The sequence below is a fragment of the Geminicoccus sp. genome, assembly GCF_036263595.1.
In the GTDB taxonomy this organism is placed as follows: domain Bacteria; phylum Pseudomonadota; class Alphaproteobacteria; order Geminicoccales; family Geminicoccaceae; genus Geminicoccus.
Genome location: NZ_DATAGQ010000201.1, coordinates 57,672 through 103,416, shown reverse-complemented (window position 1 = coordinate 103,416; position 45,745 = coordinate 57,672). Strand labels below are relative to the sequence as shown.

Here is a 45,745-nt window from a genome sequence, read left to right as displayed (position 1 = left end):
TCCAGCAGACCTACAACCGGAGCTGGATCGTCGAGCGGCACGGCTACCGGACACCCGCCCAGGTTCGAGCCGGCCAGCTTGGTCAGATGCACATGGCCGCGTGAGCGCACATCGGTGTCTCATCATTGTGGACCGGTACATAATGTGGCAGTTCTTTCTGATCAGGCTGCCGGTGACAAGAGAAAGATAGAAGAGATAAGACGGTCAGAGATACTTAAGGTTGGACAATTCTATACAATAGCGGGCTTGCTTGGACGGGAAGAGGCTGACATCGAAGATATTTTTGAGCCGGAAATATTTGCAAAAATATTGAATGGATGCTATGAGATTTTTCCTCCAAATGAACTAACTGCGGCTAAGCTCAAAGCGGCTGCGCCAAATACTGAGCGACTGGTAAAGCAAGCAGAGGCAGCGTTTGCTGTCATGCCAATGAATGTGCCAGAATTTAATCATTATGCGCCAGCAAGTTGGTTGATACGCAACCCAAGAATTCTTGATGCTAAGAGCGTGGCTGTAATTAAGACGCTTGACCGAGCTGAGGAAATATTCGAAAATTACAACAAAATTCTGTGACTAAAGCATGCTTAATGCGGACGCTTTATTTAAGCGTTGAGGTCCGCTGCAGAGCCAGGGCTGCGAAAGAGACATTCAAGCTGCTTTTAGGGTGGTTAGGCAGTCGCTTCCTTTAGGTCGGTTGCTTGACGCATCTCATGGCTGAACTTAGTTTTTTCCTCACAACGCCACGGCAGGCGGCCGAGTAGGGTGACGTATGCTCCTATGCGTCATCCCAGTCAGTTCGGCGAAGTCCCTTCATACGAGTGGCTTCGCCCAGGCGATCAAAGCACATCCCGAGGAACAAAATTAACCATGGTCAAAGCCCTCGTTCTCGAAGAGAAGCTCAAGCTCAACCTGCGCGACATCGAGGTCGACGAGAAGGTCGGGCCGCGGGATGTGCGGATCCAGATGAAGACCGTGGGGGTGTGCGGCAGTGACGTGCACTATTATACCCATGGCGGGATCGGGTCGTTCATCGTGCGGCAGCCGATGATCCTCGGGCACGAGGCGTCGGGCGTGGTGGTCGAGACGGGTTCGGAGGTGACGAACCTGAAGGTCGGCGACCGGGTGTGCATGGAGCCGGGCATTCCCGATCCGAACAGCCGGGCGTCGCGGATGGGCATGTACAACCTGGATCCGCGGGTGGTGTTCTGGGCGACGCCGCCGGTGCATGGGTGCCTCAGGCCGACGCTGGTGTTCCCGGCGGACTACACGTTCAAGATCCCGGACAACGTGTCGTTCGAGGAAGCGGCCATGGTCGAGCCGCTCGCGGTGGGCGTGCACGGGACGGTCAAGGCGAAGGTGGTGCCGGGCGACACGGCGGTCGTGATCGGGGCGGGGCCGATCGGCCTCGTCACCGTGCTGGCGGCGTTCGCGGCGGGCTGTGCCAAGGTCTACGTGGCCGACATCGACGAGGGGAAGCTGGCGCTCGCCGAGAAGCTGGCGAAGGTGCCGGGCTCGGTAGTGGGCGTGGACGTGCGCTCGAAGAGCATCCAGGACGTGGTGATGGCGGATACGGACGGCTGGGGCGCCGACATCGTGTTCGAGTGCTCAGGCAACGAGAAGGCGGCAGCCGGCGTGTTCAAGCCGCTGCGGCCGGGCGGGTGCGTGGTGTTCATCGGGATGCCGCTGCACGACGTGGCCTATGACGTGCCGGGGGCGGCGCTGAAGGAGGCGCGGGTGGAGCATGTGTTCCGCTACGCGCATGTCTATCCCCGCTGCATCGCGATGATGGGATCGGGGGCGATCGACGTGAAGCCGCTGATCACCGACAAGTTCCCGTTCGAGAAGAGCGTCGAGGCGTTCGAGTATGCGGCGACGTCGCCCAAGGGATCGGTGAAGATCCAGATCGACATGCCGGGGTGAGCTTGCGGCTCAAGCAGGCCCGGCTCAAGCAGGCCGGAGGCCGGTAGCCACCAGGAAGAGGGGCAGTGCTCTGGCACTGCCCCTTTTCGTTGGTCAGCGCGCGAGATCGGCCTCGGCTTCCTGGAGTTCCCAGCGGGATTCGGCGAGGTCGCGCCTGGCGTCCTCGATGTCGCCCCAGTCGCCGTCGCGCTCGGCCTTCAGCAGGTCGTCCTCGTCCTCGGCGACCTCGCGGCGCTTCTCGGCGACGCGCTCCTCGCGCTCGGCCAGCAGCTTGTCGTCGTCGCACTCGATGGCGACGCGGTCGATGGCCTTTTCCAGGCCCACGATCCGCTCGCGGTCGTTCTGCACGCGCGCCTCGTCGAGCGCGAAGCGCAGGCTCTCGATCTTGCCGGCACAGCCGGTGGCGGCCTCGGCCGAAACGGCCAGCCAGGGGGTGAGCGCCAGCGCGAACCAGAATGTCTTCGTCATCATTGCATCTCGTGGAAGATCGACCGTACCGGGCGGCAGTCATATACGTCCGGCGACGGCAGGGACAGGAGGGCGCCATGCAGCAGGTGACGTTGCCGGACGGGGAAACCGTGCCGGCGCTGGGACAGGGGACCTGGTACATGGGCGAGCGCGCCGCACGGCGGGCCGAGGAGGCCAGGACGCTGAAGCATGGCATCGGGCTCGGGATGACGCTGATCGACACGGCCGAGATGTATGCCGAGGGCGGGGCCGAGGAGGTGGTGGGCGACGCGATCGAAGGCCAGCGCGACGCCGTGTTCGTGGTGAGCAAGGTCTATCCGCACAACGCGTCGAAGAGCGGCACGGTGCAGGCCTGCGAGCGGAGCCTGAAGCGGCTGCGCACCGACCGGATCGACCTTTACCTGCTCCATTGGCGCGGGCGCTATCCGCTCAGCGAGACGGTGGCGGCGATGGAGGGGCTCAAAGCCGCGGGCAAGATCCGGCACTGGGGGGTGAGCAACCTCGATACGGATGACATGGAGGAACTGGCCTCGGTGCCGAACGGGGGGAACTGTGCCGCGAACCAGATCCTCCTGAACCTGACGCGGCGGGGGCCGGAGTTCGATTTGCTGCCATGGTGCAAGGAGCGGGGCATGCCGGTCATGGCCTACAGCCCGATCGAGCAGGGGCGGATGCCGGCGCAGCCGGCGCTGGAGCAGGTGGGCAAGCGGCATGGGGTGGACCGGTTCGCGGTGGCGCTCGCCTGGGTGCTGAGCCGGCCGGGCGTGATCGCGATTCCGAAGGCTGGCAGCCTTGCGCATGTGGAGGCGAACCGGAAGGCAGCGGAGATTGAGCTCTCGCCCGAGGACCATCAGCTCCTGGACCAGGCGTTTCCGCCGCCCAGGCGGAAGGTGTCGCTCGCGATGCTGTAAAGGCTGCAAGTATCTTGTGTACGAGACGTTCGCAGGCTAGCGATCCAGCCGGCATCGGGAGGATGGCCGGTTGGAGCGGATCGAGGACTGCATCTCCTTTCTCGCCGGCAAGGCGGCGCAGCAGGTCTCGCGGCGTGCGCGGGACATGCTGGCGCCGCACGGGGTGACGCCCGTCCAGTACGCGGTGCTGCGCGTGCTCTGGGAGGATGACGGGCAGAGCGGGGCAACGCTGAGTGCCAGGCTCGCCATCGACAGTGCCACCATCACCGGCGTGATCGACCGCCTGGAAGGGGCGGGGCTGATCGAGCGTCGTCCGGACGGCGGGGGCGACCGGAGGATCCACCGCGTCGTGCTGACGGACAAGGGCAGGGCGCTGCAGGTGCCGCTGGACGCTCTGATGGTAGGGCTGAACGCGGACGTGCGGGCGGAACTGGGCGAGGCGGCGGGGCCGCTTTGGGCAGCGCTGGCGAAGCTTGGCGGCATCAGGCGGAAAGAGGGATGATGTTCGACACCAAGATTGCCATCGTCGTGCGCGAGGACCTGGCGGTCTGGCAGAAGCTGAACGTCACGGCATTCCTGACCAGCGGCATCGTCGGTGCCCATGAGGGGCTTCTCGGCGAGCCTTACGAGGATGCGGACGGGCATCGCTACCACCCGCTCGTGGTCCAGCCGATGATCGTGCTGAGCGCTGCTGCCGACACGTTGCGCACGATCCACCGCCGCGTGCTGGAGCGCGGGGTGAAGGCGTCGCTCTATATCGAGGACATGTTCTCGACCGGGCACGACGCGGCCAACCGGGCGGCGGTCCGGCAGTATCCGGCGGACGGGCTGAACGTGGTGGGGCTGGCGCTGCGGGAGGAGCGCAAGCTGGTCGACAAGATCACCAAGGGCGCCAGGATGCATGGGTGAAGGGCACCACTTGCTGTGCAGCGGCAATCGATCGGGCGCAGCCGGCAAGTACCTGGATCGGGGCCGACGTAGAATTCTGAGGCATGATGCCTGCTCTTCGATGGATGCCAAGGATGGCAGTCACCCAATACTGGAAACGGCCGCCAGGTCTGCTGCCAGGCGACTTTCGCGCCTGAAGGCATACGAGCCTCCTTCGCCTGCCGAAGTGACGAGCGTCACAACCGGTTTCGGCGCTCGGGCGGTACCCACGCTGCCAAGCGACATGACTGCTCGCAGGAACCGATGGCGCCCGCCAACGACGGGCCGGCCGCGCGACTGCCGAGGCTTGATGCCACGCATGATGACGGCGGATGCGGACATCTGGTGACGATGTTACGCTGGCCGTTTCTGCCGGCGGCCCATATTCAGGAACGTCCAACCATGACCCCTACGTATTTCACCACGACCACCGCGAACAGGCCGTCGCTGCGTCGATGGCTGGCCGCCGGCATGCTGGCCGCCGCGACGACGCTTGCCGCCTGCACGCCCGCCGTCGATCCGGTACGGACCGCTGCCGCACCGGCGCCGGCCCCGGCGCCGGCGGTGCCCATCCTGCCGCTCGACGACGCCGTGCTGCTGGCAGCCGACACCACCTTCGCCCAGGCAACGGATGCCGGCGGACCGGGCAGGCGGACCGTGGTGATCGACCCGCTGATCGAGGGCGTGACCGGCTTCCAGTCCATGGCCACGCGGTCAATCCAGGCCCGTGTCATCGAACTGGTCGAGCGCAACCATCCGCAGTTCGAGGTGCGGCCGTTCACGGCCGAGAACCTGGATGCGGCCTCCCTCGTGCTGGTCGGCAGCCTCACCGGCATCGACCGGAAAGGCCAGCCGACCGGGCGGGAGACCGGCGACGCCCAGCGGATCTGGCTGGTCCTGGGCGACCTGCGCTCGGGCAGGATCGTCGCGAAGGGCACGGCGCGGGCCCTGCCCGAGGCGGTCGACGTGACGCCGACCCGCTCGTTCGCCGACAGCCCGGCCTGGACCGGCGACCGCTTCGTCCTGGCCTATCTCGCAACCTGTGCCGGCAAGGTCGGCGACCCCATGGATCCCGTCTACCTGGACGGGCTGCTGGCCGCGGCCCTCGTCAGCCAAGCCATGCTGGCCTACGAGGACGAGCAGTACGAGCGGGCGCTGGACTATTTCCAGCAGGCGCGGCAGACGCCGGCCGGCGACCAGCTGCGGGTCCATAACGGCCTCTACATGGCCAACTGGGCTCTCGGACGCTACAACGAGGCGGAAGACGCATTCGCCGGCCTGGCCGATTACGGCTTTCGCGCCAGGCACCTCGCGGTCAAGTTCCTGTTCCGACCAGGCTCCACGACCTTCCTGTCGCAGCGGCAGGTGAGGGACCAGTACCCGATGTGGGTCGAGAAGATCGCGGAGCGGGCCGCCGACGATACAGCCTGCATCGACATCACCGGCCATACCAGCCCCACGGGTCCTGCCGCCCTGAACGACCGGCTCTCGCGGCTGCGGGCAGACTACATCAAGGAGCGCCTGGAGGACGTGGTGCCCGAACTTGGATCCCGGTTGATCGCGCATGGGGCAGGATCCAGCGAGAACATCGTCGGGACAGGCAGGGACGACGCTTCGGATGCGCTGGACCGGCGGGTGGAGATGGCGCTGTTCGATTGCTGACAAGCGCTCGGTCTTCGGTCGGGCCACCGGCGCCGGGGCACGTCCGGCGCCGATCGGACAGGGTATGCGCACTTCGGATATTTGTGCCGAACGGCCGTCCTGTAGCCAACCGATGCCTCGTCCCGCTCGCCGCCCGTGGTGCCGGAATCAGCGAGGTCCGCCGCTTCGGTGAAGAGCAGTCGAGCGTAGCAGGCCATGATCTCCGTGGCGGTGTCCTGCCTTGCCATGGGTTTCCTTCCTGCTTTCGGCGCTCATCGGGCTGCGCTGGTACACGATGCGGCCCACCTGGGATGAGAACCCCAGCAGGATCACCTGGTCACGACCTTGAGGCAGATCGGGCAGGCAGCGGGCAGGTGGAAGCCGGCGAGGACATCGAGATGTCGCTCATGGCGGATGGTAAGCCTGCGGAACCGGCTGAACGAGGCAAATATCCTCATGCGCCGCTTGCGACACGCCGTTGAGCGCTGCCCGGCTCCAGTCGATCGCGTTCGCCTTGCTCAACCGACCGACCAGAACCTGGTACCGCTTCACCCGGACGCCCTGCTGTTGGCCGGTTATCTACGGTGCGTTTGGCTGGCAGCGGTTGATCGGCGTCGGCTTGCCGTTCAGGCGCAGCGCCAGGAGCTCGGCCACGCCAGTGGGGGCGCCTACGAAGATCCGGGAGCCGGTGGACGTGCTGGACGCGGCCTTCTGGCAGTTCGCGAAGAAGCTCTGCTTGCAAGGATAAGGGCCGGCGATCTGGAAGCCGACCTTGGCGGTGCTGGGGTCAGGGACGGTGGCCGGGCAGGAGCAGATGATCTGGTCGCCGTCCAGGGGCTTGGGGAAGCCCGGGAAGGTCTGGCCACGCGTGCTCTTGAAGCAGATCCCGCCGTCGCACTGGGCATAGGCACCGGTCGAGGAGGCGGGGCAGGTGTAGAGCGCCATCTGGCCGTACGGCTTCTTCACCTGCCGGGGCAGGCTGAAGGTGCTGACCATATAGCCGTTGTCCACGCCTTGGGCATTGACGTCGCAGACATCCGTGGTCGGGTTCAGCCGCAGCGGGAGGCTGATGCTGTCGCCCTTCTTGATGTCGCAACGGCAATAGGCGACCTCGTTGTACATCGTGCACTTGGCGGTGGCGCAAAGGGCGTAGGTCTGGTTCTTGCAGATCTTGAAGAAGCTTGGCTTGGCCTGGAGTTCGCCCGTCGCGAGCTGCTCGAAGATCGTGACCGGATCCGTGGGGGTGGCGGCGCTGGCGGGGACAGGTGCAGACAACGCCAAGATCGCAGCCAGTGCCAACCACCTCGTTGCACTGCCTGCGAAGGTCCAGCGCCCTATGGCGAGCTTTTCCGCCATGCACGCAACAAGTGAACGAAGGGTCTTCATTGTCGCCTCCCGGATCGCCGTCTGCACCATGCCAGTATCGGGGATCGCAGCGACCATGCGCCTGCCTCCCAGGTTTGGCTATTGTTCTTGCAGGACACCGGCTGAACAGCCTCACCGTGCGCCGTTCCGGCATCGGCCGCGCCATCGCGGCACGGGATGGACAGCTGGGCCAACCGCCGATAAGCTAAACCTATAGGTTAACTGTTTGATGCAGGGAGACATCCGATGGACGCTGCCGCGCAACGCCTGACGCCGGCTGCCGAGTTGGCGCGCGACAACCCGGTCCGCATTCCGAACGAGAGCGCTGCCTATCGCGCTGCGCGCACCGCGCTATTGGCCGAGGAGATCGAGCTGCGCCGGCACATCGAGCGAGTCGCAGCACAGCGCCGGGCGCTGCCGCCGGGCGGGCCGGTGGTGGGCGACTATTGGTTCGAGGGCGAGGACGGTGCTTGCGACTTTGCCGGCCTGTTCGGCGACAAGCCGACCCTGGTGGCCTACAGCTACATGTTCGGCCCGGAGCGCGAGCGCCCGTGCCCGATGTGCACCAACCTCCTGGGTTCCTGGGAAGGCAACGCCGCCGACATCGGCCAGCGCGCCTCGCTGGTGGTGATCGCGCGCTCGCCGGTCGAGCGCCTCCGAGCCTGGAAGCAGGAACGCGGCTGGAAGGACCTGCGCCTGTTCACCGACCTGAACGGCAACTATTCCCGCGACTATTTCGGCATCCTGGACGACGGCTCGGAGATCCCGGCCCTGAACGTATTCACGCGGCGGGACGGGACGATCCGGCATTTCTGGTCGGCGGAGATGAGCGGGTCGACGGCCGATCCCGGGCAGGACCCGAGAGGGGCGCCGGACCCGGCGCCGCTGTGGATGGTGCTGGATTCGACCCCCGAGGGGCGGGGCGCGGATTGGTATCCGAAGCTGGCGTATGGGAGGTAAGGGGGCGTCTAGCGTTTAAACCTCTGGCTGCACATCAGATGGCGGTCCGTACCTAGATCGACCGAAGCCACCATTCCCAGCGCGGATCCAGGATCACCGAGCGGGCGCGGGCCAGCTTCCAGTCGCCGTACTTCTGGTAGTCGAAGTCCCAGTCGGTGAGCATGCGGTTCTGGATGGCCCAGCCGCCCCACTTGATGTCGGCCAGGGCCCGGCCGAGCCAGACGCGGGCCACGGTGGATTGACGGGCCTCGCCGTAATAGGCCTCGATCAGCTCCAGCGAGCGCTCCTCGGTGAAGAACATCTCGCCCAGGAACACGCCGAGCTCGTAGGCGCGCTCGTTGTTCGAGGCGAACTCGAAGTCGACCAGCTTCATGGGCTTGCCGGGGCAAACCAGGAAGTTGCCGGGCATCGGGTCGTTGAAGCAGGGGACGAGGTCCAGGCCCGAGGCCATGAAGGCGGCCTTCGCCTTCTCGTACTGGGACATCAGCCAGGGAAAGTCGTGGGGGAGGAGCGCTCCCAGCGCCTGGGCGTCGCGCCAATGCTCCTCGATCATCTCGAAGATGGTCTTGGTGAGGCGCAGCTTCGGGCCGGCGTTGAGCTGACGATAGGAGGCGATCACCGCTTCCTGGATGGCGGCGTTCTCGAAGTCCGCGTTGGTGCAGGCGGCATAGTCCTCCAGGAACTCGTGCACCTCCAGGCCGTCGCTCGGGTCGAAGAACACGACCTCGGGCGCCAGGCCCATGGCATGGGCGTTCACGGCGGCCTGATGCGCCACGCCGCGGTCGATGAACTTCTCCGTGCCGGGGCCCGGCACCTTCACGAAGTAGCGGCGCGGATGGCCGTCCACCGTGATCAGCCAGTTGCGGTTGCTGAGGCCCCCCACCAGCATCCGGTAGCGGACGGCGCGGCCGGCCCAGTCCGGGACACGGCCGATCGCTGCCTCGATCGCGACCTCGTCGGCGTCGCGGGCATCGCCCAGTTGGCGCTCGGTCGTCATCACACCCTCCGCACGCGTTCGGCAAAGCGCGGATCGCGCACGTTCAGCCGGCAGTGGAAGAAGCGCCAGTTGGCATACTTCAGGAACTCGAGGCTGGGCCTCGTCGAGACCTTGGCGAGCAGCGCACCGATCAGGCCCCAGCGCAGATGGTCGGCCAGGCCATAGAGCATGGTGCGGGCGAACAGGGCCTCGTCCATGGTGCCATGGGCCAGCACGAACAGATCGCGCGCTTCGGGCTCCTGCTGGGCGGCCTCGACCATGAACGAGCCTAGATCCGCGAACGGGTCCATGTCGGCGGCGCGGTCCCAGTCGACCAGGAGGACCGACTTGTCGGGACCCACCAGGAAGTTGGAGGCGTTGCCGTCGCCGTGGGCGGGCACCAGGTCGATGCCCGTTGCCTGGATGGCCTTCTCGGCCTCCATCAGGTTGCCCACGAGCCAGTCGATGTCGGCGGGCATGGGCGCGCCGCTCTCCCGGCAGGCGGCGTGGAAGCGGCGGATCTCGTCGAACGGGCTGACCTCGTGGCCGAGCCTCGCCGCCTTGTGGAAGGCCTGGCGCTGGCGCAGCGCGTTCTCGCAGATGACGGGATCGCGCAGCTTGTCGAGCGTGCCGGTGCGATGATCGGCAAGATCAGCCATGACCAGGGTGGCGCGGCCGAGATCGGCCAGCTCGACCGGCGGGCCGATGCCGGCCTCGGCCGCGCGTCGGGCGGCCTCGAAGGCGGTGGGCAGGTGGACATAGTGCTCGGCGTCGGCATGCATCGCCTTGACGTGGCGACGGGAGCCGTCGGGAAACGTCGCCTTGAAGTGGATGCCGTCCACGCCGTGCCAGCCAGGCGAGGCCAGCACCGCGAAGGCCGGCTCCAGAACGATCTGGGCGGCTGCCGCGTCCGGGGCCTGGGTAGCCCAGGCAGCGGTCGCCGCATCGAGCGCGCGATGCCGGTCCTGGTCGGTTTCGCTCATGCGGGACATGCCTCCGGCCATCGGAAAATGCGGGATTGTCGGCTTTGCCGTGGGGAACCTAGGCAGCCCTGGCGGGCGGCGGAAGCCGAAATCGACCATGCCGCCTTGACGATCAGCCCCAAGCGGGCCGACACGGGGCAGGTGGACATGGAAGGGGCCGATGCGGGATTTGTTGGAATCATCGGCGCTGGCGCTGTCGGCCGCCTTTCGCCGGGGGACGATCTCCCCGCTGGACGTCATGGACGCGACGCTGGCGCAGATCGACCGGATGAACGGCAAGATCAATGCGCTCTGGTCGATCCGGGCCGAGGCGGCGCGCGAGGCAGCCAGGGCGGCCGAGGCGCGCTTTGTCGCGAGAGAGCCGCTGGGCGCGCTCGACGGGCTGCCGGTGACGCTGAAGGACAGCATCCACGTCAATGGCTGGCCGTACCGGCATGGCACCGCCGCCAATGAGGACCGGCCGCCATCCACCTTCGACGCCCCGCCCGCGGCCAGGACGCTCGAGGCGGGCGGCATCGTGCTGGCCAAGACGACCATGCCGGATTTCGGCCTCCTTGCGGCGGGGGTGAGCTCGGCGTTCGGGATCGTGCGCAACCCCTGGGATGCGACGAAGAACACGGGCGGATCCAGCGCCGGTGCGGGGGCGGCGCTGGCAGGAGGGCTGTGCCATCTGGCGGTCGGTACGGACATCGCGGGCTCGGTGCGCCTGCCGGCCGCCCATTGCGGCGTGGTGGCGCTCAAACCCACCCAGGGACGGGTGCCGCATCTGGTCCCGAGCACGACCCGATCGGCCGGACCGATGGCCCGCAGCGTGGCCGATGTCGCGTTCTATCTGAGCGTGCTGAGCAGGTTCGACGCGCGGGACAGCGGCGCCCTGCCGGCGGATGGGATCCGCTACCATGAGCGGCTGCAAGCCGATCTCCGCGGCCGGCGGGTGGGGCTGCTCCTGTCGATGGGCTATGGCGCGCCGGTCGAGCCGGTGGTCGAGCAGGTGGTGCAGGCCGCGGCTCGCGCACTGGAGGCGGCAGGTGCGATCGTCGAGCCGGTCGATCCGCCATTCGGCCATGACGCCTACCAGGCGATCGACCGCACGCTGCAGGTGCGCGGCCTGGCCGAGTATCGGAGCTTCACGCCGGAGCAGCAGGTCAAGGTGCTGGCCCAGGTCGCCTATTGGAGCCTGAAGGCGGAGCGAATCGACGGGGCGGCCTACCAGGACCTCTTGAACACGATCGAGGCGAGCAAGCAGGAGCTGCACCGGGCGATCGGCGGCTACGACCTCCTGCTGACGCCGACGCTGCCATGCGTGAGCTTCCCGGCCGACCGGGTGGGGCTGGACGAGGCCACGCCGCTGGCGCACGCGACCTTCACCGCCTGGTTCAACCAGACGGGGCAGCCGGCCCTGTCGCTGCCGTTCGGCCATGACCGCCACAACCACCCGATCGGCGTGCAGCTGGTGGGCAGGCGGTTCGACGATCTGGGCGTGCTGCAGGCAGGTGCGTTCCTGGAGCAGGCGCGGGGAAGGATGCCGGACTGGCCGTTCTGACCGGCGAGCAGCCCGTGCCCGGTCCTCAAGCCTAGCCGTGCTGCGGCCCTTCCGTGACGAGCCGCTCCAGCACCGCCCCCAGCCAGGCCGCGCCCAGCTCCAGGTCGGCGGGCTCGGTCCATTCGCGCGGGGAGTGGCAAAGGCCGTCGCGGCTGGGCACGGCCAGGACGACGGCGGGACAGACAATGGCCATCGGCACGGCGTCGTGGGCGGCAATGGTGTCCAGGCCCAGCGGCTCGACGTCCAGGGCGGCCGCCTGCTCGCGGGCCAGGCTGCGCAGGGAAGGGGCGAAGGCGCCGGGCGGGCGGATCTCCTCGCGCACGATGCGATGCGCGACCCGCGCGATCGCGGCGGCATGCGGGATCAGGCCCATCAGGCGGGCATGGGCGTCGGCCATGACGTCCGGATCGACCGAGCGGATCTCCATGAAGAGCTTGGCGCGGTCGGGCACCACGTTGGGCGAGTTGGGCAGGACCTCCAGCCGGCCCACCGACGTGTGCAGCGTGCCGGGCGGGGCGGCGTCGGCCAGGCGGCGAAGGCCCGTGATCACCTCGGCGGCGGCAAGCAGCGCATCCTTTCGTTCCGCCATCGGCGTCGGCCCGGTATGGGCGGTGGCGCCGATGAACATGAGCTCGATCTTGTGCGCACCCCACCAGCGGTCGAACACGCCAAGGCGCCGGCCGCTCTTCTCCAGGGCATCAGCGCATTCGACATGGAGCTCGACATAGGCGGCGGGCTTCGGCGCATGATCGGTGCCGCGAAACCCGATCGCATCCAGAGCCTGGGCCAGGCTGACGCCGTTGCCGTCCTTTCGCGCAAGTGCCGTTTCGGCAGGCAAAAGGCCGGCATGGACGGAGGAGCCCAGCACGCTCGGCTGGAAGCGCGCGCCTTCCTCGCCGGTCCAGGCGACCACTGCCAGGTTCGCGGCGACCGGCCGGCCGCGCAGCCTCTCCTTCAGGGCAGCACCCGCCTCGACGGCGGCAATCACGCCATAGGCGCCGTCCAGCCGCCCGCCCTTGGGCTGGCTGTCGATGTGGGAACCGGCAAAAACCCAAGGAAGCTCCTGGCCCGCGAATTGCTCCGCCAGCGGCATGAGCCCGAACATGTTGCCGACAGGGTCGATGCGGACCTGGTATCCCAGCTCGTCCATCCGCCGGGCGAGCGCCCGCCTTGCCTCGCCGTTGGCCATGCTGGCCTCGACCCGGTCGACGCCCCCGTCGCCGGTGGAGCCCAGCTGGGAGAAGGCTTCCAGCCGGTCGAGGAAACCGGGCGGGCAGAGGATGGCGGAGGATGGCATCGAGCGGGCGGTTCCGGCTGTGGGATGTGTGGGTTTCTTGGTATGCTTCGTTGACGCCTGCCGCAAGCCGGGCCTAGGCTTTTCGGAGTTTGCCGAGCTAGGCTTGGCAGCGTCACCAGGGTCCGCGAAGTCGGGGGGCGTCGCGGGCACGAGAGAAGAAGATTGCAGGCCGCCGGGTGCGGTCGTGCTGGTGTCGGAACTGGAGGGGTGGGTATGACGTCGTCATCGATCGTCGCGGGGTCGCGGCGCAGCTTCCTGAAGACCAGTGCGGCGGGGGCGGCGGCCCTGACGCTGCCGGCACCGTTCATCAAGCGAGCCTATGGCCAGGCCAAGAAGACCATGGTGTTCGCATCCGGCGAGCCGGTCACCGGCAACTGGGACCCGACCTCCCACACGGTGCTGGCGCAGATCAACCTGGAAGGCTTCGTCTTCGGCCAGCTCTTCCGCACGCCGATGCGGAGCGACAACCCGACCGAGATCGTGTGGGAGCTGGCGACCGGGCAGAAGATCCTCGACCTCTACACGATCGAGTACGCACTGCGGCCCGACGTGACCTTCCATGACGGCAAGAAGTTCGGCGCAGAGGACGTGAAGGCGACGTTCGAGTATGCCTCGCAGCCGACCCGCCCGGCGGCCTGGTATCCCGGCCCCTGCGAGGTCGAGGTCGTCGACGACCTGACGGTGCGGGTGCACACGAAGAAGGGCAACTATCCCGCCGCCGCCTTCTACTTCCTGTCGGGCTTCCTGCCGATCATGTCGGCCAAGGACATCGCCGACCCGGCGACGCTGCAGGCCCGCCCGAACGGCACCGGCCCGTTCAAGTTCGACGCGCAGCGCGGCAACACCACGGTGCTCAAGGCCTTCGACGGCTACATGCACGGCAAGCCGCTGCTGGAGGAGGTGCAGTTTGCCTATATCGGCGACGCCACCACCCGCGTGCTGGCGCTGATGTCGGGCGAGATCGACGTCACCGAGCGGCTCGAGCCCGAGCAGTTCGAATCGCTGGAGAGCGAATCGAAGGTCAAGCTCAGCCGCACGATCGCGACCGAGAACAAGTACCTGCATTTCCGCTGCGACAAGACGCCCTTCGACAACCCGGTGCTGCGTCAGGCCGCGTCCCACGCGATCGACCGCGAGCAGGTGCTGGCGGTGATGGGTGCTGCCGGCCACGCGTCGAACAACTACATCTCGCCGGTGAAGTTCGGCTATGTCGACCTGCCGAACTACCCGACCTACGACCCGGCGAAGTGCCAGGAGCTCCTGAGCCAGGCCGGCTTCCCGAACGGCCAGGGCCTGCCGGAAATGGAGTACACCACCTCCACCGGCTTCTATCCGAAGACCAAGGAGTATGGCGAGGTCATCGCCGCGATGCTCCAGGAGCAGGGCTTCCCGATCAAGTTCACCGTCATGGAGACGGCGGCCTGGGGTGCCAGGCTCTATCAGCAGGCCGGCCAGCCCAGCAATGCGGACATGACCGACTGTGGCTGGTCGACCGGGTCGCCCGAGCCCGACCTCGTGCTGCGCTCGATGTTCTACGGCAAGGCAGGGCCCAAGGGCGGCCTGATCAACGGCATCCAGGACCCGGACATCGACGCTGCGCTCAATGCCGAGCAGGCTGAGCCCGATCCGGCCAAGCGTTCCGAACTGATCGCCAAGGCCACCGGGGTGATCGCGGACAAGACGCCCTCGCTCTCCCTGTTCACCTCGGTGCTGCTGCACGGCTACCGCAACGGGCTGGAAGGCCTGTACTTCTTCCCGAACGGGCCGATCGACGCGACCAAGGCCGAGTTCAAGGCCTGAGCCTGCGGCACCGCCGGGACGGGTCCGCCCGGTCCCGGCGGTGCCTGCCGTCATTCGTCCACCTTACGTCATCGGCGGGACGTCGTCGTCATGGGCTTCATTCTGACCTTTCTCGCCCGCCGGCTGGCGCAAGGTCTCCTGATCATCCTGGTCGTGTCGTTCGCGATCTTCGCCCTGGTGCGCCTGGCACCTGGCGACCCGGCGCGAACCATCCTGGGCGGCATGGCCTCGGACGAGCTGGTCGAGGCCACCGCGACGCAGATGGGGCTGCGCGATCCGATCCTCGTGCAGTACGGGCGCTATCTGGCGGGGCTCGTGCAGGGCGACCTCGGCACTTCCTACATCAAGACCGAAAGCGGCGGTGCCGCCATGGCGAACCAGGACCAGACGGTCAGCTCGCGTGCCTCGGTCACCACGCTCATCCGCAACACGCTGCCCTACACGTTGCAGCTGGCCGGGGTCGCGCTCCTGCTGACGCTCGCGATCTCGATCCCGATCGGGATTGCCGGCGGCGTGCATGCCGGCCGCTGGCCGGACAAGCTGGCCGTCTACCTGTCCTCGGTCTTCGTCTCGCTGCCGAACTTCTGGTTCGCCATCGTGCTGGCGCTGGTGGTGACGGCCAGGCTCGGCTGGATCCCGTCGATCGGCTACCAGGGCTTCGCCTACACGATCCTGCCGGCCATCGTGATCGCGGTGGAGATGTCGCCGATCTTCATCCGCTCATTGTCGGTGGCTGTGGCCGACACGCTGCGCCAGACCTTCGTGGAGGTGGCAGCCGTGCGGGGCCTTGGGCCGCAGCGCATCCTCTACGGCCACGTGCTGCGCAACGCCGCGGTGCCGATCCTCAACCTGTTTGGCGTGCAGGTGGGAGCGCTCCTGGGCGGCGTGCTGATTGTCGAGTACATCTTCGACTATCCCGGCATCGGGCTTTTGACCGTGCAGGCGGTGACCCAGCGCGACTTCCCGGTCATCCAGGGCGTCGCGATCCTGTCGAGCGCCATCTTCGTCGTCGTGAACATCCTGGTCGATCTCGCTGCGGCCCGGATCGACCCCCGGCTGGAGAGCTGATCGCATGGCAAGCGAGGTCCTGGCCGGCAGCGCCACGGTTTCGGTCAAGCGCCCGGTGGGCCCGACCCGGCGCCTTTGGACGACGGCGTGGAAGCGCGCGGAGTTCAAGGTCGGGCTGGTCATCTTCCTGATCCTGATCGGCCTGGCCCTGGTCTTTCCCTACATGACCGACCTGTCGCCGGTGAAGATCTCGGTGAAGGACAAGTTCCTGCCACCCTTTTTCCTGGAGGGCGGGACCTGGGCCCATCCGCTGGGCACCGACCAGCTCGGGCGCGACCTGTTCATCCGCTCGCTGATCGGGTTGCAGAACGCGCTCCTGATCAGCTTCTCCACCGTCATCCTGATGTTCGTGATCGGCACAACGGTCGGCCTCGTCGCCGGCTACAAGGGTGGGTGGGTCGACACGATCCTGATGCGGCTGACGGACGCCCAGCTCTCGATCCCGCTGATCATTCTGGCGATCGTCATCCTGACCATCGCCAGGCCCACGCCGGCCTCGGTGATCCTGGTCCTGGCATTGGCCAGCTGGCCCGCCTATGCGCGGGTGACCCGGAGCGTGGCGCTGACCGAGCGGCGGCGCGAATATGTGCGGGGTGCCAAGATCCTGGGCGCTTCCGACCTCCGCATCATGCTGGTGCTGGTGGCACCCAACATCCTGCCGCCGATCGCCTTCGTGGCGGTCCTGGACGTGGCGCGCATGATGATCTTCGAGGCGATCCTGGGCTTCATCGGCATCGGCGTGCAGCCGCCCACACCCACCTTCGGCACGATCATCGCGGATGGCCGCAAGTACCTGATCAATGCCTGGTGGATCGCAACCATGCCCGGCGCCTTCCTGTTCCTGTCGCTCCTGTCCCTGAACCTGATGGGCGCATCGCTCGAGCGGGCCCGCAACATGCTGCTTAGAGGCACGATCTGATGGCGGGCAACGACGCAACGCTTCTCGAGGTGAAGAACCTCTCGATCGAGCTGCAGCGCGGCCAGGAGCGGCGCACGGTGCTGGACGAGGTGACGTTCAGCCTGGCAGAGCGCGCGGTCCTGGGCGTGATCGGCGAGAGCGGCTCGGGCAAGACCATCCTGGCCAAGGCGCTGGCCGGCTGGATCGCACCGCCGCTGGTCCGCAAGGGCGGCTCGGTCCTCTACCGCGGCCGCGACCTGTTCGGCATGACGGAGGCGGAGACGCGGGCGCTGCGCGGCCGGCATATCGGCTATATCGGCGCCGACCCGGGCAGCTCCTTCGATCCGACCATGCCCGTGGGTGTCCAGATCGCCGAGAAGCTGCGCGCGGTCCGGCCCGAGATCCCGATGGCGCATGCGGTCAAGCGCACGATCGCGCTGCTCGACCGGGTCCGGATTCCCTCGGCCGCGCGCCGCTATCGCGAATATCCGAGCCAGTATTCCGGCGGCATGCTCCAGCGCGCCATGATCGTGGACGCGCTGGTGGCAGAGCCCACCCTCCTGATCTGCGACAACGTCACCCAGCCGCTGGACGTCACGGTGGCAGCCCAGATCGTGCGTCTCCTGCGCGACCTGCGCGAGGACATCGCCGCCGGCATCCTGTTCATCGCGACCTCGATCCCAATCGTCTCGGAGATCGCCGACGACCTGCTGGTCCTGTCCAAGGGCCGCATCGTGGAGCGGACGACCCCGGCCCGCATGGTGTCCGCCCCCGGCCATGCCTATTCCAGGGAACTCCTGGAGCGGATGCCGCATATCTGGACCGAGCAGCCGCCGCTGCGCTCGACCGTGGCCGCCGAGGCAGCGCGTGCCGCGGTGGGCAACAAGGCCCCGCCGATCCTCTCGGTGCAGGACGTCACCAAGCACTACGCGGTGCCCGACCGCGACAAGTTCTTCGGCAAGCAGATCGTGCAGGCGGTGCGCGGCGTCACCTTCGACGTGTTCCCGGGCGACAATTTCGGCCTGGTCGGCGAGAGCGGCTGCGGCAAGTCCACGCTGTCGCGGCTGCTGTCCTGGGTGGAGCCGCCGGACAAGGGGCACATCCTGTTCGACGGCAAGGATATCGGCCAGATGAACGCCCGCGAGCGCCTCGCCATGCGCAAGGGCTTCCAGCTGCTCCTGCAGGACCCCTACAACTGCATCCCGCCGAACCTGCCCGTGGCGCGCACGATCGGCTTTTCGCTGCAGGTGCATGGCGCCGGCAGGAAGGAGATCCAGGAGAAGGTCGACGCGGTGATGGCCGAGGTGGGCCTGCCGCGCGAACTGGGCGAGCGGCTGCCGATCGGCCTGTCGGCGGGGCAGCGCCAGCGCATCAACATCGCCCGGGCGCTCGTCCTGGAGCCTAGGCTGATGATCCTGGACGAGACGCTCTCCGCGCTGGACCCGATGGAGCAGGCCCGGCTGCTCGACCTGTTCGAGAAGCTGCAGGCCAATCACGGCCTGACCTACCTGTTCATCTCCCACGACCTCGCCATGGTCAGGAAGGTCTGCACCCGGATCGCCGTGATGTATCTGGGCAAGGTGGTGGAGCTGGCCGACAACCAGACCGTGTTCTTCCAGCCGGCCCATCCCTACACCAAGGCGATGCTCTCGGCGGTCCCGGTGCTGGAGGAGAAGCCGTACCGGGCGGAGGACTGCCTGCTGGAGGGCGAGCCGCCCAGCCCGATCGACATCCCGCAAGGCTGCTCCTTCAGGCCGCGCTGTCCCCTGGCGTTCGGCCGATGCGCCGAGCAGGAGCCGGGGCTGCTGGCGCGCGGGCATCACGAATATGCGGCGTGTCATCTCGCCGCTTGACCACGAGCCGAGGTTTCAACAGGTTCGGCCAGGATATTCTGCGCCCAGACCAGGCGGTCCATGTCGTCGCGGCCGGCTACTGCCATGGAGGCAGGACCGGCAAACCAGATAGAAGATGAGCTTGTCCACGCTCACCCGGCATCGCCATGACGTCATCCTGCGCCGGCTGGAACGCGAGCCGCGTGTCCGTGTGGTGGCGCTGGCTGTCGAGCTGGCGGTCAGCGAGGAGACGATCCGGCGCGACCTGGACGAGCTGGAAGCGCGTGGCCGTCTGCGCCGCATCCATGGCGGGGCGGTGCCGTTCAGGACGGACGAGGACGAGCCGCTGAACGAGCGGTCGCGGATCAAGTCCAAGGAGAAGGTCAAGATCGGCCAGATCGCGTCCATGCTGGTCGAGGACGGCATGACCGTGTTCGTCGACACGGGCTCGACGCCGTTGGCCTTCGCAAGGGCGCTGGTCGGCCGGCGGGACGTCCAGCTGATCACCAACTCCCTGGACATCGCCCAGGTGCTGGCCCCCGAGCCCGGCCTTCGGATCAAGGTCACGCCCGGCTGGCTGCGCTCGAACGACAACGCGCTGCTGGGCAGCGACACCATCGCCTTCGTGCGCCGGTTCGTGTTCGACATCGCGGTGATGGGGATCGCCGCCTGCGACGAGCAATATGGCTGGATGGACTATGGCGAGGAGGAATCGGACCTGCGCCGCATCCTCTACCAGCAGTCGCGGCGCAACGTGGTGGTCTGCGACGAGAGCAAGTTCGGCCGACGTGCCTCGGTGCGCACCTTCGACCTGACGACGCCGCTCACGGTCGCCACCAACCGGCCGCCACCCGAGCCATTCGCCTCCATGTTCGCGGAAGCCGGGGTCGAGGTCCTGGCCGAACGTCCACCGGCCCGCGCGCTGCGGCAGCGTTGAGCGGTCCCTTGGACGCACCGAGCCGGCAAGGGACCGGCCCCGACTTCGACGACACGTTCCGGAGCCGGTTGCACGATCTCCTCGCTTGGCGCCGCGACGTGCGCCGGTTCCGGCCGGACCCGATCCCGGCGGCCGAGATGGAGGACCTGCTGCGCACCGCCTGCCTGGCGCCGTCCGTGGGCAATGCGCAGCCCTGGCGGTTCGTCCGGATCAGCTCGGCCGGGATGCGCCATGCGCTGGCCGAGCATGTGGACGCCGAGAATGCGCTGGCCCGCGAGGCGCTGCCCGAGGCCGACCGGGCCGCCTATGCGGCCTTGAAGCTGCACGGGCTGCGGGAAGCGCCGGAACTGCTGGCGGTGTTCTGCGACGAGCAACCGGTGGCCGGGCGTGGTCTCGGGCGGCGGACCATGCCCGAGACGCTGCGCTACTCGACGGTGCTGGCCGTCCACACGCTCTGGCTGGCCGCCCGCTCGCGCGGCATCGGGGTGGGCTGGGTCTCGATCCTGGAGCCGGCACGGATCACGTCCCTGCTCGAGCTGCCCGAACACTGGTGCCTGGTGGCCCTCCTGTGCATCGGCTGGCCGGTCGAGGAGACGGAGGTGCCGGAGCTGGAGCGGGCCGGCTGGCAATGCCGCCTGGACTGGCAGGATGTCGTGCTGGAGCGCTAGTGCCCGCTAGCCTGCAAGGAGATCGCACCGATTGCCGGTCGCCGATGAAGCTACCAAGTAATGAGACAATCGGTACCCGTGTAGTATGCAAGATCAGTCGATAGACTGACCCGCACAAACAGAACCGGGATGGCTCCATGTGCGTGCAATGCGGATCAGGGATCTTGCGTCCGTCGCGCCGCTTCTTGTTGGGCATGGGCGCGGCCATGCTGGGGACCATGGCCGCCGGCGGGCCGGGCCATGCCGTCGATCTCGACGATTCCGTGCTGGCACCGCCGCCGAATGCCATTCCGGCGGACGCAGCACTGCAGCGGCTGATGGACGGCAATGCGCGCTATGCCGCGAACCGGTCGACGCAGATGGATTATTCCGCAGGCCGGGCGGCACGCGCCAAGGCGCAGTACCCGATCGCGGGCATCGTCTCCTGCGCGGATTCCCGTGTCGCCCCGGAACTGGCGTTCGACCAGGCACCGGGCGAGCTGTTCGTCGTACGGCTGGCTGGCAACTTCGTGAACCAGGACGGGCTGGCCAGCCTGGAATACGGGGTAGAGGTGCTGGGCATCCCGCTGCTCATGGTGCTGGGCCATTCGGGCTGTGGGGCCGTCGATGCGACGATCAAGGTGATCCAGGACCGGATCGAGCTGCCGGGCCACCTGCCGGACCTGGTCGCGGCGCTGAAGCCGGGCGTGCAACGGGCGATCGACCGGAAGCCGGACGCCCTGCTGGACGCCGCGATCCTCGAGAACGTCCGCTACAACATGGAGCGGCTGGAGGACGCGACACCGATCGTGGCCGAGCATGTGGCGAGTGGGAAGGTGCAGGTGGTGGGCGGCGTGTACGACATCGCGACCGGCAAGGTGACGATGGTCTAGCGAGGCTGGCCGTCCGGCCGGCCCTGCACTAACCATCGGCCATGGCCGCCGGACGGGGAGCCGGTGGCGGGTTGCCGTGGATGAGGAACGGATGAACAAGCAGAACTTCCGGATGACCGCGATCGTCTGCCATGCGCCGAAGGACTATCGGGTGGAGCAGGTGGCGCGGCCGACGGCCGGGCCGCGCGAGCTGGTCATCCGGATCGGGGCCTGCGGGATCTGCGCCAGCGATTGCAAGTGCTGGTCGGGCGCGCCCATGTTCTGGGAGGGCAAGCAGCCCTATGTAAAGCCGCCGGTGATCCCCGGCCACGAGTTCTTCGGCTATGTCGACGAGATGGGCGAGGGAGCGGCCGAGCATTTCGGGGTCGAGGTCGGCGACACGGTGATCGCCGAGCAGATCGTGCCTTGCGATCAGTGCCGCTACTGCCGCTCGGGCAAGTACTGGATGTGCGAGGTCCACAACATCTACGGCTTCCAGCGCGAGGTGGCCGATGGCGGCATGGCCGAGTACATGCGGCTGCATTCCACGGCCCGCGTGCACAAGATCCCGCGCGACATGCCGGTGGACGATGCAGGGATCATCGAGCCCTTGGCCTGCGCCATCCACACCGCGCAGCGAGGCGACATCCAGCTCGATGACGTGGTGGTGATCGCGGGAGCCGGGCCGATCGGGCTGATGATGGTCCAGGTCGCCAAGCTCAAGACGCCGAAGAAGCTGATCGTCATCGACATGGTGGAGGAGCGGCGCAAGCTGGCGCTGGGCTTCGGCGCGGACGTGGTGATCGATCCCAAGAACGAGGACGCGCTGGAGATCGTGCGCTCGCATACCGGCGGGTACGGGTGCGACGTCTATATCGAGGCGACGGGCTCGCCGGCCGGCGTGGGCCAGGGGCTGGATCTGATCCGCAAGCTCGGCCGGTTCGTGGAGTTCTCCGTGTTCGGGGCGCCGGCCACGGTGGACTGGTCGATCATCGGCGACCGCAAGGAACTGGACATCCGGGGCGCGCATCTGGGCCCGTACTGCTACCCGATCGCGATCGACCTGCTGTCGCGCGGGCTGGTCACGTCCAAGGGGATCGTGACGCACGAATACAAGCTGGAGGAGTGGGACGAGGCGATCCAGATGGCGTACGGGCTGGACTCGATCAAGGTGCTGCTGAAGCCGAAGTCGAGCTAGCAGCCGTCAGCACTCAGATATCGGCGGCATGACAGGTTCATGCCGCCCAGGAGCCACTCGCTCAGGCTCCGTCGACCTCGATCACGCGGTACTTGGTACCGTCATTGCTCTTGCTGCCGCTGCTCTTGCCGAGGCCGCCCTCGAAGCGGATCAGGCGCTTGTGCACGGGCTGGCCCAGCCACTGGTCGTAGACCCACAGGCCGTTCCTGTCCTGGCCGATATAGATGGCGGCGTGGCTGCCGGTCCGCGAGGCGTAGGTGCCGTTCCCTTCGAACGTCGCAATCGGCGTGCCCGGCGGGATCTCCGGGTTGCCGCGCACCAAGGGACCCGGCGACCATTCGGCAGAGCGTGGGAGGCCAGCCACCTGCTGCACGAACGGAACGCAGTGGCCGTTGCCCACCACCTCGCCGAGATAGGCTTCCGGCTGACCCGCACCACGTGGCACGTCCACCCCGCCGCCACAGCCGGTGCAGGCAAGACAGGCGGCGATGATCATGCCCATGCGCATCATGACGGCGCTTCCCCCGAAGGCTCCCACCCTGGACATCTTGAGGCGGCTTCGAGCCGCCGCGGACGATGGTGTCGTCCGAGGTCAGTAAGCCTGGATCCGGATCGCCAAGCGAGACTTTTCGACGGGCTCAACCTTGCGCCTCCACCAGTGGGATGTTCGCCTCGGCCAGCGGCCTGGTCGCCTCGTCCGGCAGGCCACCGGCACCTGTGACGACCGCGGCGAACCGGGAAAGATCGGTGAGCACGTGCAGGGCGGTCTGGCCGAACTTGGAGCGGTCGATCAGGAGATAGGAGCGGTTGGCCGAAGCGATCATGCCGCGCTTTGTCTTCACGATGTCCTGGTCCTGGTGGAAGGCCAGCGTACCGGAGACCGAGGAGGTGCCGAGGAAGGCGACGTCGGCGCGAAGCCCCGCCAGCATCTCCTCCGTCGCCATGCCGAAGAAGCCGTGGAAGCGGCGGCTGTACTGGCCGCCCAGCGTGATCAGGCGGATGCGGTCGACCAGCGCCAGCGCCTCGATCGCGGCCAGGTTGTTGGTGATGACGGTGAGCGGGCGACGCTCGACCAGGAGGTCGGCGAGTGCCCCCACGGTCGTGCCGGCGTCGATGATGACGGACTGGCCGGGTTCCACGAACTCCAGGGCCGCCCTGGCGATCGCGGCCTTCTCCTCCAGCGCCACTTTGGTGCGCCAGCGAAAGTCGCTCTCCATCAGCGTCGAGGATTCGATTGTGGCGCCGCCGCGGACCTTGCGCACGAGCTGGTCCATGGCGAGCTGGTCAAGGTCGCGATGGACGGTCATCCGGCTGATGCGGAAGTCCGCCGCCAGCTCGTCGACCGTCACGGAGCCTCGCTCCAGCAGGAGATCCAGGATCTTCTGCCGCCGTCGCTCGCCGCTCTGGAGGGCAGCATCGCTCATGCGAGCAGGTGCTGCCCGGTATCGGTCACCAGGGTGCGATGACGCTTGGCGAGCTCGTCCAGGAGGGCCTGGATCTCGGCCTGCTGCCTGGCCTCGTCCCATCCGAGCGTGCGGCCGGCGATGTCCGCGAGTTCCGCCAGGGCCGGGCGGGTAGCGCGTCCAGTGATGGCGATGGTGGTGCGACGGAGCACCAGGTCGGCCAGCGTCGGCGCGCGCTCGGCCTGGCAGAGCCAGGCGATCTCGCGGGTGCCGTACTCCGGCAGGTGGGTGAGCGGACGGTCCGGGTCGTTCACGCCTTCGAGGGTCGCTAGAAAGTCCTGGGCGCGGCTGCCGTAGCGCTCGTGGAGGGTGCGTAGACGCGCGTCGTCGTTGGCGCGGCCGTTCAGACGGCCACCTCCAATCGGCTCCATCTCGGTGCCGCGCTGCCGCTTTTTGCCCAGGCGCTCCAGAACCGCGTCCGTCACCTCCGCCGAGAACGCGCGGAAGGTCGTCCATTTGCCGCCGACCAGGCAGAGTACCGGGAACGGCCGCTCGTCGTGGGGCTCGTGCACCGGCATGGAATGGTCGCGGCTGACGATACCAGGATTGGCGGCGTCGCTGGCGGGAAGCGGGCGGACGCCGCAATAGGTGTAGACGACCTGGTCGCGGTCGATCCGGAAGGACGGGAAGACTTCCCGCAGCGCCCCCAGCATGTAGTTGATCTCGTCGTCCTCGCAGACGACGCTGTCGGGCTTCGTGGTGCGGATGTCGGTGGAGCCGGTGAGCACCTTGTCCAGGAACGGATAGGCCAGGCAGATCCGGCCGTCCTTGCGGCCGAAATAGACCATCCGGCCAGCCAGGGCGGCGTGCATCTCCTGATGGTCGAGCAGGAGATGCGACCCCTTGGTGCCGCCGATATGCTGCGAGCTTACGCCGGCCGCCCGGTTGGCGCCGTCGATCCAGGCACCGGCAGCGTTCACCAGGATCTGCGGGCGCACGGTGAAGCGCTCGCCACCGATCGTGTCGGCCAGCACCAGCCGGTCGCCTTCGTGGGCTTCCAGGGAGACATGGTTGACGCCGAGCGAGGCAGGATTGGCCGCCTCGCCGTCCAGCACCAACTCCACGCCCAGCCGCTCGGGCTGCGTGATCCAGGCATCCCAGTAGATGCCGGCTCCCACCACGGAAGGATCCAGGCCCGGGACGGATTTCAGAGTTTCCTCGCGGTCCATCATCCGGTGGGTGGGCATGGTCCGCTCCTTGCGGCCCAGATAGTCGTAGAGCGCGAAGCCGACCTTGACGATCCAGGCACCCCGGTCGTCGCTGCCGCCCTTGCGGCCGAAGAAGCGGGAGATGGCATCGGTGAGCCCGCCCAGGCGCGAGCGCAGCGGCACCACCGTCTCCAGCGGGCGGACGAGGTGGGGCGCGTTCTTCAGGAGGCGGTTGCGCTCGTGCGTTGCTTCGCCGACCAGGCGGAACTCGCCGGTCTCGAGATATTTCAGGCCGCCATGGATCATCCGGGACGGGGCGGAGCTGGCGCCGGAGCAGAAGTCACCCTTGTCGACCAGCAGGCAGTCGACGCCCTGCAGCGACAGGTCGCGAAAGGTGCCGATCCCGTTGATGCCGGCGCCAACGATCACGACCGGCCAATCCTGCCGGGCACGCAGGCGCTCCAGTTGCTGCCGACGATCGATCAAGCGGCGTCACTCCCGTTCAGGCTCGGCCAAAGACCCTGCACCGTGCCCACCGACCGGATGTAGCGCCGGTAGGCCAGATCCAGGCGGGCCGCGGCGGCGGGCTCCGGCTGGTAGGTGCTCGACGCGCGGCAGCACACGGCGGCCGCGTCCGAGAGATGATCGAACCAGCCGGCCGCCACACCGGCACACATGGCCGCACCCAGGGCACCTACCTCCTCCGCATCGGGCACGACGACCGGCAGGTTCAGGGCGTCGGCGAAGAGCTGGGCGATCCGGGGACTGCGAGCACCACCGCCAGCCAGGGCCGCGCGGTCCAGCGGGAAGCCGCGGCGAAGCGCGTCGACATGGGTGCGGTGGTTGAAGACCACGCCCTCGATCAGCGCGCGCATCAGGTCGCCCCGCTCGTGCCGGCCCAGCACGCCCATGAAGGCCGCGCTGGATACGGCGGCATGAGGCGAGCCGTAGAGGAAGGGGTGGTAGACGATGCCGCCTTCGCGGGCGAAGGCGGCTGCCAGTTCCGGCTCCAGCACCTGGAAGACGGACACGCCTTGGGCCTTGGCCGTCTGCGCGGCATCGCGGCAGAACTGGCCGACGAACCAGTCGATGTTGGCGGACGAGGCAGGCGAGATCGACATGTTCATCCAGGTGCCGGGTGCGAAGCCATTACGGCAGAACCAGGCCCGGTCGATCACCGGCAGGGACGAGATCACCTCGTTGATGCAGTAGGTGCCGGCCACCAGTGCCAGCTGTCCCGCCTCGACCACGCCTATGCCGACGGCCGTGGCGGTCACGTCGTGGAGCCCTGCTGCGACGGGCGTGCCGACGCGCAGCCCGGTCGCCTGGGCGGCATCCTCGGTCACGTAGCCCGCGATCGAGGTCGGCTCCAGGGCCGGTGGCAGGCGTTCCATGACCTCCGGCAGGTCGAAGAGGGCGGCCACGTCCGGGTCGTAGAGCTGGGTCTGGACATTGGTGAAGGCCGTGCTGGCTTCCGTGCGATCGGTCGCGATCGATCCGGTCAGGCGGAAGCGCAGCCAGTCCTTGCAGTAGAGGAGATGGCCGAACCGGGCATAGCGCTCCGGCTCGTGCTGCTTGATCCAGCTCAGCACGGCCGTGGGTGAGGAGGGGGCTACCTCCTGGCCCATCGCCGCCAGCATCGTCGGAAAGCGGCCCTCGGCCTGCCAGCGTTCGACGACCTCGTGGGCACGGCCGTCCAGCGAGAGGATGGCACGGCCGAGCGGGCGGGAATCGCGGTCGAGCGGATAGAGACCGTCGCCATGGCCGGACATGCCGATCGCGGCGACGTCGTCACCGGTGGCACCGGCGGCCTGCAGCGCGTCGGCGATCGCCTTGCAGGTGGCCAGCCAGTGCTCCTCCATGTCGCGCTCGACATGGCGGGGCAGGGGCTCGTGGCGGGTCACGTCGGCGCGGCCGACACCGGCGAGCCGGCCCTGCTCGTCGAACAGGGCGGCCTTGGTGATGGTCAGCCCGCTGTCGATGCCCAGGACGTACTTGGTCATGGCGTCACCTTGCTGCCCTGAGCGCGATGCGATCCTGAAGGCTGGCCAGCCAGATGGCGACCAGGAGCACCAGGCCGAACACCATCTGGCGGATGGAAGGCTCGATGCCGATCAGGTTCATCAGGTTCTCGATCACCGCGATCACGATGACGGCACCAAAGACGCCCGACAACCGGCCGACGCCGCCGGACAGCGAGGTACCGCCCAGGATCGTGCCGGCGAACACCATGAGGATCGAGCCTTGCCCGAGGTCGGCCACCACCGACTGGAGGCGGCCCACTTCCAGCATGCCGCCCAGTGCCGCGGCGAAGCCGGCGATCGCGAAGCACAGGATCTTGGTGCGCTTGACCTTCACGCCGGCCACGAAGGCCGCCTCCTCATTGTTGCCGATCGCATAGATCTCCTTGCCGAGCCGGTGCCGCTCGATGAGCGCATAGGCGACGAGGTAGAGCGCCAGCCAGACGAAGATGGCGATGGGTATGCCGAAGAAGCGCTGCTCGCCGAGATAGGTGTACTCGGACGGCAGGTAGTAGATGCCCTCGGGGATCAGCCAGATCACCACGCCGCGCATGAGCAGGAGGGTGGCGAGCGTCACCAGGAAGGCATTCACCCGGAGCGTGACGGCGAACAGGCCGGCGGCCCCGCCGACGACAAGGCCGATGATCGGCGTCAGGATGGCGGCGGTGACCGGGCCGATCAGGTCGGGCAGCCAGTTCTGCATGGCGACGATGGCGACGGTCGGGCCGAAGGCGAAGGTCGATTCCAGGGAAAGGTCGACCTCCTTGATCAGGAGCACCAGGAACAGGCCCAGCACCATGCAGCCGAGCGGCGCTGCGGCCCACAGCACGTTCAAAAGGTTCTGCGGGTTGGTGAAGCCCTGCACGGTCAGGCCGAACAGGGCCAGGACCGCGAGCAGCACCCAGATCAGGTGGCGCTCGAACACGTAGAGCAGCAGGCCGCCCTTCATCATCAAACTCCCTGGATGGCCCGGTACAGTGATCCTACGTCGAAGCCGGGCTCGCCCCGGCGCAAGGTCTCGACGACCACCCCGCGGAAGAACACGTGGATCTCGTCGCAGACGTCGATCAGCTCGTCCTCGTTCTCGGACAGCATGACGACGGCGCTGGCCTTCGACAGCTCGTTGCGGATCGAGTTCAGGATCTCGGGCTTGGTCGCCAGGTCCACGCCGCGGGTCGGCTCGTTCAGGACGAACAAGCGCGGGCTGGTCAGGCTCAGGCGGCTGATCAGCACCTTCTGCTTGTTGCCGCCGGACAGCGTGCTCATGCCCACCTCCGGACCCGCCGCCTTCACCTTCATGGAGGTGACCTTGTCGGCCGAGATGGCGCGCGCACGGCTGCCATTGATGAAGCCCAGCGCATTGGTCACGGTGGGGTAGCTCGAGATCAGGATGTTTTCCTGGATCGAGCGGTTCTGGATGACGCCGTGCTGCTCGCGGTGCTTGGCGAGATAGGCGACACCGTCCTTGAGCGCGGCGGCAGGGTCCGAGACCCTGGCCGGTCCCTTGTCGTCGACGATCTCGCCGCTGTCGGCATGGACCAGGCCGAACAGGGTCTCGGCGACCTCGTCCTTGCCCGAGCCATCCAGGCCGGCAAGGCCGGTGACGCGGCCGATCCGCAGCTCCAGGTCGACGTCCCGGTAGGTGCCGGCCTTGGTGAGTTTGCGGACCGCGTAGACGCGCGGGCCTTCGGCGATGCCGGCCTCGCGGCGCACCGCCGCCTTGGGGATGTCGCCCACGATCCAGTCGGCCAGCTCGCGGCTGGAGGTCGTCGCCACGTCGAGCGTCGCGACGGCGCGGCCGTCGCGCATGACGGTGACGCGATCGCAAAACTCCAGGATCTCGTTCACGTGGTGGGAGATCAGCGTGTAGGAGCGCGACTGCTCGCGGCCGACCAGCTCGCGCAACCGGGTCAGCAGCATCGTCTTGCGCTGGCGGGAAAGGGAGGCGGTGATCTCGTCCAGGAGGATCACTCTTGCCCGGTCGACCACCTGCGCCTTGCCGAAGGCCAGGAGCTGCTGGATCTCGATCGGCAGGCTGCCGATCGGCTGCTCGGGATCGACCTGGAGGTCGAGCTCGGCCGCGACCTCCCGCACCATATCCCGCATCGCTCTCGGCTTCAGGAAGCCCAGCGGTCCCGCGATCGGCCGGCCCATGAACAGGTTCTCAGTGACGGTCATCCGCTTGGCGAAGCGTGGCTCCTGCGGGATGAGCGACACGCCCAGCTCGTGCGCCTTGACCGGATCGTAGTGCGCGCCGTCCACCGTGGTGGAGCCGACCGTGATCGTCCCTGAAGACGGCTGCAGCACGCCTGCGATCATGCTGACCAGCACCGACTTGCCGGCACCGTTGCGCCCGATGATGCCGTGGATCTCGCCCTGGCGGACATGCATGTTCACGTCCGAGGCCGCGACGATGCCGGGGAAGGTCTTGGTGAGGTGGTCCAGGCGATAGGAGGTCGCGGCGCTGTCAGGCGGCAAGGTCTGGCTCTTCGTCATCTCGTGACGTCATGGCCGGCGCGCTGGCCGGCCATGACAGGGAAGGCGTTGGTTCAGCCGCCCTCGGAAGCCGCCTTGCCTTCCGGCGTGGCCTCCATCTGGATCGCCCAGTTGCGCGGGTCGTTCGGCGGAACGTCGCCCGGGATCGAGTAGGCCTGGGTCTTGTACCAGTCGCCGTCGAACTCATCGGACGGGATGACCTCGACGGGAGTCCAGAGCTCCTGCGAGCCCACGTCATAGGTGCCCTTCTCGGCAGACTTGGTCAGGAGCTTGCCGCTCTTCATCATGTCGTAGAGCAGCCGCATCGACACGATGCCCTCGCCGGTGGCCGGCTGGACCGACACATGGGTCAGGTCGCCGCGCTCCACGGCTTCCAGCTCGGGCTTGGTGCCGTCGATGGTCGCGACCGGGATGTGGTTGGGATCGCTGGACTTGGCGAGCATGCCCTGCGCCGCGAAGGCCGGAATGGCGCCGCCGATGCCCATGGTGCCGTCGATGGAGGCCACCGCCAGGATCTGCTCCTTGCCGTAGCGGGCGATCAGGTCGTCCACCGCCTTGCGCGCCTTCGAGCCGTCGCAGCCGGCCTCACGCACCTCGACCTTGATGTTCGGATGCTGCTCGACGATCGGGGCGAACACCGACTGGTAGCCGTTGTGCCGGCCGATGTCGAAGGAGGCCGTGATGATGCAGCGCAGCTCGACGATCACGCCGTCCTTGCTGCGCCAGTCCTGGCCGCGGTTCTTGTCCAGCCAGGCCACGATCGCTTCGCCGCCCTTGCGGCCGGCCGTCTCGTTGTCGAACGCGACGAAGGTTTCCTTCGCCTTCGGCACGTAGGCGTTGGAGACCACGACCGGAATGCCCTGCTCGTAGAGGTCGTTCACGACCTTGACCATCGCTTCGCCGCGCCATGGCACCAGCAGCACGCCGTCCACGCCGCGCGCGATCTGCGCATCCAGCGCGTTGCGCTGCTTGGTGACGTCGTTGGCGCCGAACACCGAGAACTCGATCTTGTCGCCCGTTTCCGTCTCGATGCGCCGACGCTCCTGCTCCTGGCCCAGTTGAACGCCGTTGAAATAGATGTCGTTGGGGTCCCAGCGGATCACCGCGACCCGATAATCCTTTGCGGCCGCCGCGAACGACGACAGCCCGACCGCCAGCGCCGCTCCCGCGAGCAGGCCCCATTTCGCCTTGCGCATTCCATGCCTCCCAGAACCCGGGCCCACAGCTTCATCCGGCCGGGTTGCACGGTTCATAACATCGTTCATGAGATTTGTAACGTGGGGGATGATATATCTTATGCGGCTCTCGGTGCGGGACGATGCGCTGGTCGTCGGCCAGCATCATGCGGCCGCTCCTTTGCCGGAGCGGCTACATGCTTTGGCACATGGAAGGCCGGATGCGCCGGTCTCGCTCCAACTGGATACGGGTGGCGTGAACGCCGCGCGTCACTGCCAGGAGCGCCCCCAGCCTCGCGATCCCCGGCAACGCCAAGGCCGGCTGAGCGGTGCCGCATCGCTCGCAGAAGCCTCGGGCCGCCACGCGTGACGCCCCCTTCCTGGACTGGTTCGATCAGGATTGCGTCGACAGCCCGGCAGCAAAGCCGCCGGGCTGCAGGTCGTGGCGCGGTCGATGGGGCGTGGGACCCAACCCGTCAGGACGGGGCGGGGCTTCCTTCGCGCAGCAGGCCTTCCTCGCGCAGGTCGTCCCAAAGGGCCGCCGGGATCGGGTGGGTCATCAGCCGGGTATTGGCGTGCACCTCCTCCGGCTTCACCGCACCCGGGATGATCGAGGCGATCTCGGGGAGGCCCAGCGGGAACTGGATGGCGGCGGCGGCCAGCGGCACGGTGTGGCGCTTGCACACGGCCTCGATCCGTCGCACGCGCTCCAGGATCTCGGGCGGTGCGGGCTTGTAGTTGTACTTCGCACCCTCGATCGGCCCGGTCGCGAGGATGCCGGAGTTGAACGGGCCGCCCAGGAGAAAGGAGAACTTCTTCTGGCGCGCCAGCGGCATCAGGTCGTCCAGGCCTTCCTGCTCCAGCAGCGTGTAGCGGCCGGCCAGGAGGAAGACGTCGGGATCGGCATCGGTGGCGAGGCGCTTGCAGGGCTCGATCTCGTTCACGCCCATGCCGATCGCCTTGACCACGCCTTGGCTGCGCAGCTCGGCCAGGGCGCGGAACGAGCCGTCCACCGCCTGCTTGTAGCGCTCCTCGTAGGCCTCGCGCGTGCCGTGGGTCCAGATGTCGACGTCGTGGATGAGGAGGATGTCGATCCGCTCCACGCCCAGGCGCTGCAGGCTGTGCTCCACCTCGCGAAAGGTGCCGTCATAGGAGTAGTCATAGACCGGCTGCATGTTCAGCCCGCCGATCCACTGGCCGCGGTCGATCTGCTCGGGCGGGGTCGGCTTCAGCCAGCGGCCGACCTTGGTCGACAGGACATAGGAATCGCGCGGCTGCTGGCGGATGACGTGGCCGACCCGGTGCTCGGACAGGCCGTAGCCGTAGAGCGGTGCCGTATCGAACAGCCGGCAACCGGTGTCATAGGCGGCCTGAACCGTAGCCAGCGCGCGTGCCTCCGGGATCTTCTCGTAGATGTCTCCGAGCGGTGCCGATCCGAAACCCAGCACCGGCACTTTCAGCCCAGTGGTCCCGATCTCGCGCGTGGCGAGTGCCGTCATCATCATCTCCCTTTTGAAGCGGGCGCCGATCCTAGTGCGCCCGTCCGTCGAGCGTAAGCAGGGCCGGAGGCAGCTTGTCTCGTCACCCCGGCGCGCGCAGGTATGCACGGGAACGGCAACGGAGATGAGCGATGCAGGTGGGCGTGATCGGGCTCGGGTCCATGGGTGGCGGGATGGCCGGTGCCGCCGCGCGCGCAGGGCTGCAGGTCCGCGGCTATGATGTACGGCCGACCACCATCGATGGCGTGACGCCTGCCGCATCGGCGCACGACGTTGCCGAGGGTGCGGACATCCTGCTCGTCATGGTGGTCAACGCCCAGCAGCTAGAGGACAGCCTGTTCGGCGCGGGCGGGGCGCTCTCCGGGCTGCCGAAGGGTGCGGTGGTCATTGCGAGCGCCACCATTCCCGCCTCGGATGCCGAGCGGATCGGCAAGCGGGTGGAGGAAGCGGGCCATCTGTTCCTGGACGCCCCGGTATCGGGCGGTGCCGCCCGCGCCGCGGACGGCGAACTCACCTTCATGGCGTCCGGCAGCGAGGAAGCCTTCGCCAAGGCGGCGCCGTTGCTCGACGCCTGTGCCGCCAAGGTGTTCCGGCTGGGCCCGACCATCGGGACCGGCTCCACGGTCAAGACCGTCCACCAGTTGCTGGCGGGCGTGCACATCGCGGCAGCGGCCGAGGCAATGGCGCTGGGCGTGCGGGCAGGCGCAGATGCACGCGAGCTGTTCGAGGTGATCTGCAACGCGGCGGGCCGCTCCTGGATGTTCGAGAACCGGGTGCCGCACATGCTGGACCGGGACTTCGCGCCCCGCTCGGCCGTCGAGATCTTCGTGAAGGACCTGGGGCTGGTGCTGGACACCGGGCGCCACCTGCGCTTCCCGCTGCCGATCGCAGCATCGGCACACCAGCAGTTTCTGGCAGCGGCCGCCGCGGGCTTCGGGCAGGAGGACGATGCCGCCGTGGTGAAGGTCTACGAGAAGCTGGCCGGCATCGAGGTGGATGGCCGCTGACCGGCTTCCTGGCCGGTGGTTGGATCGAATGTTCCCGGAGTGAAGCTTGACCCGCCTGCTGACCTACAATGTGCATCGCTGCCTGGGCGTGGACGGCATCCTGTCGCCTGAGCGGATCGTGGAGGTCATCGCGAGCTGCGCGCCGGACATCGTGGCGCTCCAGGAACTGGATGTCGGGCGCGAACGGACCGGCGGAATCGATCAGGCCCTGGTGATCGCCGACCTGCTCGGGATGGACAGGCACTTCCATGCAGCCCTGCGCGTCATGGAGGAGCAGTATGGGGACGCCATCCTGACCGGCCTGCCGTCGCGCCTGGTCAAGGCGGGGCCGTTGCCGGGCCTCGTCCAACGGCCACTGATCGAGCCGCGCGGCGCGCTGTGGGCGGAGGTCCAGGTGGAAGAACGGCAGGTGCAGGTGATCAACGCCCATCTGGGGCTGCTCGGCGCCGAACGCGTGGCCCAGGCGCGGGCGCTGCTCGGGCCCGACTGGCTCGGCCGCCCGGACTGCCGCCGCCCGGTGATCCTCACCGGCGACTTCAATGCTCCGCCCTTCACCAGCGCCTACCGCAAGATCCGACGGCAGCTGACCGCTGTGCAGGACGTCCTGTCCGGCTGCCGCCGGCGGGCCACCTTCCCGAGCCGCTTCCCGGTCCTGGCGCTGGACCATGTCTTCTTCGACGGGCCCATCGAGATCCTGGACGTCGCGATCATCCGGACGCCATTGGCGAAGCTGGCATCCGACCACCTGCCGCTGGTGGTGGATTTCGAAGTCACGCGTGAGCCGTTGCCGCAGGCACAAGAAGAGCACGAGCCGGCCGGAGCCATCGCTGCCCTGCGCGGTTGATGGCCAATGACAAATTCGGTGCAGGTTCGATGCAGGCTCGTGTGACTGGCGCGTTTCCCGAACGGGCGGCGCAAGGCGAGGCGGCCCCGCCCGCCGGAGCAGCCAAGACCTTGTGGAAGCGCTGGGGCACGACCGGGATCACGGTCGCCTCCCTGGTCCTGGCCGGCTATCTGCTGCACCGGACGTTTTCTCAGTACAGCTGGGAGGAACTGTGGGCAGCGGTGCTGTCCGTCCCGATGGAGCACCTGCTCCTTGCCTGCCTGTTCTCGGCAGCGAGCTATCTGTCGCTGACCTGGTTCGACTGGCTGGGCATCCGCTATGCAGGCAGGCGGCTGCCTTACCCGAAGGTGGCGCTGGCGTCTTTCCTGGGCCTGTCGATCGGCCATACGCTGGGCCTGGCGGCGCTGAGTAGCGGCATGATCCGCTACCGCTTCTATCGCCGCTGGGGCCTGAGCAACGAGGAGGTCGCCAAGATCATCCTGCTCTGTGGCGTCACCGTGGGCGTCGGACTGATCGCGCTGGGCGGGGCCGGGCTGCTGCTGCGGCCGGACCTGGGCGAGCGGATCACCGGCATGAGCCACGGCTCCATGCTCGCCATGGGAGCCGGCGGCATCCTGCTGACGATCGTCTATGTCGTGCTTTCGGCGACGCTCAGGGCTCCGCTGCGCATCTACCACTGGTCGTTCCAGATGCCGACCCTGAAGGTGGCGCTGGGGCAGGTGGCGGCCGGGACGGTCAACTTCATCCTGGTGGCGGCCTGCCTGCACCAGACGCTCCTGCCGTTCAGCGACATGCCGTTCCTTGGTGTCGCCGCCATCTTCATCATCGCCAACACCACGACGATGATCTCCAACGTGCCGGGCGGGCTCGGCGTCATCGAGAGCGTCGTCCTGTTCCTGATGCCGGGCGACCAGATCATCGGCGGCCTGATCGCCTTTCGCTGCATCTATTTCTTCCTGCCGCTGCTAATCGGCGGCCTTGTGTTCGCGATCACCGAGCTCCGGATCCGCGCAAAGGACCGCCGGGCGGCCGGCAGCGACGCACCACCGCTGCGCATGGCGATGGCCGGCAAGGCGTCAGGATGAAATCGCCAGCCGGGCCTGCCGGTTCTTCTTCCTGAGAAAACGCTGCCAGGTTTCCGACAGGGGGCGCTTGGGATCGAGGATGCTGGTCCAGACCACCGGCCGGACCGGGCCGTGCAGGTCGATGGGCGGGAAGGCGTTCAGGCCCTTGCCTTCCTGCTGGAGTGCGCGGATCGCGGCAATCGTCGAGCCGTGCCGGCTGACCGCCTCGGCAAGCTCCGTTGGCGTCACGTGCAGGTGGGCGGAAAGGAGCTGGCGACGGATCGTGGCGATCGACGTCCGCTGCTGCTCGTCGACTGCCTCGATGGCCAGGTCGCATTCCGTATCCAGGCCGACCGACCGGTTGTTGATGTTGGCCGAGCCGACGCGCAGGAAGGTGTCGTCGACGATCATCAGCTTGGCGTGGATCAGGATCTCGCGGGCACCCTGATCCGACGGCGTCGTCGGGTAGAACGCGCCGAAGCGGCCGTAGCGGTCCGCCCGGTGCAGCCGGCGCAACACGCGGTCGCGGTTGCGGCCCATGATGAACTGCTCGAGCTTTGCCGGCAGCACGTGGGTCATCAGCACGACGACCTCGGGTCCTTCCGGCTGCATCAGGCTTTCGGCTAGCCGCTCGGCAACCTCGAAGTTCGCGAAATACTGCGCCTCGACATAGATGCATTGCCGGGCTGCGGCGATAGCATCGAGCGTCAGCCGTCCGATCTCGTGGACGGGCGGCTGGTTCCGCCAGACGGGCAGGGTGCGGGCGACCGCAACGTCGGTATCGCGAAAATGGGCCTCCAGTCCCTCGGGCCAGAGGTCGCGCACCGCCGATACGGCCGGCAGATCCTCGCCGGTAGCCACCTTCCAGCGCATCTTGGCCACATCGGCCACCACCGTGGCGGCGTCCCCCTCCACGATCATCTGCATGTCGTGGACGGGCTCGTAGAGGTTCCCGTCCGGATCGGTGCGCCGCCGGTCGTTGTGCTTGTGCCGCCAGGTGTCCCACCGCTTCACGGTGAGATCGATCCCGCCGGCGAACGCTACCCGGTCGTCGACGCAAATAATCTTCTGGTGGTGCGCGGCATAGATCGGATGCTCCTGATCCAGACGCACCGTGATGCGCGGATGATCCTGCCATTCCGCACCCACCAGCAACTGGGCGGGTGAGCTCGGCGCGTGCACGACCGCGAAGCTCCAGACCAGGATGTGGATCCGGAGGTTCGGCTTCTCCTCGACCAGCGAGCGCAGCATCGGCCCGAGCGGCTGGCAGACTTGGCCTTCGGGACAGAGCGGGATCCGGCCATCGAAGTCCCAGCCGACGATCAGGATCGAGTGCTCGGCGCGATGCAGCGTCTGCTCGAGCCGGGCGAAATAGGAGGCGGCGTCGGGCAGGAGGGTGGCGCGCGTGGCTTTGGCGACCCGCCAGCAGTTCCTGCCAGGCCGCACGATCCGATGGGCCTGATCCCGTTCCACGTTCTGCTGTGGCGATGCTTTCGCGAAACCTGCGAACGAGCCTTCGACTGTCATCCCATCTCTCATGCCGACATCGCGGCAACATGCCGGGCTGTCATGATCCCGCTGCCGCTGTTCCGAAAGCCGAAACGGATCGAGGGCGCTGTCGTGCCTTGCCGGTGCAAATCAAGTCGGTGGCCGGGCAATGAAGCCACGCCGTCGCGTCGACCACAGATGGGCGACGATGGCGATGATCCCAACCACCCCCGCGAGCGGCGCTGCCCAGGCCCCAGGCCCGTCCATCGCCAGCAGCGTGGCGCCGGCCACCATGCACCACAGTAGTGGGACGACGAGCGCGATCCGGGCAATCCGGCCGCCCAAGGGCACCAGCACTCCCAGCGTCACGATCGCGGTCGGATCAGGCATGATTCCGAAGATCGCGACCTGTTTCCAGCCGCGCTCGCCCGACAGCAACTCCAGGAGCGGCAGGGCGAACAATCCCGCCAGGGTCAGGACGATCCCCGTGCCGACGAGCCATGGCTCGCTGCTCCGCTCCCTGCTCAGGAAAGCGGCTGCGAGCAGCAAGGCTCCCTCCGCCGCGAAGGCAAGGCCGGCATAGGATGCCGCCCAGTTGATGGTCGCATAGCGCTGGCCGAACCAGGCCCAGGCGATCCAGAGCCAGCAAAGGCCGAGCAGACCGAGGCCAGCCAGCCTGACGGCGCGTAGCTGGAGCACCAGGATTACGACGCCTGCTGCAACGGCTGCCAGCTGTGCCGGCCAGATCGAAAGGTTGTAGAGCTCGATCAGGCGGACATAGGTGCGGGGCGAGAAGAGGAGGAAATCCGAAAGGCCATAGGTCCACCATTCGGACATCAAAGATCCTCGACGTGGGCCACCATCCGCGCCCGCATGGTGGCATCCGGCAACGGCCCCTGCGCGGCGGCGAGGTTCTCCCGGACATGCTCGACCTTCGTGGTAGCGGGAATGGCACAGGTGACCGCGGGATGGGAGATGATGAACTTCAGCAGGAACTGCGCCCAGGTCGCACAGCCGATCTCGCCGGCGAAGTCCGGCAGCGGATAGTCCTCGACCTCCTGGACGAGATCGCCCTGCCTGAACGGGCGGTTGACGATCACGCCGATGCCGCGCTCCTGCGCCAGCGGGAGGATCGTCTCCTCCACCTCGCGGTCGAGGATGTTGTAGGTCAGCTGGACGAAGTCGAGCGGCCGGGTGCGCATGACCTCCACGAACTCACGGTGGCGGCGGCCCTCCGACGTCGTGATGCCGACATAGCGGAGGCGGCCATCGGCTTTCATCGCCTCCAGCGTGTCGAGATGGCCTTCCCAGCTCACCAGGTTGTGGACCTGCAGGAGGTCGAAGCGCTCGACGCCCCAATGAGCCCGCGATTCCTCGATCTGCGCCGGGCCTGAATCGACCGAGGAGATCCAGACCTTGTCGGCGGACAAGAGCTGCGGCGGCCGGCCGAGCTTGTCCAGGCCATAGCCAATCACTGGTTGTGCGGAACCGTACATCGGCGACGAATCGATCAGGCGTCCGCCGGCTGCGAAGAAGGCTTCCATCACCTCGGCGCATTCATCCCGCAGGACGATGTCGTCACCGACATTGAAGGTGATCCAGCTCCCAAGGCCCACCATGGGCACCGGCTCGCCGGACGAGGGGATCGTGCGCGTCGCGACCGGCAGTTCCTGGGCGAGGCCCGGCGCGGCACCGATCAGCGATCCCGCCGCAAGACCCGCGGCTCCGGCCAAGGCCTCGCGGCGACTGCAGCCCTTTCCTTTCCTAGGCGGCATGCCAGATCCTCCTGCTAGGACGCCGGCTGGTGCACCGGGCGCGGTACAGAGCGGAACTTGATGCCGTCGAAGCGGTGGTCAAGCCTTGATGCACAGCCCTGCAGCACCGCACGGTGGCACGCCTGTGGAGCTTTCCCGCTCCCGTGCTGCAGCTAGTCCCTGCGGAATCAGGAAACTGATCAAGAGAGCGGTTGCATGTTGTAGATACAGCATTAGAAATAGTAATGGCGGCGTCAAAGATATCTCAAGGCAACTGGAGGTAACGATGGTCAACTGCTTGCACGTCTTCAGCGAGCAGCAGGATCGTCGGCTCCAGCCGGGAAGAACATGCTGGTACTGATCGTCGAAGATGAACTTCTCATCGGGCTGGCTTTGGAACTGGGCGTGCGGGAGGCGGGGCACGAGGTGCTGGGACCTGCCGACAATGTGGAAGGCGCGCTCGCCATGGTGGACCACATTGTCCCCGATCTCGCTGATCGACATCGACCTGCGCGAAGGCGGCGACGGGACGATCCTGGCCCGGGCGCTGCACGAGCGCCACCGGGTCCCGGTCCTGTTCCTGAGCGCGCAGGTGGCCCAGGCACGGGCTCATCGCGCCGCCGCCTGGGGCCTGATCGCCAAGCCCTACGAGGTTTCGGATGTCGTCCGCTCGGTCGCGTTCATCGACGACCTGACCGCCGAGCGGCGGCCGGCGAGGGTTCCGGCGCGCCTGGAATTCTGGCGGTCGCTCGATGGTGTCGGGGAAGGCTGAGTCTCAGAACGTGACGCCTACCTGCTCGCCCGTATGCTTCGGCCGCTCGCCGGTCGTCACCGCCTTCACATAGCCGTAAGCGTGCAGCATCGTGCTCGACGGTGCATCCCAGTATTCAGCCATCGTCACGTCGACCTTGATGAGAGCGATGGCCGGGTCGCTGGGGCCCTTGGGGAACCAGACGCGCAGCGATTCGCCCCATAGTTCCTTCACCTTGTCCGGGTCGTGCAGGATCTGCGCCTTGCCGGTGATGGAAACGTAGTTCTGCTTGCGCTCGTCAGAGTAGGTGACGGCGACATCCGGTACCTTCTGGATGTCCTGGACCATCTCGGCATGGTTGTCGGTGAAGAACCACAAGTACCCGTCGAACTCGGCTTCCACCGTTCCCATCGGCCGGCTGTGCATGGCGCCATCCGCGTGACGCGTAGTCAGCATGGCGATGCGGCAATCCTTGATCAGCCCGACGAGCTTTTCCTTCGCGGCCTTGTCGTTCCTGATTTCCATGCGGTGCTCTCCTTGCGGCTAGACCGTAGCAACGACGGCCGGCGGACGTAGTTCCGCACCCGCACCCTGCAGTTCTGTAGCCGTCGCTCCGGTTCACCTTGCGGGTGTGACCTGCAGCACATCTCGGCTTGGTGTTTTGAGGAACAATGAGAAGGTCGAAGAAAGTGCTCTTCGGTGGCCAAGGAGGAAGCAGATGCAAGTCGGTGCGATGTTCTCGATGCTCGCCGGGCGCCGTGCGCTCCGGCCGGACCTGGGGCTGGCCTGGCTGGTCCGGCTCGTCGCGGGCTCGATCAGGCTGTGGGTCCAGGAGCGGGATATGCGGCGCACGATCATCGAGCTGAGGAGGGCGGACGATTTCCTCCTGCTCGACCTCGGGATCCGCCACGACCAGATCGAGGAAGCCGTGCGCCATGGCCGGTTCGACCTGGAACCTTGCCGCCGGTCGCGGTCCCGCCGCTGATGGGCAGGTTGCCTTCGGCTTGCTTTGGCCGGAACGTGGGCCCTTGAACGACGCCGCGAAGGGGCAGACGATGACCGATGGCGTGACGATCCTCGATGGCGGCATGGGGCGCGAGCTCATGCGGATGGGCGCGCCGTTCCGCCAGCCGGAATGGTCGACACTGGCGCTGCTTGAGGCCCCATCCTTCGTCAGCCGGGCGCATCAAGCCTATGTCGATGCCGGCGCAACGGTCATCACCACCAACAGCTATGCCATCGTGCCCTTCCATCTCGGGGAGCCGCGCTTTGCCGCAAACGGCCGCGAACTGGCCGACCTTGCCGGCTCGCTGGCGCGACGGGTGGCCGGGCAAGGCAATGTGCGGGTGGCGGGATCGCTACCGCCGCCGCTGGGCTCCTATCGCCCGGACCTGTTCGAGCCTGTCGAGGCCAGCCGGATCCTCCGGCCGCTGATCGATGGCCTGGCGCTGCATGTGGACCTCTGGCTGGCGGAAACGCAGAGTTCGATCCGGGAAGTGGAGACGGTCCGGGCGATGCTCGGCGACGACCGCCGGCCGCTCTGGCTGTCGTTCACGCTGGCCGAGGAACTGGCCGATGGACGCGCCCGCCTGCGTTCGGGCGAAGAGGTCCGGAAGGCCGCCGCCAGGGCGGTGGACCTGGGAGCTGCGGCCATCCTCTTCAATTGCAGCCCGCCCGAGGTGATGGAGGCAGCGATCCTGGAGGCGCGCGAAGCGGTGCCGGCGGGCCAGACGCTGGGCGTCTATGCCAATGCCTTCGTCCCGCGTGCCAGAAAAGCCGCCAACGAGGGCTTGAGCGGCCTTAGGGACGATACCGGACCGGATGCCTACCTCGACTGCGCCCGGCAGTGGGTGGGGGCTGGCGCATCCATTGTCGGCGGGTGCTGCGGGATCGGTCCGGAGCACATCGGGGCGCTGGCTGCCGGTCTGGCGCGCTCTCAGGCGTAGCGGGAAAGCTGGAGGTCAGCCGTATCGATGTCCGGGCGGCGTCCGGACATCTGGTCGGCGATCACCCGGGCCGAGCCGCAGGCCATCGTCCAGCCGAGCGTGCCGTGACCGGTGTTCAGCCACAGATTGTCGTAGCGGACCTTGCCGATGACCGGCGGGCCATCCGGCGTCATCGGCCGCAGCCCGCACCAGAACTGAGCGTTGGCATAGTCGCCGCCGCGCGGGAACAGGTCGCCCACGGAATTGACCAGGGTCGCCTGGCGGCCCGCGCGCAGGGCCAGGTCGAACCCGGCCACCTCGGCCGTGCCGCCGACCCGGATGCGATCGCCCAGGCGGGTGATGGCGACCTTGTAGGTCTCGTCCATGACGGTCGATTCGGGCGCACCCGCCGGATCGGTGATCGGGACGGTGATGGAGTAGCCCTTGACCGGAAAGACCGGGATGTCGACGCCGTGCGGGCGCATCAGGAGCGGCGAATAGCTGCCAAGCGCCACCACAAAGGCGTCGCCGGCGATGCTTCCTTCCAGCGTGCGCACGGCCGAGACACGCTCGCCGTCCGCCTCGATCGCCTCGATCCTGCTGCCGTAGCGGAAGACGACGCCCTGGTCCGCCGCCATGGCCGCGAGCTTGCAAGTGAAGAGGTGACAGTCGCCGGTCTCGTCGCCCGGCAGCCGCAGCCCGCCCACGAACCTGCCGCGGACATGCGCCAGGGCCGGCTCGGCGCGGATGCAGCCCTCCGCGTCCAGCACCTCGAAGGGCACGCCGCCTTGCCTGAGCACCGCGACGTCCTCGCCGATGTCGTCGAGCTGCTGCTGGGTGCGGAAGAGCTGAAGCGTGCCCTGCGAGCGCTCGTCATAGGCGATGCCGGTATCGGCACGCAGCTGGACGAGGACGTCGCGGCTGTATTCGGCCAGGCGCACCATCCGGCTCTTGTTCAGCATGTAGCGCTTCTGCGTGCAGTTGCGCAGCATCTGAGCGATCCAGCGCCACATGGCGAGATCGAGCTTCGGCCGAACCACGAGCGGGCCGTGCTTCATCAGCATCCACTTGATTGCCTTGACCGGCACGTGCGGCCCGGCCCAGGGCGTGGAATAGCCAGGCGAGACCTCGCCCGCGTTCGCGAAGCTGGTCTCCAGCGCCGCACCCGGCTGGCGCTCGAGCACTTCCACCTCATGGCCGGCCTGCGCCAGCCACCAGGCCGTCGTCACCCCGATCACGCCGCCACCCAGGACGATCACCCGCACCGGACCTCGCTCCACCCGTCATGATGCACCGCAGCAATTGTCGGATCGCGTGCGACCTTCCGCAAGGGTGGGGAATGCGCATGGCGGAAAAGCGCCTTTGCATGGCAGGCGGATGCCAGGACCTGCCCGACGTGCTAGCCGGGAGGAAGTCCGCCGCCGTTCTTGGGATTGATCGACGTGGCCCAACGCCCGCTCCGCCTGCTCGTCGTCGAAGGGAACACGACCGAGACCTGCGACCGCATCCGCAAGATCACCGGCAAGACCTTGTCGGACGCGTATGGCGACGTCCTGCTGCGCTATGCGCCCGAGGCGACCGTGGATGTCTGCTTTCCCGCGTTCGCGGGTGCGAACCTGCCCGATCCGGCCGGTCTGGAGAGCTATGACGGGATCGCGATCACCGGCTCTGCCCTGAACGTCTACGATCGCGGGCCCACCATCGACCCGCAGATCGAGCTTGCCCGGGCCATCTATCGCGCGAAGGTGCCGTTCTTCGGGTCCTGCTGGGGACTGCAGGTGGCGTCGGTGGCGGCAGGCGGGGAGGTGCGCCGGAACTCCAAGGGGCGCGAACTCGGGATCGCCCGCAAGATCACGCTCACCGGGTTCGGCAGCAGCCACAAGCTGCATGCCGGACGGCCGGTGATCTTCGATGCGCCCTGCGTTCATCTCGACGAGGTCGGGATCAACCCGGAGGGGCTGACGGTCACCGCGTACAACGACGTCTCGGACGTCCAGGCCGGCGAGATCCGCCACGAGGGAGGGTTGTTCTGGGGCGTGCAGTACCATCCCGAGTTCAGCCTGCTCGACCTGGCGGGCGTGCTCATGCGCTACGGCCCCGTGCTCTGGAACGAGGGGTTCTTCCCGGGCGAGGGAGAGGCCGCCGGTTTCATCGAGGACCTGAGGGCGCTGCATGCCGATCCGGTCGGGCGTTGGGACCTTGCTTGGCGCTACGGGATCGGCCGGGAGATCCTGGACACCGATCTCCGTCAGACCGAGATCGCCAACTGGGTCGAGCATCATGTCCGCCCAATGCAGTCCCTGCGCGGGCGGGCCTGAAGGGCTTTGCCGTCACTTCGCCAGTTGCGGCTCGGCTACCGGGCGCTCGTGCTGGCGCCGCCACATTTGCGCATAGAGCCCCCCCAGCGCCAGCAGCGTGCCATGGTCGCCGCGCTCGACGACCTTGCCGTGCTCCAGCACCAGGATCTCGTCCGAATCCACGACCGTCGAGAGCCGATGCGCGATCACGAGGGTGGTCCGGCCGGCTGCAACACGGTGCAGCGCCTCCTGCAGGGCCTGCTCGGTACGGCTGTCGAGCGCCGAGGTGGCCTCGTCCAGGATGAGGATCGGCGGGTCCTTGAGCATGACGCGGGCCATCGCGACCCGCTGCTTCTCGCCGCCCGACAGCTTCAGGCCGCGCTCGCCCACCACCGTGTCGTAGCCGTCCGGCAGCTTCATGATGAAGTCGTGGATCTGGGCGGTCCTGGCAGCCGCGACGATGTCCTCCATCGGCGCGTCCGGCCTCGCATAGGCAATGTTGATGCGGATCGTGTCGTTGAAGAGCACCGTGTCCTGCGGGACGACGCCAATCGACTGGCGAAGCGAGCGCTGCTGCAGCTCGCGCACGTCCTGCCCGTCAATCGTCACGCTGCCGGTGGTCACGTCGTAGAAGCGGAACAGGAGGCGGACGACCGTGGACTTGCCTGCACCGGACGGGCCCACGATCGCCAGTTTCTTGCCAGGTGGGATCGTAAAGGACAGGCCGTCCAGGATCGGGCGGCGGGGATCGTAGGCGAAGCTCACGTCCTGGAAGCGCACCTCGCCGCCGTTCAGGGCCAGTGGCCGGGCGGTCGGGTGGTCGGCCACTTCCGGCCTCAGCTCGGACAGGCCGGCCAGGTTCTCCAGGTCGGTCAGCGACTGCTTCAGCTCGCGGTAGAGCACGCCCAGGAAGTTGAGGGGCAGGTAGAGCTGGAGGATGAAGGCGTTGATCAGGACGACGTCGCCGACGGTAGCCTCGCCGGCCACCACGCGCGAGGCCGACAGCGCCATCAGGGCGGTGACGCCGATCGCGATGATCGCTGCCTGCCCGGTGTTCAGGATCGAGAGCGAGGTCTGCGACTTGACCGCCGCGTTCTCGTACTGGGCCATGGCCTGGTCGAGGCGACGGGTCTCGTGCTCCTCGGCCGTGAACGCCTTCACCATCTCGTAGTTGATCAGGCCGTCGGTAGCCTGGCCTGCGAACAGGTTGTCCAGCCTGTTCATTTCGCGACGGTACTTGGTCCGCCAGTTGGTCGTCCAGATCGTGAAAGTGGCGTACACGGCGATCGTCACGAAGACCGCGAATGCCCAGGTCCAGGGATAGAGCTTGAGCAGGATGCCCAGCACCAGGATCAGCTCCACGACCACCGGGGCCATCGCGAACAGGGCGGTCGTCAGGAGGAAGCTGATCGCCTTCACACCGCGCTCGACCGAGCGGCTGAGCTCGCCGCTGCGCCGTTCCAGGTGGTAGCGCAGCGACAGGTCGAAGAGGTGGCGGTAGACGCCGATCGCGACCCGCCGGCCAGCTCGCTCGCCCACCCGTGCGAAGATCGCACCGCGCAGTTCCTGGAACAGGGCGGCACCCAGCCTAGCCGCGCCGTAGGCCAGGAGGGCCGCGACCGGCAGGGTGATCATCAGGTCGTTCGGCAGGCTCAGCGCGTCGACGATGCGCTTGAGGAAGAACGGGACCTGGATGTTCAGGAGCTTGCCGGCGACCATGACGACCGTCGCCAGCACGACGCGCGTGCGCAGGCCCGGCTCGTTCTTCGGCCAAAGGAAGGGCACAAGAAAGGCCAGGAGGCGCTTCAGCTCGGCCCCGGCAGGCCGCGGTTGATTCTGATCGACCATCCGTTCCCCGTCGCCCGATCCGGCCCAGCGATGGCGGACGGCTCTACCAGCCGGCTGGTTACGACGGGTTTTGGAGCGGGTCTAGAGAAACTCAGGCCAGATCGAGTTCGACGGCGACGGGCTGGTGGTCGGACATGTCGCCGTCCAGGATGCGGCAGGAGCGCACGAGGGGTGCCAGGCCGGCACTGACCAGCACGTAGTCGAGGCGACGCTGGCCCTTGGCTGGGTCGTCCCACCAGGTCCGTCCTTCCTCCTCCGCATGACCGGTGAGCGTCCAGCTGTCGGCGAAGCCGTCGAGGTGTGGCATCCGGCCGTAATGGACGTCCACGGAGCCGACCAGCCGCGTGTACGCCTCGTCGTGTGGCTGCAGGTTGAAGTCGCCCACCAACACCATGTCGTGCGGAACCGGCGGGGCCTGGATCTCCTCCGCCCACCAGGGATCGCTGCCCCGCACACCGTGCTCGACGCCGCCGGACAAGGGGCCCTCGCGGTAGAGCTTCAGCAGCGCCTCGGCCTGCTCGACCCGGAGATCAGGCTGGGCGTGGTCCAGATGGGTCGAGCAGAAACGGACGTGCCGGCCGGACGGCAGGGCTATCACCGTGTCGAGCGCGATCCGCGTGCCCGTCGGCTGGCTCATCAGCGCCCGGCGCGGCAGGCTGACCGGGTTGGCGGACAGGATGGGGAAGCGGGAGAAGACGGCGTTGCCGAACTGGCGGCGGACG

The 45,745-nt window shown here is 67.5% G+C and carries 44 protein-coding genes (1 of these 44 running past the window's edge); 23 read left to right on the top strand and 21 right to left on the bottom strand.

Annotated features, from left to right (window positions below; genetic code table 11):
* Window positions 1-144 precede the first annotated feature (144 nt).
* Window positions 145-573 carry a hypothetical protein gene (locus tag VHL31_RS22435; protein ID WP_329663475.1) on the top strand — a complete coding sequence of 143 codons (429 nt, stop codon included), beginning with the start codon at window positions 145-147 and terminating at the stop codon, window positions 571-573.
* Window positions 574-867: 294 nt separating this feature from the next.
* Window positions 868-1,920 (top strand): NAD(P)-dependent alcohol dehydrogenase, encoded by a 1,053-nt coding sequence (locus VHL31_RS22430; protein WP_329663474.1) that lies wholly within the window; start codon window positions 868-870, stop codon window positions 1,918-1,920.
* 93 nt (window positions 1,921-2,013) lie between these two features.
* Here VHL31_RS22430 and VHL31_RS22425 read toward each other — a convergent pair whose 3' ends face one another.
* Window positions 2,014-2,391, bottom strand: coding sequence for a DUF1090 domain-containing protein (locus VHL31_RS22425; RefSeq protein WP_329663473.1), 378 nt, complete (start codon window positions 2,389-2,391; stop codon window positions 2,014-2,016).
* Between the two features lie 74 nt (window positions 2,392-2,465).
* Here VHL31_RS22425 and VHL31_RS22420 point away from each other — a divergent pair, with 74 nt between their 5' ends.
* From VHL31_RS22420 to VHL31_RS22405, 4 genes are all read left to right on the top strand, one after another.
* Window positions 2,466-3,299 carry an aldo/keto reductase gene (locus tag VHL31_RS22420; RefSeq protein WP_329663472.1) on the top strand — a complete coding sequence of 278 codons (834 nt, stop codon included), beginning with the start codon at window positions 2,466-2,468 and terminating at the stop codon, window positions 3,297-3,299.
* Window positions 3,300-3,369: 70 nt separating this feature from the next.
* A complete protein-coding gene (locus tag VHL31_RS22415) occupies window positions 3,370-3,801 on the top strand; it encodes a MarR family transcriptional regulator (protein ID WP_329663471.1) in 432 nt (143 codons plus the stop codon).
* The gene (locus VHL31_RS22410; RefSeq protein ID WP_349262527.1) at window positions 3,801-4,208 is read left to right on the top strand and encodes a DUF2000 family protein; all 408 of its coding nucleotides are present in this window, start codon (window positions 3,801-3,803) and stop codon (window positions 4,206-4,208) included. Before VHL31_RS22415 ends, VHL31_RS22410 begins: the two co-directional genes overlap by 1 nt.
* A gap of 420 nt (window positions 4,209-4,628) precedes the next feature.
* Window positions 4,629-5,888 carry a hypothetical protein gene (locus tag VHL31_RS22405; protein WP_329663469.1) on the top strand — a complete coding sequence of 420 codons (1,260 nt, stop codon included), beginning with the start codon at window positions 4,629-4,631 and terminating at the stop codon, window positions 5,886-5,888.
* A gap of 308 nt (window positions 5,889-6,196) precedes the next feature.
* On the opposite strand, the gene VHL31_RS22400 is transcribed toward VHL31_RS22405, so the two are convergent.
* Window positions 6,197-6,325 (bottom strand): hypothetical protein, encoded by a 129-nt coding sequence (locus VHL31_RS22400; protein ID WP_329663468.1) that lies wholly within the window; start codon window positions 6,323-6,325, stop codon window positions 6,197-6,199.
* 121 nt (window positions 6,326-6,446) lie between these two features.
* Window positions 6,447-7,142, bottom strand: coding sequence for a hypothetical protein (locus VHL31_RS22395; RefSeq protein ID WP_329663467.1), 696 nt, complete (start codon window positions 7,140-7,142; stop codon window positions 6,447-6,449).
* Between the two features lie 336 nt (window positions 7,143-7,478).
* Between VHL31_RS22395 and VHL31_RS22390 the strand changes: the two genes are divergently transcribed.
* Window positions 7,479-8,192: a DUF899 family protein gene (locus tag VHL31_RS22390; RefSeq protein ID WP_329663466.1), complete on the top strand. Its 714-nt coding sequence runs from the start codon at window positions 7,479-7,481 to the stop codon at window positions 8,190-8,192.
* 52 nt (window positions 8,193-8,244) lie between these two features.
* Here the strand turns inward: VHL31_RS22390 and VHL31_RS22385 are convergent, their stop codons facing one another.
* A complete protein-coding gene (locus VHL31_RS22385) occupies window positions 8,245-9,189 on the bottom strand; it encodes a phosphotransferase (RefSeq protein WP_329663465.1) in 945 nt (314 codons plus the stop codon).
* Entirely contained in the window at window positions 9,189-10,151 is a 963-nt protein-coding gene (locus tag VHL31_RS22380; protein WP_329663464.1) for a phosphotransferase family protein, read from the bottom strand. Before VHL31_RS22380 ends, VHL31_RS22385 begins: the two co-directional genes overlap by 1 nt.
* Before the next feature lie 160 nt (window positions 10,152-10,311).
* Here VHL31_RS22380 and VHL31_RS22375 point away from each other — a divergent pair, with 160 nt between their 5' ends.
* On the top strand, window positions 10,312-11,694 hold the full coding sequence (locus VHL31_RS22375) for an amidase (protein WP_329663463.1): 1,383 nt from the start codon (window positions 10,312-10,314) through the stop codon (window positions 11,692-11,694).
* A 31-nt stretch (window positions 11,695-11,725) separates the two neighbouring features.
* Here the strand turns inward: VHL31_RS22375 and VHL31_RS22370 are convergent, their stop codons facing one another.
* Complete coding sequence (locus VHL31_RS22370; RefSeq protein WP_329663462.1) at window positions 11,726-12,991, bottom strand: Zn-dependent hydrolase; 1,266 nt, start codon at window positions 12,989-12,991, stop codon at window positions 11,726-11,728.
* Between the two features lie 213 nt (window positions 12,992-13,204).
* On the opposite strand from VHL31_RS22370, the gene VHL31_RS22365 reads away from it, so the two are divergent.
* The 8 genes from VHL31_RS22365 (at window position 13,205) to VHL31_RS22330 (ending at window position 22,243) form a co-directional block, all read left to right on the top strand.
* A complete protein-coding gene (locus VHL31_RS22365; protein ID WP_329663461.1) occupies window positions 13,205-14,791 on the top strand; it encodes an ABC transporter substrate-binding protein in 1,587 nt (528 codons plus the stop codon).
* Between the two features lie 90 nt (window positions 14,792-14,881).
* On the top strand, window positions 14,882-15,859 hold the full coding sequence (locus VHL31_RS22360) for an ABC transporter permease (protein WP_329663460.1): 978 nt from the start codon (window positions 14,882-14,884) through the stop codon (window positions 15,857-15,859).
* A 4-nt stretch (window positions 15,860-15,863) separates the two neighbouring features.
* Window positions 15,864-16,778, top strand: a complete 915-nt coding sequence (locus tag VHL31_RS22355; RefSeq protein WP_329663459.1) for an ABC transporter permease — start codon at window positions 15,864-15,866, stop codon at window positions 16,776-16,778.
* A complete protein-coding gene (locus VHL31_RS22350) occupies window positions 16,778-18,610 on the top strand; it encodes an ABC transporter ATP-binding protein (protein WP_329663458.1) in 1,833 nt (610 codons plus the stop codon). Before VHL31_RS22355 ends, VHL31_RS22350 begins: the two co-directional genes overlap by 1 nt.
* A 115-nt stretch (window positions 18,611-18,725) precedes the next feature.
* Window positions 18,726-19,526 carry a DeoR/GlpR family DNA-binding transcription regulator gene (locus tag VHL31_RS22345; RefSeq protein ID WP_329663457.1) on the top strand — a complete coding sequence of 267 codons (801 nt, stop codon included), beginning with the start codon at window positions 18,726-18,728 and terminating at the stop codon, window positions 19,524-19,526.
* An 8-nt stretch (window positions 19,527-19,534) separates the two neighbouring features.
* Window positions 19,535-20,194 carry a 5,6-dimethylbenzimidazole synthase gene (gene bluB, locus VHL31_RS22340; protein WP_329663456.1) on the top strand — a complete coding sequence of 220 codons (660 nt, stop codon included), beginning with the start codon at window positions 19,535-19,537 and terminating at the stop codon, window positions 20,192-20,194.
* A 137-nt stretch (window positions 20,195-20,331) separates the two neighbouring features.
* Window positions 20,332-21,066: a carbonic anhydrase gene (locus tag VHL31_RS22335; RefSeq protein WP_414653802.1), complete on the top strand. Its 735-nt coding sequence runs from the start codon at window positions 20,332-20,334 to the stop codon at window positions 21,064-21,066.
* A 91-nt stretch (window positions 21,067-21,157) separates the two neighbouring features.
* Window positions 21,158-22,243 (top strand): alcohol dehydrogenase catalytic domain-containing protein, encoded by a 1,086-nt coding sequence (locus tag VHL31_RS22330; protein ID WP_329663454.1) that lies wholly within the window; start codon window positions 21,158-21,160, stop codon window positions 22,241-22,243.
* 61 nt (window positions 22,244-22,304) lie between these two features.
* Here the strand turns inward: VHL31_RS22330 and VHL31_RS22325 are convergent, their stop codons facing one another.
* The 8 genes from VHL31_RS22325 to VHL31_RS22290 form a co-directional block, all read right to left on the bottom strand.
* Window positions 22,305-22,754, bottom strand: coding sequence for a BPSL0067 family protein (locus tag VHL31_RS22325; RefSeq protein WP_329663453.1), 450 nt, complete (start codon window positions 22,752-22,754; stop codon window positions 22,305-22,307).
* 127 nt (window positions 22,755-22,881) lie between these two features.
* Window positions 22,882-23,667 carry a DeoR/GlpR family DNA-binding transcription regulator gene (locus VHL31_RS22320; RefSeq protein WP_329663452.1) on the bottom strand — a complete coding sequence of 262 codons (786 nt, stop codon included), beginning with the start codon at window positions 23,665-23,667 and terminating at the stop codon, window positions 22,882-22,884.
* Window positions 23,664-25,340 (bottom strand): glycerol-3-phosphate dehydrogenase/oxidase, encoded by a 1,677-nt coding sequence (locus VHL31_RS22315; RefSeq protein ID WP_329663451.1) that lies wholly within the window; start codon window positions 25,338-25,340, stop codon window positions 23,664-23,666. The genes VHL31_RS22320 and VHL31_RS22315 overlap by 4 nt, the downstream gene beginning before the upstream one ends.
* A complete protein-coding gene (locus VHL31_RS22310) occupies window positions 25,337-26,857 on the bottom strand; it encodes an FGGY-family carbohydrate kinase (protein WP_329663450.1) in 1,521 nt (506 codons plus the stop codon). Before VHL31_RS22310 ends, VHL31_RS22315 begins: the two co-directional genes overlap by 4 nt.
* A 4-nt stretch (window positions 26,858-26,861) precedes the next feature.
* The gene (locus VHL31_RS22305) at window positions 26,862-27,827 is read right to left on the bottom strand and encodes an ABC transporter permease (RefSeq protein ID WP_329663449.1); all 966 of its coding nucleotides are present in this window, start codon (window positions 27,825-27,827) and stop codon (window positions 26,862-26,864) included.
* Complete coding sequence (locus VHL31_RS22300; protein ID WP_329663448.1) at window positions 27,827-29,371, bottom strand: sugar ABC transporter ATP-binding protein; 1,545 nt, start codon at window positions 29,369-29,371, stop codon at window positions 27,827-27,829. The genes VHL31_RS22305 and VHL31_RS22300 overlap by 1 nt, the downstream gene beginning before the upstream one ends.
* 53 nt (window positions 29,372-29,424) lie before the next feature.
* Window positions 29,425-30,567 (bottom strand): sugar ABC transporter substrate-binding protein, encoded by a 1,143-nt coding sequence (locus VHL31_RS22295; protein ID WP_329663447.1) that lies wholly within the window; start codon window positions 30,565-30,567, stop codon window positions 29,425-29,427.
* Between the two features lie 455 nt (window positions 30,568-31,022).
* Complete coding sequence (locus VHL31_RS22290) at window positions 31,023-32,045, bottom strand: aldo/keto reductase (RefSeq protein ID WP_329663446.1); 1,023 nt, start codon at window positions 32,043-32,045, stop codon at window positions 31,023-31,025.
* Window positions 32,046-32,176: 131 nt separating this feature from the next.
* Here VHL31_RS22290 and ltnD point away from each other — a divergent pair, with 131 nt between their 5' ends.
* From ltnD to VHL31_RS22275, 3 genes are read left to right on the top strand one after another with little or no spacing between them, the layout of a single operon-like run.
* Window positions 32,177-33,052 (top strand): L-threonate dehydrogenase, encoded by an 876-nt coding sequence (ltnD, locus tag VHL31_RS22285; RefSeq protein ID WP_329663445.1) that lies wholly within the window; start codon window positions 32,177-32,179, stop codon window positions 33,050-33,052.
* A 46-nt stretch (window positions 33,053-33,098) separates the two neighbouring features.
* Window positions 33,099-33,896, top strand: coding sequence for an endonuclease/exonuclease/phosphatase family protein (locus tag VHL31_RS22280; RefSeq protein WP_329663444.1), 798 nt, complete (start codon window positions 33,099-33,101; stop codon window positions 33,894-33,896).
* Window positions 33,897-33,925: 29 nt separating this feature from the next.
* Window positions 33,926-34,981, top strand: a complete 1,056-nt coding sequence (locus VHL31_RS22275; protein WP_329663443.1) for a lysylphosphatidylglycerol synthase domain-containing protein — start codon at window positions 33,926-33,928, stop codon at window positions 34,979-34,981.
* On the opposite strand, the gene VHL31_RS22270 is transcribed toward VHL31_RS22275, so the two are convergent.
* The 3 genes from VHL31_RS22270 to VHL31_RS22260 all read right to left on the bottom strand — a co-directional run bounded on the left by VHL31_RS22270 (window position 34,973) and on the right by VHL31_RS22260 (window position 38,223).
* Complete coding sequence (locus VHL31_RS22270) at window positions 34,973-36,487, bottom strand: phospholipase D-like domain-containing protein (protein ID WP_329663442.1); 1,515 nt, start codon at window positions 36,485-36,487, stop codon at window positions 34,973-34,975. The genes VHL31_RS22275 and VHL31_RS22270 overlap by 9 nt on opposite strands.
* Before the next feature lie 111 nt (window positions 36,488-36,598).
* Window positions 36,599-37,285 carry a DUF6064 family protein gene (locus VHL31_RS22265; RefSeq protein WP_329663441.1) on the bottom strand — a complete coding sequence of 229 codons (687 nt, stop codon included), beginning with the start codon at window positions 37,283-37,285 and terminating at the stop codon, window positions 36,599-36,601.
* On the bottom strand, window positions 37,285-38,223 hold the full coding sequence (locus VHL31_RS22260) for an aldo/keto reductase (RefSeq protein WP_329663440.1): 939 nt from the start codon (window positions 38,221-38,223) through the stop codon (window positions 37,285-37,287). Before VHL31_RS22260 ends, VHL31_RS22265 begins: the two co-directional genes overlap by 1 nt.
* A gap of 457 nt (window positions 38,224-38,680) precedes the next feature.
* Here VHL31_RS22260 and VHL31_RS22255 point away from each other — a divergent pair, with 457 nt between their 5' ends.
* Window positions 38,681-38,974, top strand: coding sequence for a hypothetical protein (locus VHL31_RS22255; protein WP_329663439.1), 294 nt, complete (start codon window positions 38,681-38,683; stop codon window positions 38,972-38,974).
* Between the two features lie 3 nt (window positions 38,975-38,977).
* On the opposite strand, the gene VHL31_RS22250 is transcribed toward VHL31_RS22255, so the two are convergent.
* On the bottom strand, window positions 38,978-39,478 hold the full coding sequence (locus VHL31_RS22250) for a pyridoxamine 5'-phosphate oxidase family protein (protein ID WP_329663438.1): 501 nt from the start codon (window positions 39,476-39,478) through the stop codon (window positions 38,978-38,980).
* Between the two features lie 193 nt (window positions 39,479-39,671).
* On the opposite strand from VHL31_RS22250, the gene VHL31_RS22245 reads away from it, so the two are divergent.
* Both VHL31_RS22245 and VHL31_RS22240 read left to right on the top strand, forming a co-directional pair.
* A complete protein-coding gene (locus VHL31_RS22245) occupies window positions 39,672-39,938 on the top strand; it encodes a hypothetical protein (protein WP_329663437.1) in 267 nt (88 codons plus the stop codon).
* 70 nt (window positions 39,939-40,008) lie between these two features.
* A complete protein-coding gene (locus tag VHL31_RS22240) occupies window positions 40,009-40,899 on the top strand; it encodes a homocysteine S-methyltransferase family protein (protein ID WP_349262525.1) in 891 nt (296 codons plus the stop codon).
* On the opposite strand, the gene VHL31_RS22235 is transcribed toward VHL31_RS22240, so the two are convergent.
* Window positions 40,890-42,143: a D-amino acid dehydrogenase gene (locus VHL31_RS22235; protein WP_329663435.1), complete on the bottom strand. Its 1,254-nt coding sequence runs from the start codon at window positions 42,141-42,143 to the stop codon at window positions 40,890-40,892. The genes VHL31_RS22240 and VHL31_RS22235 overlap by 10 nt on opposite strands.
* Before the next feature lie 177 nt (window positions 42,144-42,320).
* Between VHL31_RS22235 and VHL31_RS22230 the strand changes: the two genes are divergently transcribed.
* Window positions 42,321-43,196 carry a type 1 glutamine amidotransferase gene (locus VHL31_RS22230; RefSeq protein ID WP_329663434.1) on the top strand — a complete coding sequence of 292 codons (876 nt, stop codon included), beginning with the start codon at window positions 42,321-42,323 and terminating at the stop codon, window positions 43,194-43,196.
* A 12-nt stretch (window positions 43,197-43,208) separates the two neighbouring features.
* Here VHL31_RS22230 and VHL31_RS22225 read toward each other — a convergent pair whose 3' ends face one another.
* Window positions 43,209-45,023, bottom strand: coding sequence for an ABC transporter ATP-binding protein/permease (locus VHL31_RS22225; RefSeq protein ID WP_329663433.1), 1,815 nt, complete (start codon window positions 45,021-45,023; stop codon window positions 43,209-43,211).
* A 91-nt stretch (window positions 45,024-45,114) separates the two neighbouring features.
* Window positions 45,115-45,745 carry the 3' portion of an endonuclease/exonuclease/phosphatase family protein gene (locus tag VHL31_RS22220; RefSeq protein WP_329663432.1) on the bottom strand. It continues 248 nt past the right edge of the window, so the window shows 631 of its 879 coding nt (coding positions 249-879); its start codon lies beyond the right edge, outside the window; its stop codon occupies window positions 45,115-45,117.

Excerpts from the sequence above, each read along its gene's own strand:
- VHL31_RS22325 (WP_329663453.1), bottom strand. The coding sequence starts at position 22,754 with ATGATGCGCATGGGCATGATCATCGCCGCCTGTCTTGCCTGCACCGGC.
- VHL31_RS22260 (WP_329663440.1), bottom strand. The coding sequence starts at position 38,223 with ATGCCGCCTAGGAAAGGAAAGGGCTGCAGTCGCCGCGAGGCCTTGGCC.
- VHL31_RS22250 (WP_329663438.1), bottom strand. The coding sequence starts at position 39,478 with ATGGAAATCAGGAACGACAAGGCCGCGAAGGAAAAGCTCGTCGGGCTG.
- VHL31_RS22300 (WP_329663448.1), bottom strand. The coding sequence starts at position 29,371 with ATGACGAAGAGCCAGACCTTGCCGCCTGACAGCGCCGCGACCTCCTAT.
- VHL31_RS22345 (WP_329663457.1), top strand. The coding sequence starts at position 18,726 with ATGAGCTTGTCCACGCTCACCCGGCATCGCCATGACGTCATCCTGCGC.
- VHL31_RS22390 (WP_329663466.1), top strand. The coding sequence starts at position 7,479 with ATGGACGCTGCCGCGCAACGCCTGACGCCGGCTGCCGAGTTGGCGCGC.
- ltnD (WP_329663445.1), top strand. The coding sequence starts at position 32,177 with ATGCAGGTGGGCGTGATCGGGCTCGGGTCCATGGGTGGCGGGATGGCC.
- VHL31_RS22365 (WP_329663461.1), top strand. The coding sequence starts at position 13,205 with ATGACGTCGTCATCGATCGTCGCGGGGTCGCGGCGCAGCTTCCTGAAG.
- VHL31_RS22305 (WP_329663449.1), bottom strand. The coding sequence starts at position 27,827 with ATGATGAAGGGCGGCCTGCTGCTCTACGTGTTCGAGCGCCACCTGATC.
- VHL31_RS22360 (WP_329663460.1), top strand. The coding sequence starts at position 14,882 with ATGGGCTTCATTCTGACCTTTCTCGCCCGCCGGCTGGCGCAAGGTCTC.
- VHL31_RS22295 (WP_329663447.1), bottom strand. The coding sequence starts at position 30,567 with ATGCGCAAGGCGAAATGGGGCCTGCTCGCGGGAGCGGCGCTGGCGGTC.
- VHL31_RS22370 (WP_329663462.1), bottom strand. The coding sequence starts at position 12,991 with ATGCCATCCTCCGCCATCCTCTGCCCGCCCGGTTTCCTCGACCGGCTG.
- VHL31_RS22275 (WP_329663443.1), top strand. The coding sequence starts at position 33,926 with ATGCAGGCTCGTGTGACTGGCGCGTTTCCCGAACGGGCGGCGCAAGGC.
- VHL31_RS22310 (WP_329663450.1), bottom strand. The coding sequence starts at position 26,857 with ATGACCAAGTACGTCCTGGGCATCGACAGCGGGCTGACCATCACCAAG.
- VHL31_RS22375 (WP_329663463.1), top strand. The coding sequence starts at position 10,312 with ATGCGGGATTTGTTGGAATCATCGGCGCTGGCGCTGTCGGCCGCCTTT.
- VHL31_RS22245 (WP_329663437.1), top strand. The coding sequence starts at position 39,672 with ATGCAAGTCGGTGCGATGTTCTCGATGCTCGCCGGGCGCCGTGCGCTC.
- VHL31_RS22335 (WP_414653802.1), top strand. The coding sequence starts at position 20,332 with ATGTGCGTGCAATGCGGATCAGGGATCTTGCGTCCGTCGCGCCGCTTC.
- VHL31_RS22265 (WP_329663441.1), bottom strand. The coding sequence starts at position 37,285 with ATGTCCGAATGGTGGACCTATGGCCTTTCGGATTTCCTCCTCTTCTCG.
- VHL31_RS22385 (WP_329663465.1), bottom strand. The coding sequence starts at position 9,189 with ATGACGACCGAGCGCCAACTGGGCGATGCCCGCGACGCCGACGAGGTC.
- VHL31_RS22225 (WP_329663433.1), bottom strand. The coding sequence starts at position 45,023 with ATGGTCGATCAGAATCAACCGCGGCCTGCCGGGGCCGAGCTGAAGCGC.
- VHL31_RS22320 (WP_329663452.1), bottom strand. The coding sequence starts at position 23,667 with ATGAGCGATGCTGCCCTCCAGAGCGGCGAGCGACGGCGGCAGAAGATC.
- VHL31_RS22405 (WP_329663469.1), top strand. The coding sequence starts at position 4,629 with ATGACCCCTACGTATTTCACCACGACCACCGCGAACAGGCCGTCGCTG.
- VHL31_RS22350 (WP_329663458.1), top strand. The coding sequence starts at position 16,778 with ATGGCGGGCAACGACGCAACGCTTCTCGAGGTGAAGAACCTCTCGATC.
- VHL31_RS22355 (WP_329663459.1), top strand. The coding sequence starts at position 15,864 with ATGGCAAGCGAGGTCCTGGCCGGCAGCGCCACGGTTTCGGTCAAGCGC.
- VHL31_RS22430 (WP_329663474.1), top strand. The coding sequence starts at position 868 with ATGGTCAAAGCCCTCGTTCTCGAAGAGAAGCTCAAGCTCAACCTGCGC.
- VHL31_RS22330 (WP_329663454.1), top strand. The coding sequence starts at position 21,158 with ATGAACAAGCAGAACTTCCGGATGACCGCGATCGTCTGCCATGCGCCG.
- VHL31_RS22240 (WP_349262525.1), top strand. The coding sequence starts at position 40,009 with ATGACCGATGGCGTGACGATCCTCGATGGCGGCATGGGGCGCGAGCTC.
- VHL31_RS22400 (WP_329663468.1), bottom strand. The coding sequence starts at position 6,325 with ATGAGGATATTTGCCTCGTTCAGCCGGTTCCGCAGGCTTACCATCCGC.
- VHL31_RS22270 (WP_329663442.1), bottom strand. The coding sequence starts at position 36,487 with ATGACAGTCGAAGGCTCGTTCGCAGGTTTCGCGAAAGCATCGCCACAG.
- VHL31_RS22380 (WP_329663464.1), bottom strand. The coding sequence starts at position 10,151 with ATGAGCGAAACCGACCAGGACCGGCATCGCGCGCTCGATGCGGCGACC.
- VHL31_RS22425 (WP_329663473.1), bottom strand. The coding sequence starts at position 2,391 with ATGATGACGAAGACATTCTGGTTCGCGCTGGCGCTCACCCCCTGGCTG.
- VHL31_RS22420 (WP_329663472.1), top strand. The coding sequence starts at position 2,466 with ATGCAGCAGGTGACGTTGCCGGACGGGGAAACCGTGCCGGCGCTGGGA.
- VHL31_RS22290 (WP_329663446.1), bottom strand. The coding sequence starts at position 32,045 with ATGACGGCACTCGCCACGCGCGAGATCGGGACCACTGGGCTGAAAGTG.
- VHL31_RS22410 (WP_349262527.1), top strand. The coding sequence starts at position 3,801 with ATGTTCGACACCAAGATTGCCATCGTCGTGCGCGAGGACCTGGCGGTC.